The following is a 41,089-nucleotide window of genomic DNA, read 5'->3' as shown; positions in this document are numbered from 1 at the left end:
CGCGCCGGCGCCGGCGCCCGGGGCGGCGCCCTCGGCGGCAGGTCCCGCGCCGGGGCCCGCGGCCTTGTCGCCGGCCTTGAGGTAGACCGCCTCGTTGAACGTGATGTTGAAGACGCCGCGTCCGGCGAGCCAGCCCTTCGGGTCGGCGGCGGCCGGGGAGTCGGGGCGCATCGCGGCCAGCTCGCAGAAGGCGACGAGCTCGTCGGCGCTCAGGCCCGTCTTGAACGACAGGCTCGTGAGCTTGAAGCGCTTGAAGAGGTTGGCGAGCGAGACGGGCAGCTGCGACAGGCTGCCGACGACGCGGCCGTTGAGGATGAGCTTGTCCTGGTCGATGCCGACGGCGAGCTCGCCGTTCGAGGAGAGCGAGAGCGCCGCCGCCAGGTTCTCGTGCGCGGACGCGATGGTCGCGATCACGGCGGGATGGCCGACCTTGTACAGCGCCATCTGGCCCAGCGCCTTGCCGATCGCCTTGAGCGCCTCGAGCGTCTGCTTCTCGAGGTTCGCGCCGGCTCCCGGCGCGGGCGGCGGCGGGGTCTCGGCCATCAGAGCCTCTCGATCCTGCCTTCGAGGCCCGCGAGCGCGTTGCGCGCGTCGAAGACGCGGCGGGCCAGGCGGACGACGCGAGGATAATCGACGCCGGGGTGCGCGGTCAATATCAGCACGCAGTCGGCCTCGCGGACCGCCTCGTCCGTCAGGCGGCGGCTGGACCAGGAGCGCCCGCCGACCGAGACGCGCGGCACGAACGGGTCGTGGTAGGAGATGAGGGCCCCGTCCTCGGCCAGCAGGTGCATGATGTCGAGGGAGGGCGAGTCGCGGAAGTCACCGACGCCGGGCTTGTACGCGACCCCGAGCACGAGGATCTTGGCGCGCTTGACCGATTTGGCGTCCTCGTTGAGCAGCCGGGCCACCCGGCGGACGGCGTACCGCGGCATCTGGCCGTTGACCGTGGACGCGAGCTCGATGAAGCGCGGCTCGAAATTGAGGGACTTCATCTTCCAGGCCAGCAGCTGCGGGTCCTTGGGGATGCAGTGGCCGCCGATGCCGGGGCCGGGCCAGAAGGGCATGAAGCCGAACGGCTTAGTCGCGGCGGCGGCGACGACCTCCCAGACGTTGAGGCCGAGGCGGTCGCAGATCTGCGCGAGCTCGTTGACCAGCGCGATGTTGACCGAGCGGAAGGTGTTCTCCAGGAGCTTGACCAGCTCCGCCGCGGTCGCGCTCGACACGGGCACGACCTTCGAGATCACCGACGAGTACAGCGCCACGGCGAGGCGCGTCGAGCGGGCGTCGATGCCGCCGACGACCTTGGGGGTGTTCTCGATGTGCCACTTCTCGTTTCCCGGGTCCACGCGCTCGGGCGAGAAAGCGAGCCAGAAATCCTTGCCGGCCTTGAGGCCCGACTTCTCCAGCTCCGGAAGCACCGCCTCCCGCGTCGTGCCGGGGTAGGTGGTGCTCTCGAGGACGATCAAGGTCCCGCGCTTGAGGCGCTTGGCCACGGTGCCGCAGGCCGCGACGATGTTGGAGATGTCGGGCTCCTTCGTCTTGCGCAGGGGCGTCTGCACGCAGATAAGGACCGCGTCGAGCTTCGCGATGCCGGCCCCGGTGTCGTCGATCGTCAGCGCGCCCGAGCGGACGAGGGCGGCGAGCTCCTTCGACGGGACGTCCTCGATGTAGGAGCGCCCACTATTAAGGGTAGACGCGCGACGCGCGTCGACCTCGATGCCGGTGACCTTGAAGCCGCGGCGGGCGAAGGCGACGGCCAGCGGAAGGCCGACGTAGCCCAGGCCGATGACGCCCACGCGGGCGGTTTTCTCGCGGATTTTCCGATCGAGGCTCACGGCGAGAGTATAGAGGATGGGGCAGGACTTGTCCATCCCCGCTATTTATGAAAGAATGCGTCCCTCCCTATGAAGAGCCATGATGTCTGCGTCGTAGGCGCCGGCTACGTCGGCCTGGTCACCGGTTCCTGCCTGGCCGAGATCGGCCACCGCGTGGTCTGCGTCGACTCCGACCCGCGCAAGCTCAAGTCCCTGAAGGCCGGGAAGGTCCCGATCCACGAGCCCGGCCTCGACGAGGTGTTCAAGCGCGTCGTGAAGTCCGGCCATTTGACCTTCGCGGCCTCTGTGGAGGAAGGCCTCCTGTATAAGGGACGCCGCGCTTCCGTTGTTTTTATAGCCGTGGGAACCCCTCCCCGCGCCGACGGCTCCGCCGACCTCTCCGCCGTGGAGCACGTGGCCGAGACGGTCGCCAAGCACATGACCGGCTACACCGTGATCGTGGACAAATCCACGGTCCCGGTCGAGACCGGAGACTGGGTCTCGAAGACGATCCAGCGCTTCAACAAGAAGGGCACCCCCTACGACGTCGTGTCGAACCCCGAGTTCCTGAGCGAAGGGTCCGCGGTCAAGGATTTCATGAAGCCCGACCGGGTGGTGCTCGGCGTGTCCTCCAAGCGCGCCGAGACCTTGATGCGCGAGATCTATGCGCCATTAAAGGCAACGATACTCGTCACCGACCTCAAGAGCGCGGAGCTGATCAAGCACGCGTCGAACTCCTTCCTCGCGACCAAGATCTCCTACATCAACGCGGTCTCCGCCCTGTGCGAGAAGGTCGGCGCGGACGTGAAGATGGTCGCCCAGGGCATGGGGCTCGACCGCCGCATCGGCCCGATGTTCCTCAACGCGGGCATCGGCTTCGGCGGCTTCTGCTTCCCGAAGGACCTCGAGGCCTTCTACTGGATCAGCAAGCAGAAGGGCTACGACTTCAAGCTCCTCAAAGCCGTCCAGGAGATCAACGCGCTCCAGCTCTCCTGGGTATCCCGAAAGATCGAGGAGAAGCTCTGGAACCTCGAGGGCAAGACCGTCGCGGTCCTCGGCCTCGCGTTCAAGCCCAATACCGACGACATGCGCTACGCCCCCTCGCTCGAGGTCGTCGCCGGCCTGCGCGCCCGCGGCGTCAAGGTCCGCGCCTTCGACCCCGTCGCGATGGAGCGCGCCAAGGTCCTCCCCGAGTTCAAGGGGGTGCACTTCGCCAAGGACGAGTACGACGCGATCAAGGGCTGCGACGCCCTGGCGATCGTGACCGAATGGCCGCGCTTCAAGGACCTGGACCTCGCCCGCGCCAAGAAGCTGATGCGTACCGCCGTGCTCCTCGACGGGCGAAACCTCTTCGACCCGGAGAAGGCGCGCGCGCTGGGCTTCGACTACGCCGGCGTGGGCCGCCCGTGATCGAGCGCGTCCTCATCACCGGCGGCGCCGGCTTCCTCGGCAGCCACCTCTGCGACAACTTCCTCGCCAAGGGCGCGAAGGTCATCGCGGTGGACAACCTGATCACCGGCAGCATGGCGAACATCGAGCACCTGATCAAGAACCCGCGCTTCAGCTTCATCAAGCTCGACGTGACGAACTACCTGCACGTCCCCGGCCCTCTCGACCTGGTCATGCACTTCGCCAGCCCCGCCTCCCCGATCGACTACGCCCGCTGGCCGATCCCGACCCTCAAGGTCGGCGCGCTCGGCACGCACAAGGCCCTGGGCCTCGCCAAGGACAAGAAGGCGATCTTCGCGCTCGCGTCCACGTCCGAGGTGTACGGCGACCCCGAGGTGAACCCCCAGCCCGAGACCTATTGGGGCAACGTCAACCCGATCGGCCCCCGCGGAGTCTACGACGAGGCCAAGCGCTACGCCGAGGCCCTGACGATGGCCTACCATCGCTCCCACGGCGTGCCCGTGCGCATCGTGCGCATCTTCAACACCTACGGCCCGCGCATGCGCACCGAGGACGGCCGCGCCGTCCCCAACTTCATCACCCAGGCGCTCAAGGGCAAGCCGATCACCGTGTACGGCGACGGCTCCCAGACCCGCAGCCTGACCTTCGTCACCGACCTCGTCGACGGCATCGACCGCCTCGTCCGCTCCAAGGAGACGGGCCCGATCAACATCGGGAACCCCGTCGAGATGACTTTGCTCGAGATCGCCGAGACGATCAAGCGCCTGACGAAGTCCAGATCGAAGATCGTCTTCAAGAAGCTGCCGATCGACGACCCCAAGGTCCGCCGGCCCGACATCACCCTCGCGCGCAAGAAGCTCAAGTGGGAGCCGAAGGTCCCCCTCGAGGAGGGCCTCAAGCGCACCATCGCCTACTTCCGCACCGTCCTCTGACCGAGCCATATGGCGAGGAAATGCCGCTTCCACACGCCGTTGGAGGGCGGCTGAACCCAGTCCTGACCGTCGTCCTCCCTTGCCACAACGAAGCCGGCAACATCGCCCGGTACGACCGTGATCTGTTCCCCGCCCTCGACGCGCTGGGCGCCGCCTACGAGGTGGTGATCGTCGACGACGGATCCCTTGATGACACGTCCTCGAAGGCGGCCGAGCTTCTGATGACGCGCAAGGACGTCCGTCTCGTGAAGCTCGCCCCCAACCGCGGCATGGGCGGCGCCATCCGCGCCGGGATGTCCGAGGCGCGCGGCGAGTGGATCGCCACGCTCGACGCCGACCTCACCTTCCCGCCCGCCGCGCTCAAGGACATGCTGGCAGCGGGGATCGCCGCGAAGGCCGACCTCGTCTCCGGCTCGCCCTACCTGCGCCCCGGCGACATGGCCGGGGTGTCCTGGGTGCGGGCGCTGCCGAGCCTGATGATCAACGCCCTGTACCGCGGCCTGTTCGGCATGCGCCTGACGGCCTACACCCCCGTCCTGCGGCTCTACCGGACCGCCTTTATAAGGGACCTCGACATCGTCTCGAACGGCTTCGAGATCAACGCCGAGATCGCCGCCCGCGCGATGATCGACCGGCGCGTCGTCGCCGAGGTCCCGGCGCCGCTGCGAGCCCGGACCGCCGGCGTCTCCAAGCTCCAGCGCGGCCGCGAGCTCCGCCGCCACCTGTCGCTGATCCTGCGCCTGCTCTCCGGCCGCTGACCCCGCCGCCTGCTGGCCTTAGGCCGCGCAACTTTGTAGCCTAGCCCCCCTATGTCCGAACTCGGAACGCCGCAGCGCCCCCTCGCCGTCGCCGTCGTCGGAGCCGGCCCCTCCGGCTTCTACGCCGCCGAGGCCCTGCTCAAGGCCCCCGGGCTGACCGTGCGCGTGGACCTGTTCGACCGCCTGCCGACCCCGTACGGACTCGTGCGCGGCGGCGTCGCCCCCGATCACCAGAAGATCAAGTCCGTGGCCGCCGTCTACGAACGCACGGCCCAGGACCCGCGCGTGCGCTTCTTCGGCGGGGTCAAGCTCGGCCGGGACATCTCCGCCGCGGAGCTGGCCGCCCGCCACGACGCCGTGATCTACGCCGTCGGCTGCGAGAGCGACCGCCACATGGGCGTACCCGGCGAGGAGCTCGCGGGCTCGCACTCCGCCACCGAGTTCGTCGGCTGGTACAACGGCCATCCCGACCATCGCGACCGGAGCTTCGACCTGGGCACGGACGCCGTCGCCATCGTCGGCGTCGGCAACGTCGCGATGGACGTCGCGCGCCTGCTCGCCTGCGACGCCGAGGGGCTGGCCAAGACCGACATCGCGGCCTACGCCCTCGACGCCCTGCGCAAGAGCCGCGTCAAGACCGTCTGGCTGCTCGGCCGCCGCGGCCCGGCCGAGGCCGCCTACTCGCTGGCCGAGATCGAGGAGATCGGCGGCCTCAGCGCCTCCGATCTCGTCGTGGACGGCGCCGAGGCGGCGATCGACCCGGCGTCGATCAAGGATCCGGCGGCGAAGAAGAAGACGGAGTACGTGCAGGCGCAGGCGAAGAAGGGCCACGGCTTCAAGGAGCGCAAGGTGCGCCTTCGCTTCCTCGTCTCGCCGGTCGAGCTGACGGGCGAGAACGGCCGCGTGAACGCGCTGCGCCTCGAGAAGAACGAGCTCGTCGACGACGGGAAAGGCGGCGTCAAGGCGGTCGGCACCGGGACCTTCGAGACGATCAAGGTCGGCCTCGTGCTCCGCTCGGTCGGCTACCGCGGCATCCCGATCCCGGGCGTCCCCTTCGACGAGAGATCGGGCCACATCCCGCACGCCGACGGCCGCGTCGTCCCCGAGACCGGCAAGCCCGCTTTGCCCGGCCAGTACGTGGTCGGTTGGGCCAAGCGCGGCCCCTCGGGGCTGATCGGCACCAACCGCGCGGACTCCGTCGCGACGGTGCACTCCCTGCTCGCCGACGTCAAGGCGGGAGCCGTCCCGGCCGCCGCCGACGCCTCGCTCGAGGCCACTTTGCGCCTGCTCGCCGACAAGAAGGTCCGCGCGCTGAGCTTCGTCGACTGGCAGATGCTCGACGCCTTGGAAAAAGCCAACGGCACCAAGGCCGGAAAGATCCGCGAGAAGTTCACCAGCGTCGAATCGATGTTCGCCGCCGTTGCCCCGAAATAGACTAGGTCCGGGCCGCCGGTCGTGCTAGACTCTGCCCAGAGCCGTCTATCGCGGAGACTCAAGACCCCGCGCTAAAACAAGCCCAAAAGGCTTATTTTAATTACTCCCTGTGGGATGTTCATTCTTCTCAGGGGTATTGATAGATTTGGGCTCACGATGGAGCCCATCTACGCCGCCGTGGGAAGAGGGATTCGCGACCGCAGGCTCGAGCTCGGAATGACGCTCGAGGACCTGGCGGAAGGCTCGTCGCGCCATCCCGCCTTCATCGGGATGATCGAGCGCGGCCACAAGAAGGCCAGCCTCGCGACTTTGTCGGCGATCGCCGCCGCCCTCGACGTCGACATGGCCCATCTGTTCAAGAGCGGGCGCCCGACGGAAAAAGGGACCATTTCCCGGAAGATCGACCTGCTTTTGCGCGCCCGCACCGAGCCCGAGCGCCAGCTTCTCTTTTCGACCCTCCGCCATCTGGCCGCCGAGCTCAAAGACCTGCGGACCAACGGGAGCTGACCACGTGGACGCGCCGGTCGTTCTGTTCGCCGACGACAACACCCCGATCCGCGGCCTCATGGTCCGAGCATTCGCCCAGGCCGGGATCATCAAGGTGGTGGCGGCCGCGGACGGCGTCGAGGCCCTCGCCGCCTTCGAAGCCGACGGAGCCGGCGAGATCGGGCTGCTCATCACCGACCTGATGATGCCGCGGCTCGACGGCGCCGGCCTGATCGCCAAGGCGCGCGCCGCGCGCCCCGCGCTCAAGATCATCCTGATCTCGACCGATCCCTTGCCGCTCGAGCTGCGGGACGGCGGGATATCGTATATGCAGAAGCCGTTCCTCCCGTCCGAGCTGGTCGCGAAGGCGCTCGAGCTGCTCGGCTAGGTCCTCAAGAAGGGACGGGCGCCTATATGCGGTCCAGGATTTTTCCCTTTTCCTCTTTATTGACCGCGTACTTGATGTCCGTCATCGGCGGGAATCCCTTATCCTGGCCGGCGTTGATGTCGGAGATGAAGAGACGGGTGACGCGGCAGGCGTCGCGGGCGGCGGAATCCTTCGCGCCTGCCTTCTCGTCGCAGATACCCTTGTCCGCGGGCGACAGCGCGCGGGCGAGAAGAGCGTTCTGGTAAACGACGTCGGGATGCTCTTGGGCGGCCGCGGGCAGCGCGGCGCCGAGCGTCAGGGCGAGAGCGAGCAAGGCGATCGTGGATCTCATGGATTAATCCCTTCCACACCGGACCTTTTTCCAGTGTAAACTCCCGCCCGGGCGTTGTCAAGGGCCCTCATTGACAATGCCGCGAAGGCCGACTACACTGAGGAACAGCCATGATTCTTCATATCGGCCTGATGGCGATCGCCTTGGCCGGCGCGACGCCTTCCGCCGGCCAGGACGAGACGACGACCGCCGAGGAGCAGGCGCAGTTCGATCTGCTGATGAAACGCCGCAGGGAGCGGCTGGGAATCCCTCCGGCCGCCGCCGGCATCGTCGTGACTCCCGTTCCCGGTTCCCCCGTTCCCGCGACGAGCGCGCCGCAGCCGTCCTTCGCGGAGAGGGAACGCGAGCGCGCGACGGAGTTCAACAAGCAGTTCGGGGACGGGGCTTACGAGGGAATAACCGGATTCTCGGATCGCTGCAAGTACGCCGACGGCTGCAACAAGCTGGCGACGGCGGACCTCATCAAGGGCGCCTATCAATTCGTCGACCTGCAGAAGGACGTCGAGAAGAAGACCCTCGCCCCCGACTCCGACGACTACCGCAGCCGCCACTCGGAGATCAAGAGCGGGCTGCGCACGACCATGGAGGGGTTCCGCCCGCGGCCCGGAGGCCGCAGCGCCTACGAAAGGGACTTCATCAAGTTCTCCGATCCGATCGTCAAAAAAATATTCTCTCCCGCGGAGCTCCTGCGATACGCGGAGCGCAACGCCGCCGCCTCCGATTCCGCCGCTTTCTACACCTATCTCGGGCAGGCCCTGAACGGCGCCGGCCCGCCCGGCAAGGCGCGGGCGGCCTTCGACGCGGCTTTGGAGCGGGATCCCAGCAGCGACGCCGCCCTGAGCGGCAGAGCCGAGGCGAGACTCCGCCAAGGCGACTATTCGGGCGCCGTCCGGGACGCGGTCGCCGCCCTGAAGATCAATCCTCGCAACGATCGGGCTTACGCCACGCTCAAATTCTCGGAAGGCCGCGTGCCGGGGGCGGCCGCGGAGTGGACGCCGCCCGGAGGCCCGTCCGTCGTCGATGCCGGCGCCGCGCCGGGAGGACCCGCGTCCATGGGCGGCTCGCCAGCGGCCGCGTATGGACTCGCGGGCGGGACCGCGCCCTTCGATTCCTTGCGCCGCTCCGACGGCCTCGTCGCCGACGCCCGGCGCAGCATGGGCCTGGGCGACGCCGACGCGGCGGTCCGGCTCCTGAGCAAGGCGGTCGAGCTCAATCCGAGCAACGCGGAGGCCATGGGGCTGGCGGCCATGGCCCACATCCGCCTCAAGAATTATCCCGAGGCGCTGGCGGCGGCGGAGGCGGGACTCAAGCTCGCCCCCGACAACGGCCTCTTGCTCGACGCCAAAGCCAACGCGCTGAACTACATGAAGGATTACCGGGGGGCGCTCGCCGCGGCCGATCTCGCCGTCGCGGCCGATCCGGGCGACGCCATGGCTCACTACAACCGCGCGTGGGCCCTCGGCGGCCTGAAAGATCGCGAGGGGGCGCTCGCCTCCTTGCGCGCCGCCGCGAGATTGAACCCCCAGTTCGCCCCCGCGCTCGATTCCGCGCTCAGCCTGCCTTTGGAGAGCGACATCATCTTCATGTTCCCGGGAGAGAAGGCGGACTCGCAGCCCGTCCCGGCGGCCGAGCCCTCGCGCTCGGGACCGCCCCCGCTGCTGATGCTCGCCGGCCTGGCAGCCGCGGTCGCGACGATGCTGATGCTGGGCGCCCGCTTGAAACGGAAGCCGGCGCCCCCGCCGCTGTCCGCCTTCCGAAAAACTCCGGAACTCTTGGACGGGAAATTCGAAATGGGCCGTGAGATCGGCGCGGGGGGCATGGGCGTGGTTTACCTGGGCCGCGACCGCTCCCTGGACCGCGTCGTGGCCATCAAGCGGATGCGCGAGGAGATCCGGTGGGATTCGCGGGAGCGCGCGCGCTTCATCGCCGAGGCGAAGCTGGTGGCGAGGCTCCGGCACCCCCACATCGTCGAGATCCACACCATCGTCGAGCAGGACGGGGAGGTTTACCTGATTTTCGAGCACATCGCGGGACGGACCCTCCACGAAGTCATCGAGCGGGATAAAAAGCTCCCCTTCGAGAAAGCTCGGGACCTTTTCCGCGGGGTGGCGTCGGCCCTGGACTACGCTCAGGGGCACGGCGTGATCCATCGCGACCTGAAGCCCGCGAATCTCATGGTGGACGGCGAGGGGCGGGTGAGGGTCATGGATTTCGGCATCGCGCGCCTGACGGAGGAGGCGCTGAGCCGCCATTCCAAGACGAATTCGGCGGTGGGCACTCCGCAGTACATGGCGCCGGAGCAGGAGCAAGGCGTGGCGCGCAAGGAGTCCGACGTCTACGCGATGGCGCTGTGCCTTTACGAGCTCCTCACCGGACGGCGGCCGTTCGCCGGAATGGGAGCGGGACTGCTGATGAACAAGCTCAAGCAGGCCTACGAGCCGCCGTCCAAGCTCGACGCGCGCTTGCCCCCCGGCCTCGACGATATTTTCCGGAAAGCGCTCGACCCGGACCCGGACAAGCGCTACACGACCGCCGGGAACCTGCTGCGCGCCCTCGAGGGCCTCGAGACGCCCCGCCGGTAGGCCCTCCGGTCCGGACGGTAGGCCTAAGGGCTCTTATCCCGTCCGGCCGTCCCGCCTTATAATGGAAGGGATGAAAAGGCTGTTGGTCGCCCTCCTGCTCGTTCCGGTCCCTTCCTTCGCCCAGGTGCGGGGCAACGCCGTCTCCGTCGTTCCCCGGATCCATCTTGGAAACACCGGCGCTTCATCCCTATCGGCGCCGTCGATCGGCGATGTTCCTTCGCCCCTGAATGCCTCGCTGCCGTCGCCTTCCGCGCTGAGCGCCGTCACTCCCGCTCCCTCCGTCGTTCCCGCCGTGTCGGCCGCCGTTGCGATCGCCGCTCAACCCGTCCCCGCCGCCCTGACCGCTCTCAAGACCGCCGTCCCCGCGACGCCGGACAAGCCCTCCGCGCCCGCCGCCGCGGCGCCGGCGCCCGTTTCCGCCGAACATCAGAAGGGCGCCTCCGACGCGATGTTCGACGGCGCGCTCAAGGTCCTCATCGCCGGCTCCGAGGCGGTGCCCTTCATCAAGACCGGCGGCCTCGCCGACGTCGTCGACGCCCTGTCCCGCGGCCTCGCCGCGCGCGGCCATGACGTGACCATGGTCCTGCCCAAGTACCGCGATCTCAAGACGGCCGGCGTCGAGCTGCGGAAGGCGGGCGCGGTGTCGGTGCCGATCGGCGGCCGCGTCGAGACGGCGAACGTCCTCGTCGGCCGGCGCGACGGAGTGCGCGTCGTCCTGCTCGAGCATCCCGAGTTCTACGAGCGCGAAGGCGGGCCGTACGCCGCCAAGCACGCGGCGCTCGGCCTCTCGGCCTACGACGCGGCCGGCGTCGACGACGCCGACGAGCGCTTCGGCTTCTACGCGCGCGCGGCGCTCGAGGTGATGAAGTCCCTCGACATCAAGCCCGACGTCATCTCCGCGCACGACTGGCACGCGGCCCTGATCCCCGCCTTCCTGAGGACCGTCTATGCGAACGACGCGTTCTTCGCGGGCACGAAGACCACTTTGACCATCCACAACATCGCCTTCCAGGGCGCCTTCGCGCTCGCGACGGCGGGCAAGCTCGGCTTCGACGACGCGGCCCTCGAGCACCACGGCGGCGCCAACTATCTCAAGGCCGGCATCGTGAACGCCGACGCGGTGACCACCGTCAGCCCCACTTACGCGAAGGAGATCCTCGAGAACATCCTGTTCGGCATGGGCCTCGAAGGCCCCCTGCGCGCCCGCCCCGACGGCGTGCACGGCATCATCAACGGCATCGACCCCGTGCTGTACGACCCCGCGACCGACCCCGACGTCGCCCACCACTACGACATCGACGGCGTCGCCGAGGGCAAGGCCGCGAACAAGGCCGCGATCCAGACGAACCTCGGGCTCGACGTCGAACCCGGCTCCCCGCTCTTCCTCGTCGCCTCGCGCCTGGCGCATCAGAAGGGCATCGACATGATCTTCGACTCCGCGCGCGACGTCGTGCGCCTCGGCGGCCAGCTCCTGATCATGGGCGCCGGCGACGCCCAGACCGAGGCCCTGCGCGCCGCGCTCGTGCTCGCGTTCCCCGGGAAGGTCGCGTCGTACCCGTTCGACGAGAAGTTCGTGCGCATGGGCTTCGCCGCGGCCGACTTCCTGCTCATGCCCTCGCGTTTCGAGCCCTGCGGCCTGTCGCAGCTCATCGCCCAGCGCTACGGCGCCCTGCCGATCGTCACGATGGTCGGCGGCCTGGCCGACACCGTCCGGGACCTGCGCGACGACCCGATCCACGGGGACGGCCTGATCATCCGCGCCGTCGCCTCGATCTCCCTGTCGCGCGCGATCGCCGACGCCGTCTCCGGCTATCATCATCCGCGGGCCTTTCCGCTGGCGCGCCGCGCCGCGATGAGCAAGGACTCGTCCTGGGAAGTCTCCCTCGACGTGTACGAGGCGCTGTTCCGGCGCCTGTTGCGGGCCGAAAGTCCCGAAAAGCGCTAGGCCTTCTCCCGGGCCTCCGCGGCCCCCTTGCACCGTCTCTTCACGGCCGCAAGCCGCTATCCTCCCTGTATGAAGCGGCTGCTGTCGTCGATCCTGGCGCTCGCGCTCGGCCTGGGCTCCGTCCCCGCCCAGGCCCAGACCGCGCTCGGCCGGGCCTCGCTGCCGGCCCCCGCGGCGCCCGTCCCGGTCCCCGCGGGCCTCGTCGCGCCCGCCGCCGGCCTCCTCGCGCCCGCGCTCGGCGCCTCGCTGACGCCGGCCGCCTTCGCGTCCCTCGGCCCGTCTCCGGTCCCGTCGGCCGCGGCCCCGCTCCCGGCCCGGCCCGTCTCGGCCGTCCCCACGCTCCCCGCGCTCGCGCCGGCGCGGACCGCGACGCCGCTCGAGACCCTGCGCTCCGCCGCCTCGCCCGAGATCGCGCCCGGGACCGGCGCGATCTTCGACGGCTCGGTCACGCGCTCGGCCGCGGCCTCCGTCGAGCCGCCCGTCCAGCCCGAGGCCGCCGCGCAGCCCCGCCGCACTTTGCTGCAGCGGTACAAGGCCGGACGGAACAAGAACCCCCTTCAGAACGCCTTCGGCAAGGCGATGTTCCTCACGACGACGGCGGCCGTCGCCGTCCCCGTGCTGTGGGGCGCGGCGCCGGCGCTGAAGCTCGCCTACGCCGCCGTCGCCGCCGACGCGCTCATGCTCGCGGTCGTCCTTCCCGTCGCCCTCGTCCTCGCCGTCTGGCGCAAGCTGAAGCGGGCGCCGCAGACCGCCGCCAAGCCCCCGCCCAGCCGCCGCGCCAAGCTCGCCGTCGTCGCCCTCGGCGTCGTCCTCGGCCTCGGCGCCGCCGTCGTCCCCTATCAGGCGACCGGCCCCGTCGTGGAGCGCGTCAAGGCCTACACCGAAAGGCACGATCCCGCCGCGAAGCAGACCCGGGCGCGCTGGATCTCGGGCGGCGCCGTCGAGGACGAGGTCTTCAAGGTCCTCGCCCCCAATCCCGTCGGCCGCGAGGTCCTGGACAAGCTGCGCGACCGCGGCGGCGTCCTGCGCCTGCCCCCGTTCTTCATCTCCCGCCAGGACGATTCCTACGGCCAGCACGAGAATCTCTTCGACGGGGTCTATCTCAACGAGGGCGAGGTCACCGGCCGGGGCTGGACCGTCGAGCAGTTCCTCAAGGACCCCGCGCTTCAGCGGCAGTTGATCCGGGAGATGAGCTCCACCGTCCTGCACGAGCTCACCCACGCCGTCCAGGGACGCCGGCCGCCGTGGACGCCCGGCTACTTCAAGCTCACCTTCGAGGCCGAGCAGGAGGCCTTCTTCCAGGAGATGCTGTTCCGCTTGGCCGAGCTCGAGCGCGACCCCGCCGCGCGCAACAACGGCCACGACCAGTGGATGGTCCCCGACGCCGCCGCGGACCTCGACGGCTTCCTCAAGTCCGTCGCCGCGATGTACGAGAAGAACGTTTCCGTCCCGAACCCCTACTTCGACGCCTTCCTCGCCGAGCAGCGCGCGCGCTGGCCCGCCTTCCGCGTGCACATCTATCAGGTGCTCGCGGCTCGCGCTCACACCCCCGCATCGGCTAAAATGTACATGGACAAGGCGAAGGCCGCGGCCAAGGAAGCGGGGCTCCCCGAGCCCGCCCCCCTCGCCGCCTCTCGCTGAGCCGATAACGCCATGTTTTTTCCCCTCATCTACTGGGTCGTCATCCCGCTGTTCTTCGCCTGGCTCGTCGTGCGCTGGCTGAAGAAGGTCAGCCCGCTCGTCGTCCCGCCGGAGGTCGCCGCGCTGTACGCCGAGCGCCCCATCGAGCCGAAGTGGTTCCGCGCCGCCCGCCGCGACCACGGCGGCCTTCTGCGCTGGCTCGGCGACTTCGAGAAGCAGCCCGAGGCCGTGGAGGCCGCGTACGCCGGGAAGGAAGCCGCCGTCGCCGCGGGCGAGAAGGCGTCCTTCCTCGTCTTCAACGACAAGGCCGAGCTCCTCGAACAGGTCGATTCGTAAGCCGCCCCATGCCCGCCCAGCCCCTGCGCGTCATCGGCAAGCTGCGTTCCTGCTTCCGAGAGAAGTTCGGCACGCCGCGGCAGCCGCTCCTCGTGCCCGGCGCGACCGCGACCTTGACCATCGCGCGCGAGTTCCTCCCCGAGCACTCCCTCGCCGGCCTCGAGCGGTTCAGCCACGTCTGGCTGATCTCCTACTTCCACCTCAACACGAACAAGACGGTGCGGCCGAAGATCCATCCGCCGCGCCTGAAGGGCGAGAGCGTCGGGCTGTTCGCGTCGAGGTCGCCGCACCGGCCGAGCCCGATCGGGCTGTCGCTGGCGCGGCTCGTGCGGATCGAGGGCGCGACTTTGCATCTCGCGGGGATAGACCTCGTGGACGGGACGCCGATACTCGACGTCAAGCCGTACATCCCGGAGTGGGACTCGGTGCCGCACGCGTCGCCGGGCTGGGTGAAAGACGCCCCGTTCCCGGTGTTGAGGGTTGAAATGTCCGCCGCCGCGAAGAACGACATCAAGGCGGCGGAGAAACGGCTTAACGTCAACGGATTGAGTGCTGTTCTGACGGACATACTGAGTCAAGACTTGAGGAACCCCCGCGACAAAGCGCAAACGAAGGAGGGGTTGGAGCTTGGGTTTTTCCTTCACGATTTCGACTGCCATTTTTCCGTTCAAAACGGCGTCGCCACCGTCCTGCGGCTGGTGACCGGCACGAAGATGCACAAGAAGGAACGGCGCGTCTCCCCCGCCAAGGTCAAGCTGGCGTGACGAGCCGCGAAGCTTGGCGCGGCAACGTGCGCCGCATGTACCTGTGGCGCTCCCTGACGCACATGCACTTCTTCGCCGGGGTGCTCGTGCCCTTCTTCACCGACTGGGGCGGGCTGACCTTGCCGCAGATGCTCCTGCTCCAGGCCTGGTTCTTCCTCTGGATCTTCCTGCTCGAGGTGCCGACCGGCGCCGTCGCCGACAAGTTCGGCCGCAAGACCTCGGTCGTCTGCGCGAGCGCCTGCCTGCTGATCGCGACGGCGATCTACGCCACGGGCAAGGGCCTGCCGCGCTACCTCCTCGCCGAGTTCATCTGGGCCGCGTCGGCCGCGCTCGCCTCCGGCGCGGACGAGGCCATGGTCTATGACAGCCTCAAGGCCGCGGGCGACGAGGGCTCCTCGAAGCGGGCGCTCTCGCTGCTCTCGTCGTTCGATATCGGCGCGATCGCCTTCGCCGCGCCGCTCGGCGGCCTGATGGCCGCGCGCTGGGGCCTGCAATCCCCGCTGCTCGCGATGCTCATCCCCTTCTCCCTCGCCCTGTTCGTGTCCCTCTCCTTTCAAGAGCCCCCCACGGGAGAAGAAGGCGCCAAGCCCGGCTACCGCGAGGTCCTGACGCGCGGCGTGCGCTACTTCGCCTCGCACAAGCCCCTGCGCGCCCTGGCGTTCGACTCGATCACGATCTCGATGCTGTCCTTCATGACGATCTGGCTGTTCCAGCCGCGCCTCAAGGAGCTCGGCGTCGGGGTCGGCGTCTACGGCTTCGTCACCGCGGCTCTGACCTTGTCCCAGATCGCCGTCATGAGCGGCCACGAACGGCTCGAGAGCCTATTCGGCGGGACGCGCCGCTACCTGGCCTGGAGCGCGGTCATCCCGGGGCTCGCGTTCCTCGCCTTGCCCTTCGCGACGAACCCGTGGGCCGCGTGCGCGCTGTTCGTCCTGATCCCCGCCTTCGGCATGTCGCGCTCGGTGCTCATCTCGAACTACATGAACAAGCACATCGGAAGCGCCCAGCGCGCGACGGTCCTGTCCACCGTGGGCATGGGCCGCCAGCTCATGGGCATCCTCGTGCTGCCCGTCGTCGGGCTGCTCACGAAGATCTCCCTTCCCTGGACCTTCGCGGCGCTGGGCGCCGCGATCCTCGCCTGCGCCTGGGCCTCCTCGGTCGAGGAAGAGCACCTCAAGGTCTAGGCCGGGCTCGCACCGGCGCGAGTCCGGCCTGAACTGTTTCCGGAAACAGTCGGCCGCGCTTAAGGGCGGACCTTCAGGATCATCCCGTCCGAGTGGGCCGTCATCTCGGGCGCGTACATCGACTGGAGCACGGCCGCGCCGATGCGGTAGGTCCCCGGCGTCGTCGGGCGGACGCGGTAGGCGAGCTTGTACTCGCCGTGCGGCAGCCAGTCGATGAAGAAGTTCGTCAAGGAGTCGCGCGGCTCCTCGTAGCGAGAGAGCAGGTCCCACTTCCAGCCCGAGCGCAGCTCCTCGCCCTCGAACCCGGCGCCGCGCGGGTCCTTGAGGTGGACGTACTCGAACTGCGAGCGCGTCTTGACCGTCAGGCGCACCTCGATCTGGTCGCCGACGGCGACGGCGTCGCCGGAGGACAGCGGCGCGAGCTTGTAGCCGTCTCCGCTCTTGTCTCGGCGGAAGCAGGTCCGCTCCACCTCCATCATCCCCGGGCCCGAGGCCTTCGGCGGCTTGTCGGTGCTGTAGATCCAGGTCAACGAGGCGAAGCCGAAGCCGGGGCCGGTCTTGTCGATGACGGCCTTGCCGTGCGTCTCATTGACCTCGGCCCCCGAGCGGCTCCAGCGCAGGGGCTGGGACAGCCAGTCGAACGGCTGTACCTGGGCCGACTCGACTTCATTTCCCCACTGGATCTTGTAGCCGTCGCCCTTGTCGAGCGCGCCGCGCGACTTCAGCACGTCGAGCAAGGAGTAGATCGCCGCGGCCGAGGCCTTGGTGGACTTCCACTCGTTTCCCTTGCGGTTGAAGAGCAGCCACTGCACCATCCCCGGGATGCGCGGGTCCTTGGGCTTCATCGTCAGCAAGGTGCGCAGGAAGAAGGCGTGCTTCTCGACCGTGTCGTTGTACCACAGCCAGGAGATCTTCTCCGGCGCCCAATAGGTCCCGGCGATGGGATCCGTGCGCACGCCGTCGAGGGCGCGGGCGAGGTAGAGGTCCGCCTTCGCCTTCTCGCCGAGGCGCCAGTACACGTAGGCCGCGTAGCCGCGGCCGAACGGCGTCAGCGCGTCCGTGTGCTTGTCGGCGTAGTCCGCCCAGACCTTGGCGAAGCGCCAGCCCTGCTCGGCGCCGGGCATCGTCTTTGGGAACGAGGTGACGGTGTACGCCGCGTACAGGATCAGGGAGAGCTCCCCTTCCTCGGGCTTGAGGTGCCGCGGGATCTCGTTGTTGGTGTACGCCAAGGCCCTCGAGACCACCTCGGCCGGGGGCGTCACGCCGTAGCGTTGGGCCTCCGCGAAGCCCGCGAGGACGAGCAAGGTCATGTACGGGCTCGAGCGCCCGCCGGGGAACCAGGGGAAGCTCCCGTCGTCGAGCTGATAAGACTTGAGCTTGCCCAGCGAGTCCGCGAGCTCGACCTCCACCGTCTTCGGGTCGAACATGTCGACGATCGGCCAGCCGGACTTGCGTCCCTTCGATGCTTCCTCCCATGGAGACTCCATCAGGCGCGTCAGGCGACGCGGATCGCTGCGGTCCCAGGCCGGGGTGACCGTGTTCCGCTTCGGTATCTTCTTCGCCGCGACGGCCAGCGCCGGATACTTTTTGTAGAACGCGTTGACGATCGCCAGCGGCACGTAGCGGTCGAGCAGCTGCTCGGTGCACTCGTACGGGTAATGGATGAGGGAAGGCAGGCTGTTCAGGACGATCAGCGCCAGCTGCGGGTCGACCTGAACGTGGACCGACTCGTGCTCGCGCGTGGGATCGGGCTCGGTCCAGGCCGGCACGGCCAGGACCTTGCGCGTCTCGCCGTCGAGCACGGCGAAGGCCGTCTCGATGAGGCGCTCGCGCGACGGCAGGATCGGCAGCTCGCGCTCCTCGGCGTCGGCCAAGGTCCCGGCGCGGGCCACCGCGCGGACCTGGAACGTGGTCATGCCGCGCGGAGCCTTCACGGTCCATGACAGCGGCGCGATGCCGTGCGGCTTCGCCGTGAACGGGACGACCGTCCCGGTCAGGCCGAGCTTGGCCGCCGCGTCCTGGCCGTCCTCGGTGACGAGCAAGGTCACCTCGCCCGACATCGGCGCGCCCGTCTCGTTGTGCACGATGGCCTGCAGCAGCCCCTCGTCGCCCTCGCGGTAGAAGCGGGGCATCTCGACGCGCACCATCAGGTCCTTGCGCGTCACCGACTCGGCGGACACGGTCCCGCGCTTGACGTCGCGCGTCAGCACCACCGCGCTGGTCTTCCAGCTCGTCAGGCGCTCCGGGGCCTTGAAGGCGAAGAAGGCTTTTCCGTTCTTCACCGCCAGGTGGGGCTCGAAGTACGCCGTCTCGGAGAAGTCCTTGCGCGCCGCGACGGGCGGCTCGGGCGCCTTCCCGGCGGATTCCTTCTTATCCTGCTCCCTCTCATTCCCATTCTTCCGCCTCGCTCCCGCGGAGCCTCTCACCGCGGCCGCTTCGGAGAGGGACCCGTCGACGCTTTTGCTTTGAGCCATCATGTCCGCGCTTTCCTCCGCGCGGGAGAAAGCGCCCCCCGCGGCCGCGGCGGCGGGAGCGTACAGCTTCATGCCCGAGAAGCGTCCGCCGTAGACGCGGCTGCGGTTGATGCGCAGGCCGGGCGCCATGGGCTCGCGGATCGCCGAGTGGTAAAGATCCATCATCTTCTTGACCCAGCCCTCGTCGACGGGAAGCTGATGGCCGTACGGGACGAACAACGAGCCCTGCGCGGGCGAGTAGTTCCAGCGCGCGGAGTACAACCCGGCCGTCCAGGCCCCGGCGGCGCCGGCATAGTACTCGAGCGAGCGGTCGTACACGCGCACCGCCGCCTCTCCCGACGCGGGCTTGCCGTCGCGGTCCGACACGGACAGCGACCAGCGCACGTTCTGGCCCGGCTTCATCACCGCGTCGTGCTTGAGCTTCACGAACAGCTCCCGGTCCTTCCACGGAACCTCCACGCGGGCCTGCCCCGAGCGGATCTTGAAGTCCTGGGCGCCGAACCAGCGCACGGTGAAGCCGCCCTTGTGATCGTCGGTCACGGGGACCTCGAGGATCTGCACGCCCCCGCCGCTGAGCACGCGGCGTTCGAGCATGGACGGACCGCCCCAGATCTCGACGATCATGAGCTTGGACAGGCCGGCGGACCCTATCAGCAGGCGCGCCGTCTCGCCGCGGAGCACGGTCCCCTGCTCGGCGAGCGAGACCGCGGGCAGGCGCAGGGCGGTTTTCCCGTTCCCCGCCGAGAGCACGATGACCGACTGCTCGACGCTCCCGCCCGCGGGGTCGTCGGCGCGCACGACGAGGCGATAGGCGCCCTCGGCGAGCCCAGGGAGCCCCGCGAAGATCGCCTTGTCCTTGGAGAAGCGCAGCTTGCCTGCGGCGGCCTCGGGGCCGTTCGGCACGTCCTTATAGAGCTGTTCGAGCGGCTGGCTTTCCCCGAAGCGGCCTCCCCACTGCGCGTCGCCCCCGTCCATGGGAGGATCCTGGGTCAGGCGGTACAGCGTATAGGAGCCGGTCCCGTCCTGCGTCTTCTCGTTGAGGTTCAGGAGCTTGAGCCCGACGGCGTGAGGCTTGCCGGCGCGGGCGAAACCCGCCGGGGGCTCGATGGAGAGGAGGACGGACTTGTCGCCGGCGGTGAAGGAGCGCTCGGCCGTGATCGTCCGGCCGCCGGGGTCCCGCGACTCGACCGACACGGTGAACCGCGAGGGCGGCGCGTTCTTCGCCGAGGGATCGTACGGCTGGGGCGTGAACGGGAAGGAGAACTTACCGTCGGCGCCGGTCTTGACCTGGCCCGTGGCCACCTCGGTCGGGCCGCGGCCGGACCACTGCCACCGCCACCACCAGCAGAACCACGGGATGTACACGGAACGCGTCACCCGGTAGGTCACCGGCGCGTCCGGCACGGCGCCGCCGAAATAATACTTCGCTTCACCCCCCACCGACACCGTGCGGCCGTAGCGCCAGATGCCGGTGCTCTCGTCCACCTTCACCTCGAACTCGGGCCGCTTGTACTCCTCGACGGCGAAGGACAGGTGGCCGGAGAAATTCCGCTCGAAGTCGCCGATCATCGCCTGCGCGGAGTACTGGCCGAGCAGGCGGCCGGTCGGGATCGCGCACGAGACCGACGCCGAGCCCATCGCGTTGAGCTTCGGCTCGGCCTTGCACAGCTCCTGGCCGTTCGCGTCGTTGAGATGCACCGTCAGCTTCGAGGCGCCGTCGTAGACCTTGTAGCCGCGCGGCAGGCGGCGCAGGACCGTGGTCTTGACCCGCACGGTCTGGCCGGGGCGGTAGATCGGGCGGTCGGTCTCCAGATGGATCTCGATCGGAGCGGGGACGCCGACGTTGAAATGGGAAGGATTCTGCCAGTAGGCGCGGCTGGGCCCGGAGCGGGCGAGCGGATCGAGGGAGAAGCTCCTGCCGTCGCCGTAGATCAGGCTCACGGTCGCGGGGACCTCGGCCACGCCGGCGTCGTCGGTCGTCAGAGACAGCCGCTCGACCTGGCCCCAGTTCGTGCGCTTGAACGCGTCGATGCGGGCGGCGCGCGCCGGCGCGCCGGTGCCGGCGTCGAGCGCGTACAGGTGGAAGCCCGCGACGGTGCGCTCCCGAGGCTCCGCGGGGTCGAAGATGAAATCGCGCTCGGGCCCCTTGGGCCCGGCCGAGCCGAGCAGGAACAGCTCGGTCACGTTCACGAACACCGCGGAGATCAAGGACGAGCCGGGCTTGGGCCGGGCGTCGTTGCTCGCGATCGCGAGATAGATCCCCGCCGTCAGCGCCGGCGGGACGGCCTGCGTCTCGACCTGCTGATACGGTGAGGGCGCCTTGACGTCGACGGCGTAGCGCGCGGCGGGGGTTCGCGTCGCGAGGAAGGATCTGACCAGCTCCATGTCGGGACTGCGAAGGGCCGACCAGTCGTCCCCCCGGCGGCGGGAGAGCTCGGCGATCTCCTCCGGCTCGACGATGTGAAGGGCGACGTGCACGCGCTCGAGGTTGCGCGTGGACAGGCGCAGGATGTCTTTGCCGGGGGGCGGGGCGAAGCGCCCGGTGACGGACAGCATCGGCATCTCGATCTGGGCGCGCAGCTTCGCCGCGGCCTTGGCCGAGCGGACCTGAGGCCAGCTCGCCTCCACGGTCTTGCAGAGAGCGACGGCCTCGGCGGGGCTGCCGCCGGCGTTGAGGAGCACCGCCGCCTCGTAGCCGGCTTCGGCCTTGGCGCCGGGGGTCGTGAAGGAGCTCATCCAGCCCCGGAGCAGGGCCACCGCGCTGCTCCGGGCCGCCGGATAGTCCGGCACGGCGGCGACCAGACCGGAGTGACGGAACGGGATCAGCAGACGCCGGAGCTTCCAGGTCTCGCGGACGACCTCGCGGCCCGGGCCGCCCATGCGGGCGCTCTCCTCGAGGACGGCGCCGGCCTGGGCGGCGGGCGGCGCGCCCGGGGCATAGGTCCCCGCGTAATCGGCGACGAGGAAGGAAAGTCCCGGCGGGTTCTTACCCGGCTCCGCGGGCGCCTCGGACAGGAGGTAACCCGTCCAGCGCAGGACCGCCAGGTCCCACAAGGTCGGCGCGAGCGCGGCGTCGGCGTCCTTCAGGTCGACGAAATAGGCCTCGCCCGCGATCGGCAGCTCGGCGAGGGCCCGGCGCACGGCCCACAGCTTCTGGTAGTCGGCACGCAGGTCGCTCTCCCACTCGGCGCGCGTGCGCTTCGTCAGGTCCCGGGCCCCCTCCTCCTCATCCTGGGGCGCGGCCCAGCCGTACTGCTTCAGGAACTCGCGGGCGAGCTCGGTGCGCAGGATCAGGAAGCGCCCCCGCCAAGCCGGGTCCTGCGGCAGCTTCTCCGGGAACACGCGCTGGGCGGCCTCGGCGTAACGGAACAACAGGGCCTCGGACTCGGCCGCGCGGTACAGGGCCTTGAGGCGCTCCTCGCCGGACGCGGACTTGAGCGCGGCCTCGTACTCCTTGAGGGCTTCCTGGTAGAGGCGCTTCTCGAAAAGGCCGTCGGCTTTCGAGAGATCGGCGCGAGCGGGCATCGCCACCGCCGCGAGGATGGACAGGACGAGCAAGAATCGTTTCATGGCGCTCTCAACGAGGACGGAGGATCCTATTTCGACAACGGCGCGGCCGCAATGTTCCTTGCAGACTGTACCCCCCTTGCGGCGCCAGCGCAAGCCCGCCCGCGCCCGTAAGTTTGAGAATTTATACACTGTCGGGGTTGCCTCAACGAACCCGTTTTCAGGCCCTCGCGTTCCTCGGCTCCTTCCTCGCCTTCTGCCTGGAGCTGGCCGCCGCCAAGCTGCTGCTGCCGCGCTTCGGCGGCAGCGCCTACGTCTGGACCGGCGCCATGATGTTCTTCCAGGGGCTCCTGCTCCTCTCTTACCTCTACGGCCGCCGGGCGCGGCTCCACCCGCGGGCGCACGCCGTCGCGCTGGTGCTCCCGTTCTTTTTCCTGCCGCTGACCCTCCCCGCGCCGCTCGCGGCGTCCGGCCCGTTCGCCGGGCTCCTTTGGTCCCTGGTCTTCTCGGTCGGGGCGCCGTTCTTCGTCCTGTCCACGACGGTCGTCGTCGCGCAAAGCTGGCTGATGCGGTCGTCGTGCGCGGAGCGGTCCGACGGCTATTTCCTCTACGCGGCGTCTAACGCCGGCGCCGCCTGCGCGCTGCTCGCCTATCCCCTCGCCATCGAACCGCTCCTGTCCCTCCCGGCGCAGGGCTGGCTGTGGCGCGGGCTCTACGCGGCGTATGCGGCGTTGTGCCTCTCCTGCGCCCCCCGCGGGAGCGGCGCGCTCGTCGAGCCGGCCGCCGGCGGGAGCGCCCCGTCGCGGCGCGAGCGCGCGCTGTGGCTGCTGCTCAGCGCCGCGCCGTGCGCGGCCCTGCTCGCCGCGACGAACCTCCTGAGCATGGACTTCGCCGCGGTCCCGCTGCTCTGGACCGCGCCCTTGGCGACCTATCTGCTCACCTTCGTGCTGAACTTCAAGCGCGTGCCCTGGTACCCCGAGAAGCTGAACCGGACTTTGCTCCCGGTGTTCGCCGTCTTCCTCGCGCTGATCCTCATCCCGGCGGGGCTCGCCTTCTGGTTCTCCCTGGATTCGACGCCCGCGCAGATCCTCAGCCGCCTGCTCGACCTCGGGAAATTCGGCTACGTCCTCTTCGCGCTCTTCGCGCTGAGCATGATCTTCCACCGGTCGCTTGCGACGGCCCGCCCCGCGTCGGAGCGGGCGATGGCTGAGTACTACAGCTGGATCGCCGCCGGCGGCCTGCTCGGCAGCGTCCTCGTCGGGCTGGCCGTGCCCTGCCTTGGCCGGGCCGTCGGCGCGCTGGCCCTCGACTGGGCCGCCGTGGGCGCGGTCGCCGCCGCCGCGATCCTCGTCCGCGACTGGGAGCAGATCCGCCCGCACCGCAAGGCCGCGGCCGCCCTCGCCGCCCTCGCCGTCGCCGTCGCCGCGGGGGTCACCTCGGCCGCCAGCCGGTCCGGCACGGTGCACAGCCTGCGCAACTTCTACGGCGTGTACTCCGTCCGCGACGAAGGCGGCGTGCGCAGCCTGTTCCACGGCAACACCGAGCACGGCGCTCAGTCCCTCGATCCCGTCCGCCAGGACGAGCCGTTGTCGTACTACGGGTTCGCCTCGCCTCTCGGCGAGGCCGCGGCGACGCTCGGCCCCTGGACCTCGGTCGGGGTCGTCGGCCTCGGCGCGGGCAGCCTCGCGGCGTACGGCCGCCGCGGCATGAGCATGGATTTCTACGAGCTCGACCCCGACGTGGCCGCCATCGCCGAACGCTGGTTCACGCATCTGCGGCGCAGCGAGTCCGCGGTCCGCGTCGTGGTGGGGGACGGGCGTCTCTCCCTCGAGAAGGCCGACGGCGCGTCCTACGACGCGCTCATCCTCGACGCCTTCAGCAGCGGCTCGATCCCGATCCATCTTCTGACCGAGGAGGCTTTCGCCTCCTATCTGCGCCGCCTGAAGCCCGGCGGCGTGATCCTCTGCCATATCTCCAACCGCTATCTCGATCTGCGCCCGGTGCTCGGCGCGGCCGCGCGCGACCTCGGGCTCTCCGCCGCGGCGAAGCGGCAGCTCTCCGGCGGGGACGGCGGCGTCCCGTCGGTGTGGGTGGCGGTCAGCCGCGACGCCGCGGCGATCGGCAGACTCGTGGAGAAGAAAGGCTGGCGGGAGCTCGGCAAGGGGCCGGCGGACGCGGCGGCCTGGACCGACCGGCACGCGAGTCTTCTGCCCGCGCTCGCGTTCTAGAAAAAAACCGGGCCGTCCATTGCGCTCGCCAGGAATCGAACCTGGATACCCGCCTTCGCAGGGCGGGACACTATCCTTTGTGTTACGAGCGCAATCGACGGCCCGACGCGTGATTATAGTTTATCGCCGGGCGGCCTGGCTAGCGACGCACGAGGCGGACGACGGTTTCGACGTGGTCCGTGTGCGGGAAAAGGTCGACCACGACGAGCCGGTCGGCGGCGTATTTCTCCTTGAGCAGGCCGAGGTCCCGGCCCAGGGACTCGGGATTGCAGGAGACGTAGAAGATCAGGGGCGGCGCCATCTCGAGCAAGGTCGCGGCGGCCTTGGCGTGAAGGCCCGCGCGCGGCGGGTCCACGACGACGGCCTCCGGGCGCAGGTCGAGGAGCGCGGGCAGGAGCAGCTCGACGGCCGCGCAGTAGAACTCGCAGTTCTTGAACCCGTTGCGTTCCGCGTTGGCCTTCGCGTCGGCCACGGCCGAGGGGTTGAGCTCGACGCCGACGACCTTGCGCGCGGCTCCCGCCAGCGACAACGCGATCCCGCCGCCGCCGCAGTAGAGATCGAGCACCGTACCCGTTCCCGGAAGCTCGCGCGTCCAGGAGCGAAGGAGGCCGTACAGCGCCTCGGTGCCCTTGGTGTTGGTCTGGAAGAAGGAGTGCGGGGAGATGCGGTAGTCGACGGCGCCGTCGGGGAAGTACAAGGTCTCGGTGATAAAGCCCGCGCCCGTCAAGGTCTCGAGGCTGTCCGAGATCGCGGTATCAGAGGCCTTGGCGTTGGAGCCGAGAAGGATTGTCGTCGCGGGGTAGACCGACTGGACCGCTTCTATAAAGGAAGGCTTGGGGATCTTCCCGTCCGTCGTGACGAGCAGCACCATGCGCTCGGGACGATTCTTGGCCTCGCGCAGGACGAGATGACGCAAAACGCCTTCTTTTTTATGGGAATTGTACGGGGGAACCTTCTCGCGCTCCGCCCAGGCGCGGACAGAGGCGAGCAGCTTCGCCGCCTCGGGGCTGGGAAGACGGCACTCCTGAAGGTCGAGGATCTCGTACCAGCGTCCCTTGGGCTTCATGCCGAGCTTGAGCCACTGTCCCGCGACGGGCGGATAGACGTCGCCGAAGCTGAACTCCATCTTGTTGCGGTAGTTCCAGATGTCGGGGGCGCCCAGGACGGACGCCTCGGGAAGGCCTTCGATCCCCGACAGGGCGGCGAGGACTTTGTCCTTCTTCAGGACAAGCTGGGACTCATAGGATTTGTCCTGAAGGGAGCAGCCGCCGCAGGCGCCGAAGTGACGGCAAAGCAACGAGGCTTCAGTTGGCGAACTTGAAATGGCAGACATCGCCGTCTTTGACCGTGTACTCTTTGCCTTCGGAGCGGATCAGGCCCTTCTCTCTCAGGGCCGCTTCGGAGCCGAGCTTGTCGATGTCGGCGTAGCCGTAGATGTCGGCCTTGATGAAGCCCTTCTCGAAGTCGGTGTGGATCACGCCCGCGGCGCGCGGCGCCTTGTCTCCTACGTGGATGGTCCAGGCGCGGACTTCCTCGACGCCGACGGTGAAGTAGGAGCACAGGCCGAGTGTCTTGTAGGCGCCGACGATCACGGTCTCGAGACCGCTCTGCTTCATGCCGAGCTCCTTCATGAACATCTCGCGGTCCTCGCCTGAGAGCTGGGCGATCTCGCTCTCGAGCTTGCCGCAGATCACCACCGATTCGGAGCCGCGGGCCTTCGTGAAGGCCTTGAACTCCTCGAGCGTCGAGGGATCGGGGTTCTCATCGGTGTTGCCGACATAAAGGACGGGCTTGGCGGTGAGCAAGGCGAAATCCTGGAGGACCTTCGGATCGAGGCCGAGGGCGCGGGCGGGCTTGCCCGCCTCGAGGCCGCTCTTGAGGGCGTCGAGCACGACCATCGCTTCCTTCGCGGCCTTATCGCCCGATTTGGCTTTGCCGGAGACCTTGTCGTACTGCTTCGAGATGCTCTCGAGGTCGGCGAGCATCAGCTCGGTCTCGATGACGTCTATGTCTCGCTTGAAATCGACCCCGCCCATGGTGTGGATGACGTCCGGGTCCTTGAACAGACGGACCATGTGAAGGATCGCGTCGACCTCGCGGATGTTCGCCAAGAACTTGTTTCCCAGGCCTTCGCCCGAAGCGGCGCCTTTCACGAGACCGGCGATATCGACGAAGCGGCAGGAGGCGGGGATCGTCTTCTTGGGCTTGGCCAGCTCGGTCAGGCGCTGGAGCCTCGGATCGGGCACGCCGACGACGCCCACGTTGGGCTCGATGGTGGTGAACGGATAGTTGGAGGCGGCCGCATTACCGGAAGTCAATGCGTTGAAGATGGTGGACTTGCCGACGTTGGGGAGACCGACGATGCCTATTTCCATGGGGGACGTCATGATATCAAATCGTGCACGGCCGGGTCGGGGTGCCGAAGGTCCCGGATTAATCTGGGCCCTATCCCCCATCCCATCAAGGACCATCGGCCCTCATGGCCGAATCCCGGGAGTTGATAGGATGCGCCCATGAAGAAAGAAACCCGCCTGTCTCCCGTGTTCCTCGCCCTCTCCCTTTTCCTCGCCTCCGGCCCGCTGCCCGCCGCCGCGCAGATGCGCGTGCAGGTGGGCGCCGGCTCCAGTGCCGGGGTCCCCGTCGTGCCCGCCCTCGGAGGCAGCATCCTGCCGAGCGCCGGCAGCCTGACCAGCTCCCCGGCGACCCTCGGCCTCAACGGCTCCCTCTCCGCGCCGAGCGCGACGCCCGCGCCCCTCGTCTCCGTGGTCCCGACCGCCGCCCTTCAGGCTCCGTCGGCCCTGACCGCCGTCACGGCCGCCGCCGCGACCCCCGACAACGCAAAGGCCATCGTGGTCCGCACCCCCGGCGCCGCCGCCTCGGGCGTCGCCGCCGAGGCCGCCGAATACGCCGCGTCCGTCCCCGCCGCGCAGGCGCCCGCCGCGAAGGCCGCCGCCCCCGTCGCGAAGAGCCTCGCCGGCCGCGTCCTCGACGTCTTGCTCCGCCGCCCCGCCGCCTCCGTCTCCTTCGACGGCGCCGCCGAGCGCTCCGCGCCGATCTTCGCGCGCATGGGCCTCAAGGAGCAGAAGCCGATCACCTTGCCCAACGGCACCGTCACCGACGAGCAGCCGACCACCCCCTCCCCCGACCGCGAGCCGACCACGCGCGTCGAGGCGTACGGCCTTCCCGGCGCCCGCGACGTGGGCGGCATCTTCGAGACGAGCCGCAAGGTCCTCGCCGCCGACCCGGCCAACGGTACGGCCGTCGTCGACGCCGTCAAGGCGATGATCGACGCCGACCCGGCGCGCTACGGCGTGTCGAGCGCCGACCTGCGCCTCATCCACGCCCAGAAGTTCACCGGCAAGGGTGAGCAGGCCGACACGCTCTTCGTGTACTTCCGGCAGACCAAGAACGGCCTCGTCGTCAACGGCTCGGCCCTGTCCTTCACGATCAAGACCCTGAACGGCCAGCCGACGATCGTCGCGCAGACCGGGCAGATCTTCCCGCAGCTGGACGTCAACACCGAGACGGTGCTCACCGACGACCAGATCATGGACAAGATCGCCGAGCGCACCGGCATGCCGACCTCCGACGTCGCCAACGCCTTCGAGTTCTACGAGCAGAAGATCGTCTACTCTCGCGGCGAGTGGCGCAACGTGAAGCTGTACGTCGCCGAGGGCCTGCCGTTCATGGTGGCCGTGGACGTCGTCAGCGGCCTCGTGTTCGCGTGGGACAACCGCACGGGCCTGGAGAGCGCCTCCGAGCCGGCCGCGGGCGGCGTGACGGGCACCGTCAGCGGCAAGGCCGTCGACCGGGGCCCGATCCTGGCGACCTCCGAGATCTCCGAGGTCCCGCTCCCCTTCCTCGAGGTCAAGATCGGCGGCAAGTCCTACGTCACCGACAAGAACGGCAAGCTCCCCGCCGACCTGACCGTGGGCCCCGAGGGGCTCGAGCTGACGGCGACTTTGTCCGGCCCGTGGGTCCGCGTCGAGAACCAGCAGGGCGCGACGCTGTCGGTCAAGGTCGCGGTCAAGCCCGGCGACAACAAGGTCGTCTTCAACCCCCAGGCGGGCGTCACCGACGAGAACACCTTGGCCCAGGTCAACGCCTTCCACAAGGTGAACCTCTCCCTCGCCTTCCTTCGCGAGCGCGGCCTCAGCAACGAGCGCATGGACAAGACGCAGCTCCCGGTCCGCACGAACATCAACGACGAGTGCAACGCCTACTACACGCCGGGCCGCCCGACCCTCAACTTCTTCCGGTCGAGCAAGAACTGCGTGAACTCCGCGTACGACACCGTCGCCGAGCACGAGAACGGCCACTACTGGGACGACTTCACCGGCGGCATCGTCAACGGCGGCCTGTCCGAGGGCTGGGGCGACATCCTCTCGATGTTCCGCCTGAACAACCCGATCATCGGCGAGCACTTCCTCAAGCAAAGCCGCGGCGGCGTCGACTACATTCGCCATGGCGAAAATACTTATCAATACAACGAGTACGACGAGGTGCACGACCAGGGCCAGGCGTGGGGCGGCTTCGCGTGGAAGCTCCGCAAGGCGCTGATCGCCAAGCTCGGCGAGGCGGAGGGCGCGGCGATGGCCGAGTCCCTCGTCATGCCGACGATGTTCGCCAAGGCCTCCCGCATCCCTGACGCGATGGCCCAGGTCCTCGTCAACGCGACGGGCAAGGACGGCACGATCCTGCATGAGGCGGAGATCCGCGCGGCCGCGAAGGCCCACGGCATCGACCTCCCGCAGAGCCGCGTCGGCGGCGTCGCGAGCTTCCTGTCGCGGCTGGCCGGCCCGCTGTCCGCCGTCAAGCTCACCGGCGCCGAGAGCCTCGGCGGCGGCACGCTGAACACCGGGCTGCTGGCCGCGGACGGCCAGTCTCCGATGGTCAAGGCCAAGATGACCTTCTCCGTCGGCGCGCTGTACCGCGGCCGCGTCGTCAACCAGCTGCGCCGCTACCTCGACGAGGCCGGCGTGAAGTACGAGCTCAAGTCGTACGGCGGCTGGCTCAGCACCGACTACCTGCTGATCATCGAAGGCCCGCAGGACGAGGTGCAGCAGCACGTGGACGCGATCCAGAGCTGGTTCCGCAGCCTCGAGTCGCGCTAAAAGCTCTCCTCACCAGGAGAAAAAAACCGGGCGGCCCTTGCGGGCCGCCCGGCCCTTTTTCGGCCGTCTCCGATTTGTCATACTGCGGCCATGAACAATATCCTTTTCCCGCTCGCCCTCCTGCTCGCGGCCTCCCCCGCCGGAGCCCTCGAATGGCACTCCCGCGGCGCGCGCGCCCTGGGCATGGGCGGCGCCGGCGTGGCCCTGGCCCAAGGGCCGCTGGCCTCGTACTGGAACCCGGCCGCGCTCGGGCGGCCGACGCCCAACACGCACGGCGTCCAGATCCCCCTCGGCGTGCACGCCGCGCTCACCGGCTCGGTGATCGAGGGCGCCAAGAACCTCGAGAACCTCAAGGACCGGGGCACGGCGCCGACGCAGGCCGAGGTCAACGACGCCCTCGACAAGCTCGACCAGCCCGGCAGCGGCATGCGCTTCGACGCCGACCTCGGAGTCAACGTCAAGACGGGAAGACTCGGGATCTTCTTCAACGGCTCGATAGACGCCGGCGCCGTGCCCCAGGTGGACCGCGTCAATACCGCCGCCGCCGACATCACCAACGGCACGAACAACTCCAAGCTCATCGTCAAGGGCGCCAACGTCGTCGAGCTCGGCGCCGCCTACGGCCGCGAGCTTCCCTTCGCCCAGGGCCTGTATCTCGGCGGCGCGCTGAAGCTCATGAGCGCGCAGGTCGGCTATTCGGACTACTTCGTCCTGCGCAACAACAACGACCAGGACAACATCGTCTCGAAGCTGAAGGACGGCGCGACGAAGAGCGCGAACTTCGGCGTGGACCTCGGCGCGCTGTGGGACCTCGACCGCTCCTTCGGCGGCGTCGCGCTCAAGCCGCGCGTTGGGCTCGTCGGCCGCAACCTCAACAACCCCAAGTTCAAGCAGCCCGCCGCGGCGACGGCCGCGGGCGTCACCGGCAAGTTCGCGGTGAACCCGCAGCTCCGCCTCGGCGCCTCGATCACCCCCTTCGACTGGTGGAACATCGCCGCGGACCTGGATCTCACGCGGAACCTCACCCCCGTCGACAACGCGGCCAGCCGCCAGATCGGCGTCGGCAGCGAGTTCAACGTATTCAACCGCTCCTGGATCAACATCCCGCTGCGCATCGGGCTGACGAGGAACACGGCGGAGACCTCCGCCGGGAACGTGCTCACTTTGGGCGCCGGCCTCAATTTCCTGCACGTCATGCTGGACGCCTCCGCCGCCGTCAGCAACAAGCGCGTGGTCACCGAGAGCCAGGGCACGGAGAAGAAGATGCCCCGTGAGGTCGCGCTCGGCGTCCAACTCAGCGTGCTCTTCGGCGGAGACTCGGAGAAAGAACCCGAGGCCCCCGCGCGCGAATGGAAGTCCGCGCCTCCGGCGGACGATCAGCCCGCGTCGACCGAGACGATCAGGAAGGCCGCCGAGAAGGCGCAGGAGGACCTCAAGGCCGAGGAGCTGAAGCAGTCCGCCCCGGCCGCGAAGCCGTAGGGGCTATAGGTCCCAGCGCCGGATCAGGAACAGGGCGAGGGCGCCGAAGCCGGCGTTGGCCATCCACGCCGCGGCCAGCGGCGGCAGCCGGCCGCTGACGCCGAGGGTGCGGCCGATCTCCATCATCCAAAGGAAGATGAAGGACAGCCCGAGCGCCGCGCAGAACGCCACGACCCGCGACGATTTGCGCAGCCGCAGCGCGATGGGGATGCCGAGGGCGCAGATGATCAGGTTCGTGAAGGGGTAGGCGATCTTCGCCATCGCCGCCACCTCATACTCCCGCGGCGAGCCGCCGAAGCGCCCGACGCGCCGCGCGTAGGCGAGGGCCTCGCGCATGGTCAATTCGTCGGGGCTCGTCGCGCGCGGCACGAGGCTGAGCGGCGGCGCGCTCAGCTCCGAGACCTTGGTCTCGAAGGGGGTCTCGACGACGCCCGTCGGGCCGAACACGCGCTCGACGCCGTCGTGGAACACCCAGCGTTCGCGCGCGGGATCCCAGAACGCGTATTTCGCGTCGAGCTGCCGGTCCACGCCGTGGGCGCCCATCGTCTCGTGGGTCGGCCGCTCGAGCTTGCCTTCCTTCGGGAGGAACAGCCAGGCCTGGACGAACTGATCCTCGCCGCCGAGCAGGGCCACGTTCTGATACTTCGTCCACTCCCATTCGGGATGGACCTTCTCGCGCCACAGCCGGCGGGAGCGGGCCCAGGCCGCGGGCATGATCGTCTCCTGGGCGGCGAAGGCGAGCACGGACACCCCCAGCGCGCAGCCGAGCACCGGGAGCCAGAAGCGCTTCGTCTCGATGCCGCAGGACTGCGACGCGAGCCACTCGCCGCTCTGCACGAAGCCGCCGATGGCGACCAAAGTCGCCAGAAGGGTCGCCATCGGGATCACGCGCCCGGCCCAGTACGGGACCTCGAGCCAGAGGCATTCGAGGATGGTCATCAGCGGCGCGTGCGAGCGCATGATCGGGTTCATCTTGTCGAAGGTGTCGCCGAGGAAGATGAGGACCGCGAACAGCCCGAGGCCGAAGGCGAAGGGCCTCACGAAGCGCCCGACCATGTAGCGCGTGTAGATCGTCACTGCGCGGCCGCCTTGCGCGTCAGGACGATCCCCGCGAGCAGGCCCGCCGCGTCGCACAGCCAGGGGGCCACGGACGCGAGGGACTCGTGCCGGCGGCCCAGGCTGATCCCCACGACGAGAAGGCCGTAGAAGACGAACATGACGCCGAGGCTGGCGGCGAGGTCCGCGCCGCGAGTCTTGCGCTTGGCCATCCCGAGCGGGACGCCGACCCAGAAGAACACGAACGGCGAGAGCGCCCCGACCGTGCGCACGGCCGCCTCGACGCGGTACTCGAGGCGCCGGTCAGCGGGCGTCTCCGGCTCGGACGCCTTCGCGCGCAGCCGCGAGGTGCTCATCTCCTGCATGTCGAGCTCGCGCGGCGCCGCGGCGGCGGTCAGGGGCACGAAGACGCTGTAGCGCTCGAAGCGCCCGGAGGTGAAGCGCTCCGGCTCACGGCTCGGGAGCTGCAGCTGGCCGTCGAGCAGCTCGAGCGTGATCCCCCGTCCCGGCTCCGAGGTCAGCTTCCCTTTCTCGGCGTTGATGCGCATGCCCGACGACTGCCCCGGCTTGACGAGATAGACGCCCTCGAGGAAGCCCGTCTTCGCGTCCGAGCCGCGCGCGTACAGGCGCCACGGCCCCAGCTCGGTGAAGGAGCGCGAGCGCAGCTCCACGCGAGCCACCTTCTGAGCCGCCTCGGTCGTGCGCTTCTTGAAGGAGTGGAAGCCGTCCGGCCCAAGCTTGTGGTTGACAGCGAGGAGGAGCGCCGACAGGAGGATGGACGTCCAGAGAAGGGGACGGGTGATCTCGCGGTAGGAGAATCCGCTGGCGCGCAGGGCCATGATCTCGCCGCTGTCGGCGAGCTGGCCCAGGACCACCATCGCCGCGACGAGGAAGGACATCGGCACGGCCAGCGCCGCGAAAGAGGGCAGCAGCCGGGCGAAGCAGCTGAGTATCCACCAGACCGGTATGCCTTTCATCATCGCCAGCGAGAACAGACGCAGGAACTGGTTCATCATCAGCACGCCCAGGAACAGGGCGACGCTGGCACCGAAGACCGGCAGGAACTGGCGCAGGATGTAGCGCGGCAGGATCGGCATCAGGCCGATTCTATCAACTTTGACCCAGCGCCGTATGACGGTGTCAGGCCTAACAATTCGTCGAATTCTCATGTGGGCGGGGGTGGAGGAGTGTCGTCCGTCGGGGACGGGCGGGATTGGCCCCGCATGAATTCGACGAATTGTTAGGCCTGACACCATTCATGGTTGGATGCCGTCCATATTTGTATCATCGGATTCATGAGCGACCTCTCCTCCCGATCCGCCGTTGCCGCGCTGTACGCCGATGATCACAACTCCGAGTTCCTCGAGGACTTGAAGCTGCTGGCCCGCATACCGAGCGTCTCGTTCCCCGGCTTCGACCCCAAGGAAGTCGAGCGCTCCGCCGAAGCCGTCGCCGCCCTGTGCAAGGCGCGCGGCCTCGAGAACGTCGAGATCCTGAAGCTGCCCGGCGCCCACCCGTACGTCTACGCCGACTGGCTGCACGCCCCGGGCAAGCCGACCCTCCTGCTGTACGCGCACCACGACGTCCAGCCCGCCGGCCGCGAGGAGCTGTGGAAGTCCCCGCCGTTCGAGCCCACCGAGCGCGACGGCCGCCTGTTCGGCCGCGGCTGCGCCGACGACAAGGCCGGCGCGGTCGCCCACACGAGCGCGATCGCGTCCTGGCTCAAGACCCACGGCTCGCTGCCGGTCAACGTGAAATTGATCATCGAGGGCGAGGAGGAGTGCGGCTCCGACAATCTGGAGCCTTTCCTCGAGAAGTACGCGGAGAAGGTGATGGCCGACGTGATCGTCCTCACCGACACCGGCAACTTCGACCACGAGACGCCTTCGATCACCGTCGCGCTGCGCGGGATCGTCGCGCTCGACGTGACCGTGCGCTCGATGGACCACCCTCTCCACTCCGGCATGTGGGGCGGGCCCGTCGTCGACCCCGTGCTGGCCCTGTCGAAGATGATCGCCTCCGTCGTCGACGCCAAGGGGCGCATGACGATCCCGGGGATCTACAAGGACGTCGCCAAGCCCGCGAAGGCGTCCGAAGCGAGCCTCAAGGCCCTCAAGCTCTCCGAGAAGACGTTCCGCGAGCAGAGCGGCCTGTTCAAAGGCACCAAGCTGATGGTCAGCCCGAAGGACATCCTGCGCTCCAACTGGTACATCCCGTCGTTCTCCGTGAACGCGATCCAGGCCTCGTCGAAGAAGGACTGCGCGAACATCATCAACGACTCGGTGTGGGCGCACATGGGCATACGCGTGGTCCCCGGCATGAACCCGAAGAAGACGCTCGCCGACCTCAAGAAGCACCTGGTCAAGAACGCCCCTTGGGGCGTGAAGGTCGAGTTCTCCGGGGAGACGGCGAGCCCGTCGTGGACGACGGACACCGACGCGCCCGCCTTCACCGCGGCGCGCACGGCGCTCAAGAAGGGCTACGGGCGGCCGGCCGTGGACATGGGCTGCGGCGGCTCGATCCCGTTCGTCGGGCCCTTCGCGAAAGCCTTGAAAGGCGCGCCCGCGCTGCTCATCGGCGTCGAGGACCCGCTCTCCAACCCGCACTCGGAGAACGAGAGCCTGCACCTGGGCATGTTCCAGAAGGCGATCGCCTCGGCCGTCCACCTGTACGCGGAGATCGCGGACTTGCCTTCCGTCAAGTAACGGCGGCGTCAAGGAATTATCGTTGCATGACCCCCGTTGCGCTCTCCTTTAGAGCCCAACGGGGGTCTTCATGTATCCAGTCTGGGAAGTTCCGGGCCTGACCGCGGGCGGCGTGCTCGCGCTGATCGCGACGTTCCACATACTCCCGTCGCACCTGTCGGTGAGCGCGATGTGGCTCAACCTCTACCTCGAGAGCAAGGCCTACCGCGAGGAGCGCCCCGACCTCCTGGAGTTCGTGCGCAAGTACTCGCGCATGCTCCTGATCTTCGCCTACGTGTTCGGCTCGATCACCGGCGTCGGCATCTGGTTCTCGGCCTCGGCCGCCGCCCCGCGCGCCCTGTCCGGGCTCATCCACAACTACGTCTGGGGCTGGGCGACCGAGTGGTGCTTCTTCCTCATCGAGGTCGCCGGAATCTTCACCTATTACTACACCTTCGACAAGGTCGACCGGAAGACGCACCTCAAGATCGGCTGGATCTTCGCGCTGGGCTCGTGGACGACGATGGTCGTCATCGTCGGCATACTGACCTTCATGCTCACGCCCGGACGCTGGCTCGTCACCGGCGGCTTCTTCGACGGCTTCTTCAACGAGACATACTGGCCCCAGCTCTTCCTGCGCACGACGGGCATGTTCGCGATCGCGGCCGCCTACGCCGTGGCCGTGGCCAGCCGCGCGGAGGACGCGCGGACGCGCGCCGACGTGATCAGGATCGCGTCCCTATGGGGCCTGGCCGGGCTGGCGCTCGGCACCGTATGCTTCTTCTGGTACCGCGCCTCCCTGCCCGAGGCCGCGCGCGCGACCTTCGACGCGCTCCTGACGCCGGGCCTGAAGCAGGGCATGTGCGTCCCCATCGGGCTCATGGCCGCGTACTTCGCCTTCCTGCGCCGGCGGCCGCTGTCGGTCGGCTTCGCGCCCGCGGTGTTCGCGATCGCGGTCCTGTTCGTCTCGATCTTCTCCTTCGAGCGCGGCCGGGAGCTGATCCGCAAGCCCTACTTGATGCCGCAGTTCATGTACTCCAACCAGATCATCGGCGGGGAGCTTCCCGCCAAGGGGGTCTCCTCGGAGACGGCCGCGATCAACGCGAAGGGCGTGCTCCGCTTCGCGCCCTTCGTGCCGGACGGACTGCGCGAGGTGAGCGACGCCAACCGCCTCGAGGCCGGGCGCATGGTGGCGCTGATCGAGTGCAGCGCCTGCCACACGCTCTCGCCCAAAGGCCTGCGGCCGCTGCCGCAGCGGGTGAGCGCGCTCGGCTTCACCGACGCCGACTCCCTGGCCGGCTTCATCGACAGCCTCGGCTCCTATCCGTACATGCCGCCGTTCGTCGGCACGGAGACGGAGAAGAAGGCCCTCGCCGAATACCTGATCTCGATCGCGAAATAGAAGGAGAACCGTCATGGATACCCCCGCGATGCTGCAGCTCCTCAAGGACCCCATGGGCGTCCCGTTTTATCCGGCCGTCTTCCAGGCGCTGATGGTCCTCACCTTCGCGCTGCACATCCTGTTCGTGAACCTCTCGCTCGGCGCGACCTGCCTGACCGTCGTCGGCCGGCTCAAGGGCGGCGACCGCTGGAACCGGCTGGCCGGAGGCATGGGCCAGGCCGCGACGGCGAGCGTCTCCGGGGCGATCCTGCTCGGCGTCGCGCCCCTGCTCTTCGTCCAGGTCATCTACGACCCCTTCTGGTACGCCTCGAGCAACCTGTCCGCGGCTTGGGCGATCGGCTTCATCTTCATCCTGATGGCCGGCTACGCGTCGCTGTACCTGGCCCGGGACCGGCAGGGCGACGCGGGCTCCGCCTTCGCCGGGCTCTCCTTCGCGCTGTTCCTGACGGCGGGCTTCATCATGCACGTGCTCGGCTTCCAGCTGCTCCAGCCGGAGAAGTGGCTCGGCTGGTACGCCGGCCGCGGCGCCGCCGCGACCGCGGGGACGGTACTCCATGATTTTTCCCTGCCGCGCTTCCTTCACTTCATCGTCCCCGCCTTCGCGGCGACCGGAGTCTTCCTGATGCTGTACTCCTGGTATTTCCGCGCGCGCGCGGACGCCGACGCCGCCTACCTCGATTGGGCCGGGCGCCTCGGCGCCAAGATGGCGTTCCACGCCACCGCGATCGAGGCCCTCACCGGACTGCTCTGGCTGATGGTCCTGCCGCGGGACCTGCGCTTCCACGCCCACCCCCTGTTCGTGCTGGGGCTGACGCTGGGGCTGGCCCTGCTCGGGTTCCTCTACTTCGTGCAGGCGCGGGAAAAGGATCATCATCGCTTCGCCTGGGCGGCCGCGGCGGGGATGTTCGCGACCGTGCTGGAGATGGCGGCCGCGCGCGAGGCGCTGCGCGTGCGCTACCTCGGCCGGTTCGGCTACGCGATCGCGGACCACCGCCTGAATATCGATTGGGGGAGCACCAGCCTCTTCTTCGTCACCTTCGCCCTGTGCCTGGTCGTCCTCGCCTGGATCCTGGCCGTGGCCTACCAGTCCGGCCGCGTGGCCGGGCGCTGGGAGGCGAGCCCGGGGATGAAGGCCTGGGGGAAGGCGAGCATCGCGCTGCTCGTCTCCTGGCTCGTGATCGTCGCCGGACTCGGCGTCGTGATCACTTTGCGCAACCGCGGCCTTTAGCCGGGCCTATTCGATGGTGATGAGGGTCACCGGCAAAGACAGAGGCTTGCCGCCGCGCTCGATCTTCACCGACACCGTGTCGCCGGGCTTGAAGCGGTCGAACGCGTTGTAAAGGTCGTCGAAGTCCCGCACGGGGAAGGACTCGACGCCGACGATGACGTCGCCGGCGGCCACGCGGCCGCCCGGCAGGCGCCGCAGCCCGCGCAGGCCCGCCTTCGCCGCCGGCCCCCGGGGAGAGACCTCGTTGACGACGACGCCGGGGCGGTCCCCGATGAGATAGTACTTCTGGCCGGTGCTCAGGATGGTGATGCCCATGCCCGGCCGCACGACCTTGCCGTACTTGATCAGCTCCGGGACGATGCGGGCGATGAACGACACGGGGACGGCGAAGCCGATCCCGGCGCTGCCGCCGGACCGGCTGAAGATCATCGTGTTCATGCCGATCAGGTTCCCGTCCGAGTCGAGCAGCGGGCCGCCGGAGTTGCCGGGGTTGATCGCCGCGTCGGTCTGGATCATGTCCCGGATCGTGATGCCGCTGATCCCCTGGACCTCGCGGCCGAGGGCCGAGATGACCCCGGTCGTCAGGGTGTGGTCCAGGCCGAACGGGTTGCCGATGGCGATCGTCTTCTGACCGACCTGCAGCGCCTCGAACTTGGCCACGCGCACGGGCGCGAGCTTGTCGTGGCTCTTCTCGACCTTGAGGACGGCGATGTCCTTCGTCGGGTCGGAGCCGACGAGACGCGCCTCGAGCTGGGTCTGGTCCCCGAGCGTCACGAGGAAGGCGTTGCCGCCCTGCACGACGTGGAAATTGGTGACGATGTGACCCTGGCGGTCCCACACGAACCCCGAGCCGGTCCCCTGCGGGATCGCCTGCTCGTCCATGTAGGGGCTCTGCGTGATGGCGACGTTCGTGACGTACACGACGGAGGCCGAGGCGGATTTGAACACCTTGATCGTGTTCTCCTCGTCGGGGAGGAGGCCGTGGACCGTGGTCGAGGCGGCCGCCAGGGCGAGAACGACGCAGAGGAGTCGGATGAGCATGGGCGAATTTTATATAATTTCCGCTCGTGACGACTTCCGCCCCTCGCTTCCAGCCCGAGCTCTCCGACCAGGACAAGCGCCCCACGCGCTGCCCGGCCTGCGGCTGCGACGGCCCGGAGAAGGCCTCCCCGTCCAACGAGGACGGGTTCGAGCTGCTCACCTGCCCGGACTGCGGCTTCGGCCGCACCTGGCCGCCGGTCCCGGGAGACGAGATCGGGAAGTGGTATCCCGAGCAGTACTACGGCAAGGAGAACGTCCGCTTCAACCCGGTCTTCGAGGCCCTGGTGCGGTGGTTCCGCAAGCGCCGCGCCGCCGTCCTCTACAACCGGGTCCCCCGCGGCCCGGTGCTCGACGTCGGCTGCGGACGCGGCATGATGCTCTCCTACATGCGCGAGCTCGGCTATGAGGCCCACGGCCTCGAGCTCAGCGAGACCGCGGCCCACCACGCGCGCCGCGTCCTCAAGCTCGAGGTGGCGACCGGCGATTTCCTCACGTCCCCCCACGAGAAGAGCCGCTACAACGCGGTGATCTTCTGCCACACGCTCGAGCACTTCGCGAACCCCGTCGCCGCGGTCGCGCGCGCGCACGAGCTGCTCAAGCCGGGCGGAGTCCTCTTCATCGCGGTCCCGAACTACGGGAGCTGGCAGGCCCGGCTTTTCGGCGGCAACTGGTTCCACGTGGACGCTCCCCGCCACTACTTCCACTTCACCGTCAAGTCCCTCGAGGCGATCCTCGCGCGCCACCGCTTCCGCGTCGTCCAACTCGACCACTACAGCTTCGAGCAGAACCCCTACGGCCTCCTCCAGTCCGTCTTCAACGCGGCCGGCTTCCGCTTCAACCTGCTCTACTCCCTCCTCAAGAACTCGACGGCCCGGACCGACACGGCCGTGCGCTACCCGTTCCAGACCGCCGCGCACGCCGCCCTTCTCCCCTTCCTGGTCCCGCTCGTCGTCGCCGCGACCGCCCTCGAGACCCTGTTCAAGTCGGGCGGGACCTTCGAGATGTACGCGTTCAAGGAATGATCGAGGCTCTCCTCGAACGGCGAGGGCTTTGCCTGGCCGTCGTCGCGTTCCTGTCCCTCCTCGTCCACGCGAAAGGCCTCACCGCCCCGCTCCTCGATTACCACTTCCACCGCCAGGTCAACACCGCCTCGATCGCCCGCGGCTATTGGCGCGGCGCGCTCCCGATCGCCCAGCCCCGCATCGATTGGGACGGCGGAGAGGACCGCCTCGCCGCGACGGAGCTCCCGGTCCACATGTGGCTCTACGGTAAGCTCTGGCCGGTCGGCGGCCTCGGCGAGAAATGGGGCCGGCTCATCTCCGTCGCCGCGTCCCTTTTCACCGCCCTTCTCCTCTTCGCCTTCTTCGACGAAGAACTCGGGCGGGAAGCCGCCTTCTGGGGAGCCTCCCTCTTCTCCCTTCTGCCGGTCGAGGTCTACTTCGGCCGCACCGTCCAGCCCGAGGCGACCGCGCTCCTCGCCCTGGTCGCCGCCCTCTTCTTCTGGAGCCGCTCTCTCGATGACGGCCGTCCCTGGAGCGCCTGGGCGCTCGCCGTGTCCTGCGCGTTCGTCGCGGTCGGCCTCAAGCTCCCGTACGCGCACCTCCTCGTCCCCCTCGCGGGCCTGACCTGGCGGAAGCTCGGACGCCGGACCCTCTCCGATTGGCGCATGTACGCCGCGGGGCTGGCCTCGATGGGCGGGGTGATCGCTTGGTACCTGCACGCGCGCCAAGGAGTCTACGTCGTTCCCACGCACGCCGGGGAGTACACCAACCTCCTCGATTACTCGCGCATCCTCTACTTCATCCAGTTCCAGATCTTCTCGCGCTTCCCGGAAGTGGTCATGACCTACGCCGGCGTCGTGTTCCTGGCCGTCGGCGCGCGCCGGATCCTTTGGGAGAAGCGCGACGCGTTCTGGATCTCCTGGTTTTTCGGCGTGGTCCTGCATCTCTTCGCGATGTCGGGCTACTCGCACTCCCACGAATACACGGCGCTGCCGCTGGCGCCCGTCGCGGCCGGGCTCATCGGCGCCGGCGTCGCGCGCTTGCGAGAGAAGGCAGCGGCCGCGAAGAACCGGTCCTTCGCGCTCGCGGGCGTGGCCCTCCTGCTCGTCGCGATCCCCGCGCATTCGGCCCTGCGCATCAGCCACTGGTATAGACAGGGTTTCGATTACGCCCTCGGCGCCGCCAAGGCGGCTGACGCCGTCAGCGAGAAGGGAGACCTGTTCTACACCAACTGCCAGGCCCCCTCCGTCCTCCTGTATTATCTCGATCGCCGCGGCTGGTCCGGCGAGCTGGACATGCAGGAGCCGGCGGCCGCCGAGGCCGCCGTCGACGAGCATGCCGCGAAAGGCGCGCGGTTCGTCGCGTCGGAGAAGCGCGGCCTCTTCGCCGAGCCGGACGGCTCGATGTGGAAGCGCTTCCGCGGGCGAGGCAAGCCGGTCTGGGACGACGGCAAGCTCGTGATCTTCCCGCTCGCGCCGGGGCGCTGACGCGGCGGACTGTTTCCGGAAACAGTTCGAACGATGATGATGCGCCGAGCCCTTTTCATCTGCGGACGCAATCGGCTGAGAAGCCCCACCGCCGAACGGATATTCCAAGGCCGCGGCGGCTTCGAGATCTCCTCCGCCGGGCTCAATCCCGGCGCGGACGTCCGGGTCTCGTCCGAGCTCCTCGAGCAGGCCGACCTCGTGTTCGTCATGGAGAACGCGCAGCGCGCGAAACTCATGAAGACATTCGGCTCCTGCCTGAAGGGAAAGAAGGTCGTCTGCCTCGGCATCCCCGACGACTACGGCTACATGGACTCCGAGCTGATACGCCTGCTGGAAGCTAAGGCCGGCCCGTTCTTCGCGCGCTGACGGCGCCGCGGCCTAGG

The 41,089-nt window shown here is 68.7% G+C and carries 29 protein-coding genes, 1 tRNA gene and 1 pseudogene; 21 read left to right on the top strand and 10 right to left on the bottom strand.

Features of this window, described 5'->3' with window-relative positions:
* Together HYV14_18445 and HYV14_18440 are read right to left on the bottom strand one after the other, a co-directional pair.
* On the bottom strand, nt 1-543 hold a 543-nt coding region (locus tag HYV14_18445), incomplete at its 3' end, for a hypothetical protein (protein MBI2387970.1).
* Nucleotides 543-1,871 carry a nucleotide sugar dehydrogenase gene (locus HYV14_18440; GenBank protein ID MBI2387969.1) on the bottom strand — a complete coding sequence of 443 codons (1,329 nt, stop codon included), beginning with the start codon at nt 1,869-1,871 and terminating at the stop codon, nt 543-545. The genes HYV14_18440 and HYV14_18445, both read right to left, overlap by 1 nt.
* 33 nt (nt 1,872-1,904) lie before the next feature.
* Between HYV14_18440 and HYV14_18435 the strand changes: the two are divergent.
* From HYV14_18435 to HYV14_18410, 6 genes and pseudogenes are all read left to right on the top strand, one after another.
* Nucleotides 1,905-3,176: pseudogene (locus tag HYV14_18435) on the top strand (UDP-glucose/GDP-mannose dehydrogenase family protein).
* The gene (locus HYV14_18430; GenBank protein MBI2387968.1) at nt 3,083-4,156 is read left to right on the top strand and encodes an SDR family oxidoreductase; all 1,074 of its coding nucleotides are present in this window, start codon (nt 3,083-3,085) and stop codon (nt 4,154-4,156) included. The pseudogene HYV14_18435 and the gene HYV14_18430 overlap by 94 nt, the downstream one beginning before the upstream one ends.
* 20 nt (nt 4,157-4,176) lie before the next feature.
* Nucleotides 4,177-4,914: a glycosyltransferase family 2 protein gene (locus HYV14_18425; protein ID MBI2387967.1), complete on the top strand. Its 738-nt coding sequence runs from the start codon at nt 4,177-4,179 to the stop codon at nt 4,912-4,914.
* Between the two features lie 51 nt (nt 4,915-4,965).
* Complete coding sequence (locus tag HYV14_18420; GenBank protein ID MBI2387966.1) at nt 4,966-6,348, top strand: FAD-dependent oxidoreductase; 1,383 nt, start codon at nt 4,966-4,968, stop codon at nt 6,346-6,348.
* A gap of 156 nt (nt 6,349-6,504) precedes the next feature.
* Nucleotides 6,505-6,855, top strand: coding sequence for a helix-turn-helix transcriptional regulator (locus HYV14_18415; protein ID MBI2387965.1), 351 nt, complete (start codon nt 6,505-6,507; stop codon nt 6,853-6,855).
* 4 nt (nt 6,856-6,859) lie between these two features.
* Nucleotides 6,860-7,222: a response regulator gene (locus HYV14_18410; GenBank protein ID MBI2387964.1), complete on the top strand. Its 363-nt coding sequence runs from the start codon at nt 6,860-6,862 to the stop codon at nt 7,220-7,222.
* A 22-nt stretch (nt 7,223-7,244) separates the two neighbouring features.
* Here HYV14_18410 and HYV14_18405 read toward each other — a convergent pair whose 3' ends face one another.
* Nucleotides 7,245-7,553, bottom strand: a complete 309-nt coding sequence (locus HYV14_18405) for a hypothetical protein (GenBank protein MBI2387963.1) — start codon at nt 7,551-7,553, stop codon at nt 7,245-7,247.
* Nucleotides 7,554-7,663: 110 nt separating this feature from the next.
* Between HYV14_18405 and HYV14_18400 the strand changes: the two genes are divergently transcribed.
* From HYV14_18400 to HYV14_18375, 6 genes are all read left to right on the top strand, one after another.
* Nucleotides 7,664-10,135, top strand: a complete 2,472-nt coding sequence (locus HYV14_18400) for a protein kinase (GenBank protein MBI2387962.1) — start codon at nt 7,664-7,666, stop codon at nt 10,133-10,135.
* A 70-nt stretch (nt 10,136-10,205) separates the two neighbouring features.
* Nucleotides 10,206-12,080 (top strand): glycogen synthase, encoded by a 1,875-nt coding sequence (locus tag HYV14_18395; protein ID MBI2387961.1) that lies wholly within the window; start codon nt 10,206-10,208, stop codon nt 12,078-12,080.
* 69 nt (nt 12,081-12,149) lie between these two features.
* Nucleotides 12,150-13,721: a hypothetical protein gene (locus HYV14_18390; GenBank protein ID MBI2387960.1), complete on the top strand. Its 1,572-nt coding sequence runs from the start codon at nt 12,150-12,152 to the stop codon at nt 13,719-13,721.
* A 12-nt stretch (nt 13,722-13,733) separates the two neighbouring features.
* Nucleotides 13,734-14,057 carry a hypothetical protein gene (locus tag HYV14_18385; protein ID MBI2387959.1) on the top strand — a complete coding sequence of 108 codons (324 nt, stop codon included), beginning with the start codon at nt 13,734-13,736 and terminating at the stop codon, nt 14,055-14,057.
* Nucleotides 14,058-14,065: 8 nt separating this feature from the next.
* Entirely contained in the window at nt 14,066-14,821 is a 756-nt protein-coding gene (gene tsaA / locus HYV14_18380; protein ID MBI2387958.1) for a tRNA (N6-threonylcarbamoyladenosine(37)-N6)-methyltransferase TrmO, read from the top strand.
* Nucleotides 14,818-16,005, top strand: a complete 1,188-nt coding sequence (locus tag HYV14_18375) for a hypothetical protein (protein ID MBI2387957.1) — start codon at nt 14,818-14,820, stop codon at nt 16,003-16,005. The genes tsaA and HYV14_18375 overlap by 4 nt, the downstream gene beginning before the upstream one ends.
* Before the next feature lie 59 nt (nt 16,006-16,064).
* Here HYV14_18375 and HYV14_18370 read toward each other — a convergent pair whose 3' ends face one another.
* Nucleotides 16,065-22,049, bottom strand: coding sequence for a hypothetical protein (locus HYV14_18370; GenBank protein MBI2387956.1), 5,985 nt, complete (start codon nt 22,047-22,049; stop codon nt 16,065-16,067).
* Between the two features lie 137 nt (nt 22,050-22,186).
* On the opposite strand from HYV14_18370, the gene HYV14_18365 reads away from it, so the two are divergent.
* Nucleotides 22,187-24,214, top strand: coding sequence for a fused MFS/spermidine synthase (locus HYV14_18365; protein MBI2387955.1), 2,028 nt, complete (start codon nt 22,187-22,189; stop codon nt 24,212-24,214).
* Nucleotides 24,215-24,234: 20 nt separating this feature from the next.
* Here HYV14_18365 and HYV14_18360 read toward each other — a convergent pair.
* From HYV14_18360 to ychF, 3 genes are all read right to left on the bottom strand, one after another.
* Nucleotides 24,235-24,306, bottom strand: a tRNA-Arg gene (locus HYV14_18360).
* A gap of 47 nt (nt 24,307-24,353) precedes the next feature.
* Nucleotides 24,354-25,511, bottom strand: a complete 1,158-nt coding sequence (rlmD, locus tag HYV14_18355) for a 23S rRNA (uracil(1939)-C(5))-methyltransferase RlmD (protein ID MBI2387954.1) — start codon at nt 25,509-25,511, stop codon at nt 24,354-24,356.
* A gap of 7 nt (nt 25,512-25,518) precedes the next feature.
* Complete coding sequence (ychF, locus tag HYV14_18350) at nt 25,519-26,589, bottom strand: redox-regulated ATPase YchF (protein MBI2387953.1); 1,071 nt, start codon at nt 26,587-26,589, stop codon at nt 25,519-25,521.
* 138 nt (nt 26,590-26,727) lie between these two features.
* Between ychF and HYV14_18345 the strand changes: the two genes are divergently transcribed.
* Complete coding sequence (locus HYV14_18345) at nt 26,728-29,328, top strand: hypothetical protein (protein ID MBI2387952.1); 2,601 nt, start codon at nt 26,728-26,730, stop codon at nt 29,326-29,328.
* Nucleotides 29,329-29,418: 90 nt separating this feature from the next.
* Complete coding sequence (gene traF / locus HYV14_18340) at nt 29,419-30,807, top strand: conjugal transfer protein TraF (GenBank protein ID MBI2387951.1); 1,389 nt, start codon at nt 29,419-29,421, stop codon at nt 30,805-30,807.
* A 3-nt stretch (nt 30,808-30,810) separates the two neighbouring features.
* On the opposite strand, the gene HYV14_18335 is transcribed toward traF, so the two are convergent.
* Both HYV14_18335 and HYV14_18330 read right to left on the bottom strand, forming a co-directional pair.
* Complete coding sequence (locus HYV14_18335; protein ID MBI2387950.1) at nt 30,811-31,884, bottom strand: LptF/LptG family permease; 1,074 nt, start codon at nt 31,882-31,884, stop codon at nt 30,811-30,813.
* Entirely contained in the window at nt 31,881-32,960 is a 1,080-nt protein-coding gene (locus tag HYV14_18330) for an LptF/LptG family permease (protein MBI2387949.1), read from the bottom strand. Before HYV14_18330 ends, HYV14_18335 begins: the two co-directional genes overlap by 4 nt.
* Before the next feature lie 198 nt (nt 32,961-33,158).
* Here HYV14_18330 and HYV14_18325 point away from each other — a divergent pair, with 198 nt between their 5' ends.
* From HYV14_18325 to HYV14_18315, 3 genes are all read left to right on the top strand, one after another.
* Nucleotides 33,159-34,568 carry a M20/M25/M40 family metallo-hydrolase gene (locus HYV14_18325; GenBank protein ID MBI2387948.1) on the top strand — a complete coding sequence of 470 codons (1,410 nt, stop codon included), beginning with the start codon at nt 33,159-33,161 and terminating at the stop codon, nt 34,566-34,568.
* A 70-nt stretch (nt 34,569-34,638) separates the two neighbouring features.
* A complete protein-coding gene (locus HYV14_18320) occupies nt 34,639-35,949 on the top strand; it encodes a cytochrome ubiquinol oxidase subunit I (GenBank protein MBI2387947.1) in 1,311 nt (436 codons plus the stop codon).
* Nucleotides 35,950-35,962: 13 nt separating this feature from the next.
* On the top strand, nt 35,963-37,177 hold the full coding sequence (locus HYV14_18315) for a hypothetical protein (protein MBI2387946.1): 1,215 nt from the start codon (nt 35,963-35,965) through the stop codon (nt 37,175-37,177).
* 6 nt (nt 37,178-37,183) lie between these two features.
* On the opposite strand, the gene HYV14_18310 is transcribed toward HYV14_18315, so the two are convergent.
* On the bottom strand, nt 37,184-38,218 hold the full coding sequence (locus HYV14_18310) for a trypsin-like peptidase domain-containing protein (protein ID MBI2387945.1): 1,035 nt from the start codon (nt 38,216-38,218) through the stop codon (nt 37,184-37,186).
* Nucleotides 38,219-38,244: 26 nt separating this feature from the next.
* Here HYV14_18310 and HYV14_18305 point away from each other — a divergent pair, with 26 nt between their 5' ends.
* From HYV14_18305 to HYV14_18295, 3 genes are read left to right on the top strand one after another with little or no spacing between them, the layout of a single operon-like run.
* The gene (locus HYV14_18305; GenBank protein ID MBI2387944.1) at nt 38,245-39,240 is read left to right on the top strand and encodes a class I SAM-dependent methyltransferase; all 996 of its coding nucleotides are present in this window, start codon (nt 38,245-38,247) and stop codon (nt 39,238-39,240) included.
* Nucleotides 39,237-40,706: a glycosyltransferase family 39 protein gene (locus HYV14_18300; protein MBI2387943.1), complete on the top strand. Its 1,470-nt coding sequence runs from the start codon at nt 39,237-39,239 to the stop codon at nt 40,704-40,706. The genes HYV14_18305 and HYV14_18300 overlap by 4 nt, the downstream gene beginning before the upstream one ends.
* A 39-nt stretch (nt 40,707-40,745) precedes the next feature.
* Nucleotides 40,746-41,072, top strand: a complete 327-nt coding sequence (locus HYV14_18295) for a phosphotyrosine protein phosphatase (protein ID MBI2387942.1) — start codon at nt 40,746-40,748, stop codon at nt 41,070-41,072.
* Nucleotides 41,073-41,089 lie beyond the last annotated feature (17 nt).

It is taken from the genome of Elusimicrobiota bacterium (assembly GCA_016182905.1).
Lineage (GTDB): Bacteria > Elusimicrobiota > Elusimicrobia > UBA1565 > UBA9628 > GWA2-66-18.
This window is presented reverse-complemented; position numbering and strand designations above follow the sequence as displayed.

Bases quoted from the DNA above. Each gene is read 5' to 3' on its own strand.
- HYV14_18440 (MBI2387969.1), bottom strand. From the start codon at position 1,871: ATGGACAAGTCCTGCCCCATCCTCTATACTCTCGCCGTGAGCCTCGAT.
- HYV14_18430 (MBI2387968.1), top strand. From the start codon at position 3,083: ATGGCCGCGCTTCAAGGACCTGGACCTCGCCCGCGCCAAGAAGCTGAT.
- HYV14_18425 (MBI2387967.1), top strand. From the start codon at position 4,177: ATGCCGCTTCCACACGCCGTTGGAGGGCGGCTGAACCCAGTCCTGACC.
- HYV14_18420 (MBI2387966.1), top strand. From the start codon at position 4,966: ATGTCCGAACTCGGAACGCCGCAGCGCCCCCTCGCCGTCGCCGTCGTC.
- HYV14_18415 (MBI2387965.1), top strand. From the start codon at position 6,505: ATGGAGCCCATCTACGCCGCCGTGGGAAGAGGGATTCGCGACCGCAGG.
- HYV14_18405 (MBI2387963.1), bottom strand. From the start codon at position 7,553: ATGAGATCCACGATCGCCTTGCTCGCTCTCGCCCTGACGCTCGGCGCC.
- HYV14_18400 (MBI2387962.1), top strand. From the start codon at position 7,664: ATGATTCTTCATATCGGCCTGATGGCGATCGCCTTGGCCGGCGCGACG.
- HYV14_18395 (MBI2387961.1), top strand. From the start codon at position 10,206: ATGAAAAGGCTGTTGGTCGCCCTCCTGCTCGTTCCGGTCCCTTCCTTC.
- HYV14_18390 (MBI2387960.1), top strand. From the start codon at position 12,150: ATGAAGCGGCTGCTGTCGTCGATCCTGGCGCTCGCGCTCGGCCTGGGC.
- HYV14_18385 (MBI2387959.1), top strand. From the start codon at position 13,734: ATGTTTTTTCCCCTCATCTACTGGGTCGTCATCCCGCTGTTCTTCGCC.
- tsaA (MBI2387958.1), top strand. From the start codon at position 14,066: ATGCCCGCCCAGCCCCTGCGCGTCATCGGCAAGCTGCGTTCCTGCTTC.
- HYV14_18370 (MBI2387956.1), bottom strand. From the start codon at position 22,049: ATGAAACGATTCTTGCTCGTCCTGTCCATCCTCGCGGCGGTGGCGATG.
- ychF (MBI2387953.1), bottom strand. From the start codon at position 26,589: ATGGAAATAGGCATCGTCGGTCTCCCCAACGTCGGCAAGTCCACCATC.
- HYV14_18345 (MBI2387952.1), top strand. From the start codon at position 26,728: ATGAAGAAAGAAACCCGCCTGTCTCCCGTGTTCCTCGCCCTCTCCCTT.
- traF (MBI2387951.1), top strand. From the start codon at position 29,419: ATGAACAATATCCTTTTCCCGCTCGCCCTCCTGCTCGCGGCCTCCCCC.
- HYV14_18330 (MBI2387949.1), bottom strand. From the start codon at position 32,960: ATGCCGATCCTGCCGCGCTACATCCTGCGCCAGTTCCTGCCGGTCTTC.
- HYV14_18325 (MBI2387948.1), top strand. From the start codon at position 33,159: ATGAGCGACCTCTCCTCCCGATCCGCCGTTGCCGCGCTGTACGCCGAT.
- HYV14_18320 (MBI2387947.1), top strand. From the start codon at position 34,639: ATGTATCCAGTCTGGGAAGTTCCGGGCCTGACCGCGGGCGGCGTGCTC.
- HYV14_18315 (MBI2387946.1), top strand. From the start codon at position 35,963: ATGGATACCCCCGCGATGCTGCAGCTCCTCAAGGACCCCATGGGCGTC.
- HYV14_18310 (MBI2387945.1), bottom strand. From the start codon at position 38,218: ATGCTCATCCGACTCCTCTGCGTCGTTCTCGCCCTGGCGGCCGCCTCG.
- HYV14_18300 (MBI2387943.1), top strand. From the start codon at position 39,237: ATGATCGAGGCTCTCCTCGAACGGCGAGGGCTTTGCCTGGCCGTCGTC.
- HYV14_18295 (MBI2387942.1), top strand. From the start codon at position 40,746: ATGCGCCGAGCCCTTTTCATCTGCGGACGCAATCGGCTGAGAAGCCCC.